We start from the raw sequence: 57,469 nt of genomic DNA on the forward strand, positions 1-57,469 counted from the left end.
ACTGCGGAAGAGGTTGCAGCAGCATACCGGAAGCGCTGGATTATTGAGCTATTCTTCAAGTGGTTAAAACAGCGGGCTGCGCTAGTAAAACTGTACAGTTACAAGCCCCAAGCGCTTTGGAATACCATGTATCTTTGCTTGCTAGCCTATAGTTTGATGATTTTGATCAAGCTGTTGGAGATCAGTGAACAGAAAGAAAGGGAAGTATGGCGCACGCTTCAGCACTTTGCATACAAATCATGGCAGGCTTTTCAGGCAGAGTTACATCGAAAACCAACGCGAACGTCACAAGGAAGAAAAGCCTCAAAAGAAGAACCAGAACCTGAGAGCTTCTATCCGACGATCGGTGTGTACAAGCCACATAATTACCATCAATAATTAAATAATCCAATAACTGGGATAACATGACTTACCTTGTTTGAGATTACTTTTTTGGCCGATTACACGCCAAAGTGACTGTAAAAATAAGTTATTAATGTTCTTTGTTTACTAATAAATGAAAACTTAACGTTCTATGTTACTGTTTTTGCAACGCTAGTGCTATTAGGACCTCTTATTTTTCACTTACTAGGTTGCCGCCTGGAGATAGAAGCGGTTTGCACCCCTTATTTCAGCGAACTTGTCGGGAAAACGGCTCTATCAGCGGAAATAAAGGATGCAAACCGCTCTTATTTTTATCACGGGCCTGAAAATTGAGCGGATAGGGGTACAAACCACCTTTATCTGGTTCCATGCGTCGGGTGGCCTGTCTGGCCTCCCGCGTCTGCCCCACACATCGGATCGCGCCTGACTGACCTCTCGCGTCTGTTCCCGCACATCAGGTCCCGCCCGACGTACCTCCCGCAGCTGTCCCCTCACATCGATTCCCGCCCGACGATCCTCCCGCAAATGAAGATTCGTACGCAAGCCGCTCCGCTCCCACAACAACGCCTTAATGCGAATCGCGCACCTTAACGCGATCCGCCGCCATGTCGAGCGCCGCGCGCCTTACCCGGCAGACGCCGCTTGCTCGTGCCACAGCTCCCGGTACATCCCCGGCTGCGACAGCAGATCGGCATGGCGGCCTATTTGCACGATCCGCCCATCGCACAGCACGATCACCTCGTCCGACCGCTGCGCGATATCGAGACGATGCGTAATGAAGATCAGGGTAGCCCCCTGCATCGTCCGGATCATCCGCTCCAGCAGCCGGCGTTCGGTGCCGGGATCGAGCGCGGAAGTCGCTTCATCGAGGATCAGGATCGCGGGCTTGCGAAGCAGCGCTCTCGCGATGCTGATCCGCTGCCGCTCTCCGCCGGACAGCTGCAACGCTTGCTCGCCAACCGGTGTCCGCAGCCCTTCGGGCAGGCGGGAGAGCCACTCCTCCAGCTCTGCGGTGCGGATAGCCTCCTGCAGAGCGGCTGCGCCGGTTTCTTCGCTGCCATAGACGATATTGTCCGCGATCGTCCCGCTTCGAAGCATTACATCCTGCGTGACACCCAAGATATGACGTCTCAGCCAATCCGAATCCAGTGAAGCGAGAGATAGGCCGTTCAGCCGGATCTCCCCCGATTCCGGCGTTTGCAGCCGAAGCAGCAGATCCGCAAGCGTCGATTTGCCGGACCCCCGAGGACCGACGATCGACACGATGGAACCGGGCGCAGCGCGAAAGCTTATATCTTCAAGCGTCGGCTTGCCGTCATAGCGAAACGCAAGCCGCTTTACCTCCAGCGCAACAGGCCCTTGCGGCACAAGGCCCGGCGGCGCCTCCTCCGCTGTAAAGGCAATCTCCTTGACCCGTCCCACGGAAGGCCATACTTTCACGACAGCCATCACCATCTCGATCATCGAGATGCCGAACGGCCGCAGCCAATTATAGACCGCGATAAAAGCGATCAGCGCTCCGACGGTGATCTGTCCGTGCAGCGCAAGCTGGCCGCCGGCTGCGTACATCAGAACGAGGATGCATGCGTTCAACGAGGCATGGAGAATACGGATGCGGTGGTCGGCGAGAACCGTTCGCCGGGTATGTTCCCATTCCCGATTCAGAGCCTTCCGCACGTCTGCCATCGCCCGCTGTTCCAGCCCGGAAGCTTTGAGGAACGCGGCTCCGGATACGATTTCCCGCAGCTTATCGGAGACGAGCGACTGGTGGCGTGCCGTTTCCGCCGCTTTTCGCTTCACCTGCCGGCTTAGCACGGTCACCAGAATGGCTAGTCCCGCCCATAGCGTCAGTACGAGGGCCGCAAGGCCGGGGGCGATCCCGAATAAAATCGCCGACCCGGAAACGATGGTTACGATATGAAACAGCATGAAGCCCAGGTGTCCGTCCACGATATCCCCGATCGAACGGGTATCGTCCAGCAGGCGGGTCAGCAAATCGCCGGTCTGGTATCCGCGTATTCGGTCCATCGGTTGGCGAATAATGCCGTGAAACAAGTCCGCACGTCCACGGGAGGCCAACCGGAGTATAAACCTTCCCCATACGACCTCCATAACGACCAGCAAACTTCCAACGATCGGTGCGGCTACCATCGCCGCAGTGACGATTAACAGCAGATTCCAATTGTGTTCAGGCAGCACACGCTCCAGCACGTATTTCGTTAGGAGCGGGGGGATCATGTACAGCAGGCCGCCGATTACATTTTTCATCACGATCAGCAGCAGATTCCGCCAATAGGGCAGCAGGTGCTTCCTGGCATATGCCGCAGTGCCGGACATGTTATCGGACGACGGGGGCAAGCCTATGCTCATGCCGGACACCTCCTTCAGCTTTGGCTTCGGCAGCGGGCTCTGTCTCCGCGCTCCCATCTTCGCCGTCGCTCTGCTCCAGCTCTTCCCGCCACAGCTTGGCATACAGTCCTTGAAGGCGGAGAAGCTGTTCATGCGAGCCTTGCTCCACCAATTGTCCCCGGTCCAGCACGAGTATCCGATCGGCAAGTGCCGCTCCCCGCAGACGGTGTGTGACGCTGACCCTCGTAATGCCGGCCGCATGAAGGTCGAGCGCCCGGTAGACGAGGGATTCGCTAATCGGGTCGAGCGAGGAGGTCGCTTCGTCCAGCAGCAGGATGTCGGGCTGCTTGATCATCGTGCGCACGAGACTCATCAGCTGCCGCTGACCGCCGGAGAGCCGTCCGCCGTTCTGGCCGATATCCGTATCGTAGCCGGCTTCAAGCCCTGCCACGATCGAGTCTGCGCCGAACGCCCGAATCCATCTGTCCAGCGTATCGTGATCCGTTTCGCCCAAGTAGGTTAAATTGTTGTACAAGCTATCCTTGAACCAGGTCCCTTCCTGCATGACGTAACCGATCCGGCTTCGCAGAAGGGATGCGTCCAGCTCGCAAATCGCGAAGCCGCCGATGCGGATATGACCCGCTGTGGGCTCCTGCAGCCGTAGCAGCAGTCTCAGCAGCGTGCTTTTCCCGGCGCCGGTCGGCCCGACGATTGCGATACGTTCGCCGGGGGCGACCGTGAAGCTTACATTGCGCAGCAAATCGCCGCGGTCTGCCGTAACGGATACGCCCGAGAACGAGACCGGCAGGTGCCGGCAGCCGGGAAGCCGCAGCAAGCCGTCCTGCAAGCCGGGTTCCACAGGCAAGCGCAAATAGTCCAATAATCCATGAATCCGCACCTTGATATCGGCAAAACTGACATATAATCCAAAAAATGAACGTACTGGAGCGTTAATCGCCGGAATATAGGCGATAATCGTGACGAGCTGGCCGACGGAAGCTTGTCCGTGGATCATCTGCCACCCGGCAAACAGGAAGATAAGAGCCGGCGCCAAGGAATCGGGAATACGCGGAAACATCCGGTACACGTTGTCGAGTATGCCTTCCTGGTATTTCAAATCCCCCCATCGCTCCTGTTCGGCCAAGACGGCTTCATGCTCCTTGCGCTCGGTTCCGTACAGCTTGATTTGCTTGATCGTCTCCAGTTTCTCCAGCAAGTTATGCCTGAGGCGGGCTTCGTGAATCACAAGTTGTTGTCTGGCGGCGCCTCGCTTCTTGCCATAGACGTGAACCGGGATGAATAAAAGGAAGTAGGCGGCTAGCAATACGACTGCGAGCGGCCAGTTCCAACTGGCGATAACCCCCACTGCCACACCGGCGAGTATGAGCTCCTGAACGAAGCCGGGCAAGGTGGACAGGCCGAATTGCTGAACGGCTTTCGTATCTTGGATGCAGCGCTGAAGCAGCTCGCCCCGCGGCGTACTTGTGAAAAAGCCGGACGATGCGCGCAGCACGGCAGCCAATGTTTCTCCGGTCAGCTGGTAGGACAGCCGAATCATCGTTTTCGATGAGACGTAAGCGCGCAGTGTCACGCTAAGCTCGGTCACCAGCAAGGTACCCAGCAGGAGGAGGGAGAGCACGGACGACCCTTCCCCGCTGTACAGGGTAACCCGGTCGATAATCCGTCCGATCAGCAGCGGAGCCGCCGCTCCGCATACGGCCGCTGTCACCGTCAACAGCGTTACGAGCAGAAGCGCTCCTTTGGAACGGCCAAACTGTTTGACGAAGAAGCGCAGCCAGTCCGGAATGTGAAACAAACGATCGATCACCTGCCCGAGAAGAAAGTGAACTAATCGTAGCACTGCAGATTTTGAAGGGTCAAACGGTAAAAACAAATGTTCGCGTTTTACGATTGTCCGTGGGGAATGGGGACGGCGGCATTTTCTGAAAACGGGCGCTCCCGGTTGCTCCGAATAGCTCGAGTTTACTCAAAAAACGAGGATATAGCCGATTGCCTGACGGGTTGCGGATTTTGCCCCAGAACCAATCTCGAAGATCATTTCCGCGTTCCGTCCGGCCGGAATGCATTCTTTATACAGGACTCATTGTAAAGTATCCTAAAATATCCTATTGTTAGGAGTGAACCATTTTTCTTGGGGGTGCCTGATTTGTTATCCCACATCCGGAATGAGTTTGAGGACGATTATACGAATAATCATCTGCATGACCTTCCTTTTTTCATTAAATATTGTTGGACGGATATCCATTTCCAGATGAATTTCCACTCCCATTACGGGTACGAATTGTTTTTCCTGCACGAAGGCTTGGGCAACTATGTGAATGACGGGTACATTTATCCGTTCCAGGGCAATGATCTGATCATCATCGAACCGCACCAGATCCATAAAGCTTCTCCGGATTTTGGAAAGCGCTTTACTCGCACGGTCGTCAACTTCCTGCCGGAGTTTCTGAGCCCCGATTCCAAGCAATTGGTGGCGGATTTATTCGGCAAGGAATGCAGGCCCGAGAACAGACAGATCAGCCTCTGCCAGGTAAAACATGCTCCTATCTACGCCCTGCTCGAGCAAATGCATACGGAGTACAAGTCCAGGCATACCCGATTTGATCAAATGTTAAACATTTTGTTAAGCCGGCTGTTGCAAGAAATTCACCGGTTGTTCTTTAGCGACGCTCCCCCTGGCGGGAGGCCGCCCGATCGAGCCGACTCGGTCGTCAATCAAGTGATTCACTACTTAACGCTCCATTATGCGGACGAGATTCCGCTGGAGGATTTAGCGAAAAAGTTTTATATTTCTCCCTACCATTTGTGCCGCATCTTCAAGAAAACGACAGGAGAGACGATCAGCCGCTTCATTTTGTACACCCGGATTCATCAGGCTAAACAAGAACTTATTTTTTCCGATAGCTCCATCTTGGAGATTGCGACTAGAGTAGGCTTTAACAGTTATTCTTATTTCGGTCTGGTGTTCAAGCAGAACGAAGGGATGACCCCGAAGGAATACAGAAAGAAATTTAAGCAATCGAGGTACCTCTGATGGAAGGCGATGCCTGAAAATAAAGGGCGGAACCCGTCCGAACGACGAATTCCGCTGAAGGGAAACTATGGAGTTACTGGGCTTTTTTCTGCTCGAGATCTTTGTTGATCGCTTCTTCCGCTTCTCTCAAAGCGGTGTTGATATCTTTGTTGTTCAGAACGACTTCTTTGAACTTGCTTCGCACAATGTTGAAAGCGGCCGGATCGTATTTCGTAATGGAAGGTCGCGCGACGGCGAACTTGTTTTTGATAATGGCGTCTTTGTTTTTGCCTTTCAACAAATCGTTCTCCAGACCGTATTCCTTCTTGACCCGGTCCGTGCTCAGCACGCTAGGTCTTCCCAGCCTGGCTTCCGCTACCTGTACTTCTTCGGATAAAATATGGGCGATTGCCATAAAAGCCTGATCCTTGTGCTTGCTCGTCTCTGAAATGCCGAGAAAGGGAGCAAACATCTGGATCGTCCTTCCCGGCGCTTCCTGGAAGGAGGGCAGGGTGGCGACATCCCAATTAAGTCCGTTTTTCATCGCATCGGGCAAAGCGCCAAACATAAGCGTAGAAGCAAACATGGCTAAATTTTTGTCTTTGAGAAACAGGGTGCTTGCCCGCCCACCGTAATCGGCCGGCTGCGGCGTCGCGCCGTCTATCGCATACACTTGCTTCAAGCCTTCGAACAACCTTTTCCACTTCTCCGTATTAACCGCGGCTTTCATCGTCGCAGCATCCACAACGGGCAGAGACAACTGGTTATTCGGAATGAGGATATGTTCCGAGAAATCGAGCCCGCGGTATTGAATACCGCCGTCCACCCTCGTTACTTTTCGGGACAGCTCGATCGCTTCCTCCCAGGTCATCCCGTCCTTCGGGTAAGGGACGCCAAATTTGTCGAAGATGTCCTTATTGTAGTACAGCACCGCTACATTGTGTCCGCGGGGAAGCGCCAATAACCTCGCATCTCCCGTGTACGCCCGCACCTCGTCCATCACCGCCGGGTCGATGCTGCTCAGATTGAAATCCAACTTTTTGACGAGCGGCGTCATATCATGGAGCACCTTCAGTTCGCTGTAGACGGGAATATCCCCGCTGCTGTCGCCCATAATAATGTCGGGAACGGTTCCGGCCGCGATCAGGTCTTCGATGTAGGAGCCTTTCTCCTTCTTGACCACCTTCATCGTAATAAAAGGATATTTGGTCTGGATCGGGTTGATAATCGCCGATTGCATCAGCTCATCACCCATGCTGCTGTTGAAAATAGTCAGGGTTACCGGTTCCGTACTTACGGCCGCTGCCGCCTCTTTCACCGGCTCTTCCTTGCCTCCGTCCGTATTCGGGCTTGTTCCGCCCGCACATCCCAGCACAGTCGCCAACGTCAGCATCACGACCGAGCTTTGTGCCACCCTTTTCGTTGCCTCTCTCACTTAAAACCCTCCTCTACGGTTTGTAGTCCGATTATACATAGGGAGAGTCCATTCATTCTCTTCCGGTATTGATCCAAACTCTAATAATATTGCTGCTTTCCAGCCGGAACGTTTTATTTTAAACGAAATTTCCTCTATGTCCTTCAAGATGAATGTGCTAAAGTAAAGGTCAAATTGATGTACGGAAAGGCGGGTGGAGGATATGCACGGCATGATCAAGTATATGGCGGAGGTCGTACGCACCATTAAATTTACACATGTGCTGAACGGGACGGGTCTGTCCTTTTTTGGATATACGGATCAGCACATCCTTCAGCCTGCAGGTCGAAGCCGTTAGGTCGAGATATCCCTGACGCTCTTCTCATCCGAAGCTATGGAGTGCTGCTCTATAGCTTTTTCATTTTTTTGGGAAAAGGATGAGAATGGTGAATCGGACAAAACTTGCGGCGAATCTACCGTTATTTTACGTGTACTCTTTCTTGAATTCATTTATATTGGACCGTGCGATCTGGATGCTCTTCCTCGTCTCCCAAGGCTTCTCGCTGACGGAAATTGCGCTGATCGAGTCGGCGTACCACTGCACGATTTTCCTGCTTGAGGTGCCTGCCGGTTATGTAGCGGATCGTTACGGCAAACGAGTCAGCTTGCTTATGGCCGAAGTGGCGGGGGTCATGTCGTCGGGCTTGCTGCTCGCGGGTGGGCACGCATCCATACTTGTGGCAGGGTTTATACTGGGCGGTCTGGTCGGCACGTTCCGGTCGGGAGCGACGAGCGCCTTGATCTACGAGACGTTGAAGCAGCTCGGCAAAGAAAAACAGTTCAAACGGTACAACTCCCAGCTGTCTGCCGTCATGCTGGTCACTTTGGGGATTAGCGGCGTGGCGGGCGGCGCCTTGTCGGATATCGGCTGGGCGTGGGTGTACGCCGGTAAAATCCTTTTAAGCGCGCTAACCTTCGCGGTCGTGTACGTCTTGACCGAACCCCTGGATTCCGCCGAGGGTGCGGGAGAGGGAAAAGAAGCCTATTCGTTTAGGAAGCAGCTTCGGCTGGCCTACGAGTTCGGGAGGACGAATTTGTCGTTCGCTTCCCTTTGCTTGTACGGGGCCGTCCTTTATTCCATGTCGTGGTCGGTCGCGTTCTACAGCCAGGTTGTCTTCCAGTCGGTCGCTCTGAGCAATCAGCGGATCGGGCTGGTCAACGGGCTGGAAACTTGGCTGTCTGCGGCGGTTGCGGCTGTAGCGTTTATAGGGGAACGCCGGCTTGGCCAAAAGGGGACGATTGTCGTTGCCGGTATCGGCTATATGATCTCGCTGTGCTTGTTCTCGATGTCCGGGGATGCGAAGTCGGCGGTCGCTTGCTTTTTCCTAATGGCAGTAGTGATCAGCTACCTGGAGCCTTTGATGGAGGCGTATCTGAATGAGCTGCTCCCTTCCCCGATCCGGGCGACGATGCTGTCGGTATTCAGCATGATGATCTCGGTCGGCATGATGATCACCTTTTCGGTTATCGGGTTTTTGGCGGATCGGACGAACGTGTCGACTGCGCTGCAAGAAGTATTGATCGTATGGGTACCGGTGTGCCTTGTTTGTATCGGTTGGGCGGTTAAACGGACGGAGAAGCGGAGCGGGAGTGAATGAGGGGCCCGGGTCCGGGACGGCGAGGCTGTTGTGATTGAAGGCGATCAAGTTACGTGGGAGAGCGCATAGTATGATTTTTACAATTACTCTTCGAAGATGAGGTGATCGTATCCGATGCTGTACCATTTTAGCGAAGACCCGGCGATCGAGCTGTTTATTCCGAGGGAGAAGCAGAACCGTCCCGGCTTTCCAGCCGTCGTCTGGGCGATTGACGAGGAGCACGAGTTCAGCTATTACTTTCCGAGAAATTGCCCGAGGATCGTATGCCGCAGGTCGCCCCAGACCAGTCCGGGCAATGTGGAGCGTTTTTTCGGGAGCTCCCCGGCGGAGATCATTGTAACGGTAGAGAGCGACTGGTATGCGAGAATCCGGGAGCAGACGATGTACCGGTATGCGTTTGAGGAGGAAGGATTCGAGCTGATGGACCGGACGGCCGGGTATTATATTAGCCCGCATACGGTGAAGCCGGTCGGCATGAAGCCGATGAATCATCTGATCGAAAGGCTGCTGGAGCGCGGGATCGAATTGAGATTTACGAGTAGCCTCGTTCCTTTGCGGGAAGCGATCCTGGCCTCGGATTTTGAAGGGTTCGGGATTCATCGGTTTCAGTATGCTAAGCAATAACGGATCTGGAGTCTTTGATTCAACCGCGCAGCGTTCTGGATGAGGAGACGGGAAGGCGCGGGCGTACGGTTTTGTTCGTCAGCCGGTATATCGCGAAGAAGTACACGGCGTCCAGCACGAAAATGAACACATACAAAACGCCGAGCAGTACCGATTGCGGATATAAGGAGAAAAACAGCAAAGAAGCCAGCGTCGTCCCCATCCATTTCAAGGCGGCGATTGGAACGGATTGCCCGCGTCTACCTTGATTGGCCAGCATCGCAAGAAAGAGGACGGACATCAGGAAATTAAGGCCGAATGCCGCATACTTTCCTTCCAAGTCGTCGAACTCCACCGTCACGGCCCAGACCAGAATGAAGGCTGCTCCTAACGACAGGCCGATTGCGGAGTAGCTTAGGGCGGGTTTCAAACGGCCGAATAGGTCGGACTGCGGACGGGCGTAGCGGATATACTGGAGCCAGATAATCAAGTCCAAAGACAGCCAGATCCAGTTGAAAATCAGCTGCACGGGCGGATGCGGATATACGAAAGAAAACAAAAACTCCCACCCGAGATTGCCGCACAAAGCGGCGAAAGGAACTCCGCACGTACGGTCCCGGTACCCCCGATAGATGATGAACAGATAGGCGGCCGTCCAGCAGACGCCGCTCCCTACAAGCAGCAGCAGTTCCACAATCGGCGGCAGCAGATGCGCTTGATCCACAGTTCCGCCTCCTTTCCCTGGCGTTTCGAGAAGTTCCCTCCATTGTATGGGGACAAGACCGCGGTTATTCCAGCCTCTTGTCCTCCGCTATTCCAGAACATACAATCTAACTAAGAGCAGCACTTATGGCTGTATTTTAACTTTGCATCGGATCACTCATCTTGTCTGAAAGGGAGGTCGCTGCCGGAGTGAACAGGCTGACAAAGCCCGTAATGCTGGTCCTTCTGACGTTATTGTTCAGCAATGTCTTGCTGTGGCTCCAGAAAGTCATGTCTTTGAATCCGAACCCGTATACGAACGGACATACTATCAGCTACACCACTTTAATTGTGGCGTATGGTTTTGCGATCGAATGGGTTGGGAATGAAAGAAAGTATATACGGGTCCGTAAAGTTTTACTGGGCTTATCTTTAGGGTTGCTGGTATTTAATTACGTTCCTCTTCTGACGCTCCACAGTACAATAGGGGTACCTGTGATCAGCATCTTTACGGAACCGATGACTTCCCCTGCCGGGAGAGTTATCGTAGGCATCGGAACTGGGATGGTGGCTGCCCGTTCCTTGTTAAGCAGCAGTCCTGGATCCGCTTGATCTTGGAACAGAACAGAACCGTCTATACCGGCTCTAACTGTCCATGTTTTTACTCCTTTTATGGTATAATGGGAGTAGTAAAAGTCGTTGACGCGGGAGTTGAGACGATGACCGACCTTTTGGAGCCAACCGTAGATTTTGTATTCAAACAAGTCTTTGGAAGTGAAGAAAATAAAGACGAGGTTTTGCTCAACTTCCTGAACGAAGTGCTGCGCGAAACCGAGCCCAAGCCGTTTGTCAGCCTGACGCTGCTAAATCCGCAAATGGACAAAGATGCGCTGACCGACAAGCAAGCGATACTGGATGTCCGTGCTCAAAATGAAGACGGCAAGCAAGTGAACCTGGAAATCCAAGTAACCAACAAATATGACATGCCGAAACGAAGTCTTTACTATTCGGCGAAAATGTATGAAGAGCAGCTTTCGGAAGGCCAATTGTACAAAGATTTGAAAAAGGTCATTTCGATTAATATTTTGACGTTTAATCAGGTGCCGAATGAACGTTTTCATAATACGTATCTTACGCGAAGATCATACCGGCGAGCTGCTGGTCGATGATATCGAGATTCATTTCATGGAGCTGCCGAAGCTGGGCCTGAGAATTAACAAGATGGATGACCGGCTGGTCAAGTGGCTGATGTTCATCAACGGTGCGCCGAAAGACAGATGGGAGGAACTGGCGATGGATACACCGGGCTTAAAGAAGGCGATGACCACGCTCGAATTTTTGAGCCAGAACAAGGAAGCGCGAATGCTTTACGAGATGCGTAAAAAAGCGCTTCTCGACGAACGGTCCGCGCTGGATTATGCGGAGACGCGAGGCCGGGAGGAAGGCAAACTGGAAGGCAAACTGGAGATTGCGGCAAGTATGCTGAAGAAAGGTTTGTCGGTGACGCTTATTGCGGAAGTGACAGGCTTGTCCGCAGCGGAGATCGAGACGTTGAACGAGCAGATTCATTAGAATATACTCTACTAATGAGCGGAAGAGAAGATCAGAGCGGGGGCTCTGGTCTTTTTTTAATAGGTTAAGTTCTTCACCGTACGAAAGCGGGTAAAGGGCGCCCTTGCTTGTCGAGTCATCTAGTCTCGCAAGGTGCTTATCGTTACTTATCGTGGACGTTCGGTTCTCTGTCCTGCTGCTAGCTGGGAGGAGGGAGAACCAAATAGGAGCGGTTTGCAGCTTTTATTTGGTCCGAAAACCGGCTTGGGCGCGGAATAAGAGCGGTTTGAAGCTGTTAATATCCGTGAAAAAGGCGCGGACCCCTTCTGGTGGCGGAAATAAGAGGTGCAAAACGCCTCTATTAGTCTCTTTCATCGCAAGACGCCGAAAATAGAATGTGCCAAAGACGCTTATAGGGTTAGGTAGCTCGTATGCCTGTCGTCTCAACGATCCCCAACGCGACCGGTTCGCAAAAAACGGGTTTATGGGCTTCATTCGGTGTCGGGTTGTTGCGAATCGAGATATTCTAAACCAAGGAAGCTGCCTCCTACGCAGGGACATGCATCGTGGAAAAGGCTTCGTTTAGTCGTTTAGAAGCTGATCTTACAAGCCGATCGTCCTCTTATGCCCCTTATACGAGCCTGCGCCGGGGAAGCCGGAACGGGCGAGCTCCATGAACGTTGGCGAAAATCCGTAAGAAGTCAGCTCGGATATCGGGACCATCCGCATATCGGTAATCGGAGTCGTCTCCAGCTCGTTAGTCGGCATCCGCAGATCCCCATCTGCCTTGCGCAGCAGAAACGTAGTGTGCACGATTGGCGGATCGGCTTCGGGCAAATCGCACAAATACAGCAGCTTGTCCACTTGAACCGACAGCCCCGTTTCTTCCGCCATTTCCCGGACGATGGCATGCTCCAGCGTTTCCCCGGCTTCGGCCTTTCCTCCCGGCAGCGACCAGTCGCGCGATCCGACCCGCTGCTTCACGAGCAGGATCCGTTCATCTTCTATCAGCACACCTGTAACGCGGACACGAAACTGGTAACAGTCCATGGGTTCTCCTCCTTACATTCAATTCCTGTTTGACACTACATCCTACCATAGGGGAGGACGGCGGGCAATGGGTCAGGAGGTTGATAAAGCCAAGTCGGAATGTAGAAAGTGGAAAAATAAGTATTGCTTTTAAGGGTAATTCATATTACTATTCAAAGTAACAGAAGTAACTTTTTGAAGTAACAAAAATTACTTCTTGAAGTAATAGGAGGAGAGCGACATGATGGATGATTTGCAGCTGAATGTGCCGCTGCTGCGCCGCAGAGTACCGAACTTAACCGCCGCAGCCAAAGCGGTCGGGCTTCGCCCTGCTACCGTATCCAACTTGTGCACGGGCAAAATTCCGGTCGGACGCGCTGAGGTGCGAACCTTGGCCGTTCTGGCGGCGCTGGCGGGTTGTACGCTGGATGAACTGATTATACGGGGCGCGGGTGCAGGCGTGCTGGAAACCGGGATCAAAGTGCTGGACTTGTTCGCTCCGCTTGTGCGGGGGGGAACGATAGGCATCGTGTCCCGGCCGGGTATGGGGCAATTGGTCATGCTGTCTGAGTTGCTCCGCCGGTTTGGCAAGCAGCGCGGATACGCCACCGTATTTTGGCGGCCGAGCGATGACAGCAAAGGAATAAGCGACGTTATCGAGGAAGCGGAGGTGACCGGCGCTACGGCGGATGAAGTGTACGAGGCCGTCTCCACATTTCGGGAAAGCCGCGACGTCATCCTGGGAGCGGACCGCTCCGTCGTATTGTCAGGCGAGCTGATGAAGCTGCGAGAACGGCTTCAAGAAGCGGGGGCAAGGCCGGTGACGATCATTTTGGTTGATGCCCGGGGGGATTCCGTGGATGAGGAGGCTCCTTACGGTCCGCTCGATACGCTGTGGAAATTCAATGCGGATATGGCGGCACGCCGGATGTTCCCGGCCGTCGACCCGATTTTCTCGACTTCGACCGTGATGGAGGGAGCGCAGCTTGAAGCTGTACATCTGACGATCCAGCAGCGGGCTCGGAAAATGCTTCGCCGTTACCGGGAGCTGCGCTCTTTGGTCGCGGCATGGGGGGCGGAGAAGCTGCCTGAGGTGGAGCTGGCGACTTACCGGCGCGGAGAGCGGCTGGAGACGTTTTTGTCGCAGCCGTTTTATGTGGCGGAGCCGGTCACGAACCGGAGCGGCGAGTGGACTTCGCTGCCGGATACGCTCGACAGTGTCCGTCGCATCCTGGATGGAGAGGCGGATGAGCTGGAGCTTCAGAGCCTCGCTTATATCGGTCGGCTGATGCCGGACCCCGGGGTGTCTTCCCGATAGGGTGAACAAACGGATGTTTGGTTTCGGTTAAGCGTTCCTGATAAGGCTGCCGGCAAGAAAGCCGGCAGCCAGAATACGTGCGGATGCGCTGAATAGTTGCCGGTGCCAGCCGGCAACCTGTACCCGTTCAACTCTGATATCCCCTTTCGTAAACGGCATTATAACGCCGTACTCCCCCACGGAGTGATCCGATAAACCCGCAACAGCTGCCTTTCAGTCCGAGCCGGCGTTCCCGGAGCTTTCAGGATAGCGCTTACTCGCCGCCGCAGCGGTGCGGTATTGCTGAGGGGTGAGCAGATAACGTTTTTTGAAGCACCGGCAAAAATAAGCCGGGTTCGGAAAGCCTGACTGTTTGCCCGCCTGATCAATCGAGATGGATGTATGGGCAAGCAGCAGGCAAGCCTCGTCCAATCTTCTGCGCGTTATATATTCGGTGATCGTTACGCCCGCGAAGCTTCGAAACAGATTGGACAAATAGCTGCCGGACAGATGAATGTCGGTAGATAATTTCTCCAGCGAGTAGTGTTCCTTGTAGTGCTGCTCGATCCATGCCTTAATTTTCTCCATATGGTGCGATTGACGATTCTGAGCCTTGCAGTCTTCCCCGGGAAGGCGGCGGATGTCAAACAGACGCGTCTTGAGATAAGACATAAACTGGGTTCCATAAATCAGAAACTGCTCCTTCCTCTCCAGGGCGGGGACGATGGACAACGTATGATCGATCGAGCCGAGCAGGGCGGTAAACTCCCCGTCTTGTTCCGGGCTTAGCTGGACGACCTGCTCCCCCGCCCGCGATTTCTCCAGGTAGGCGACGAAGCTCTCGATAGAAGGATACATCCGAATGTACGGATACAGCAGCGAAAGGTTAATTTTAAGGACGGAACGAAGCCGGGGACTTTCGAATCGGGTGAGGTGAACCTGATACGGCTGGATGTAGACAAGCGTGCGCGGCTTCAGCAGAAACAGCCGGTCGTTCAGTATGATTCTTCCTTCGCCTTCGTGAATGTACAGAAACTCCATGCCTTCATGCGCGTGGTAATATTCGTCCGGACAGCGCCGCATCCACGTTTTGTAGGAGAAGAAGTACAAATTATGATCGAATATCAGATGCGACTGTGTAAAATTGCGATTCATCTTATCATTTCGCCCCTTTGCACAAAGAATCATCTTCCTCTTCATTATAGATTAGGAATATTTTTACTGCAAACGTTTTCATAATCAGAACAATACAGTGCAACTATCCCGTAACCTCGGTCAACCGGCGGCGTGATATGATGATTCCGAATTGGTAGTTACCCAAAGGGGGAGAATCATGTGTCCAAAAAGCTGCTGTCCGTATTGCCGCTTGGCGCGATGCTGCTGGCGTCCGCTTGCGGAGCGAAAGACGGAAGTTTGCCGGCAAATAGCGATGTTCCCGCAGTGAGTCAAAAGGAACCTGTGACGCTTTCCGTCTTTTTCCCTTATCCGGCGGATTGGCCCGAAGAAGATTTTATGAGCACCTTCGGCCAGCCCATCATGAAGAAGTTCCCGCATGTCACGATCAAGTATATCGCCGGGGGCAAAATTCCGGAGCTGCTGGCTGCCGGGGAAACGATTGACATTATTTACGCCTCGATCGGCGCAACTCCGCCGTTCCTCCTCGAAAACAAACTGGAGTACGACATCAGTCCCCAGATCAAGAAGTACGGCTATAATCTGAATCATCTGGAACCGACGATGATCGATACGGCGAGGCAGCTGGCCGGAGGCGGCATCTACGGCTTGCCGGTGTACGTCCCTCCCTCGACGATTTACTACAATAAAGACCTCTTCGATAAATTCGGTGTAGCGTACCCGAAGAGCGGCATCACCTGGGACGAATTGTTCGAGCTTAGCAAAAGCTTGACCCGATCCGACGGAGGGGTCGATTATACCGGTTTTGCTTCCTCATACGGCCATCTGGCCATGATGAACCAGATGTCGATCCCGCTGGTCCGTACGGATACGAAAAAATCCGCCTTCGATACCGATGACAGATGGAAAACGTTCTCCGAGAACTTGATCCGTTTCTACAAAATTCCGGGATATGCCCACATCAAATCCAACCAGATTTCCGAACCGCACGAGCGCAACCGCTTTTTCAAAGACCGTACGGCAGCGATGTTCCTGTCGATGACCGCCTTGCACAGTCCGAAGGAGCTGGGAGATCTGAACTGGGACCTGGCCCCGTTCCCCGTATTCAAAGAAAAGCCTGATACAGGTCCGCAAGCGTACCCCACCTACTTCTATGTTACCTCGATGAGCAAGTCCAAAGACCAGGCGTTTGAAGTCATCGCATTTCTGACGACCGAGGAATACCAATCCCAGCAGCTGAAGGACGGCAAATTCTTAACAACTTTAAACAATAAGGCGCTGCGCCTGCAGTTCGGCCAGAACAATCCGATTTACGCCGGAAAAAACATAAAAGCATTCCAGCCGGACAAATATGCGCCCGCAGGCTCCGTGAACAAATACAACGGAACGTACCAAGGGGAATACAACAACGTCATCCGGGACGCCGTTCATAACGGCAAGGACATCAACACCGCGCTCCGGGAAGCGGCGGAAAGAATCAACAAAAAAATCGAAGAGACGGAGGCCGCTGCCGCAACTAAGTGACCGCCGTGGACCGGCATTCTACGCTAAAAAAGTTCTGACCTGTATAGATCCGGCCGCATGATACGTTCTATAGGAGGAAGAACAAAACCTATCACGTACAGGGAGGATGTCTGAAATGTCTAGCCCGTTCATAAACCGGATCGGCAGCATATTTGTCCCGGTCCAAGATATCGAGAAAGCGCGCGACTGGTATTGCCGTATACTGAACTTGCCGTTGGACGAGGCGCCGATCCACTTCGGTCACCTCTGTCCGCTTCCGATGGATGCTCCGGGACTTATTCTCGATACGATGCCGATGTGGGGCGGCAAGGAGCCCGGCGGCCCGCCGTCGTTTCAGACACCGGCCTTTATGCTGCTGACTGACGATATTGAGGCTGCCTACGGATATATGCACGACCAGGGCGCGGAACGGGTCACCGAGATCATGGACGGCAGCTGGTTCGCTTTCCGCGACCCGGACGGCAATCTGCTGATGGCCTGCAAACGATAAACCGATCAGCCATTCGGCCGTATGTATTGGAAAAGTCAGTAGAGGCCGGTGTCCCCAAAACGACTCGCATAATATGGAGCCTCCCGATCTCTAAACGAAAGGACCTCGCATTCCACTGTAACGTGGAGGCGGAGGTCCTTTTTCTCGAGGGAAATCTGTTCTAAACAGGGCTCGCAAAAACGCAAAATGACTTCGGAGACAGCCCCCTCAGTTTTTCGCTAGGAATCGCAGCCGTTACCGAATCGATATTCATATTTCATTTCATCGTTGCATAAATATACAATATAATGTATTATTATTTGTGAGGTGAACGGTTATGAAAATCGCTTTCGACAATACGCTTCCCGATCAGGGGAAAGTGGCTGCTCTTATACAAGCTTGCGGACTTGAACAAACATGGGATGCGGGACGGTTCTTCGATACGAACCCGGACCTGTGCCGCTTCGTGTCGGCCTACGACTCCGAAGAGCTCGTCGGCATCGGACGAATGGTGCATGACGCGGATGACGGCGGCAACAGCAGACTCGATATTGTCGTTCTGCCCGATTATCGCAGACGCGACATCGTCGATACGATTTTTAAGCTGCTGAAAACCCGCAGGTCTGCGATTGCCAGACAGGTATAGCCGCTTCGTTACAGGATAGATCCGCCTGCACGGGACCATACGGGCTCCCGTGTTTTTTGCTTTGCTTCGCAGGCGAATTGTTGTATAGTTGTTTTAACGCGAAAGCGGAAAGCCGTTTTCTGCGCAGCAGCAATACCGGCCAGATCAACAGGCAGCCGGATCTACCGCACATCCGCAAATGATGGGGACCCGCAAAAGTTCCGGACTCCGCTTAGGAGCACCTTTACTTTGCCGGGGGTTCGTAGCGGTCGCTCATCCTTGGAAGTACGTCGAAAGACGTTTTTCTTCATTTATAGGATGATTTGCCAATTCGTACAGGAGGTACACTCGGAGATGGATGAACTAAAGCTGAAAGTGCTTGAACTGCTGAAGGAGGACGCGCGTCGTACCCCGGACCTCGTAGCCACAATGCTCGGTGTCGATGTCGAAGAGGTTCAGCGAGCGATTAAGGAGATGGAAGCCGAGCATATTATCGTCAAATACGCTACCGTCGTGAATTGGAGCAAGGTCGACGACGAGAAAGTAACAGCGCTGATCGAGGTGCAAATTACCCCCGAGCGCGGCCGCGGATTTGACGCCATTGCCGAACGCATCTATCTCCACCCCGAAGTGAAATCCGTCTATCTGATGTCGGGCGCGTACGACCTGCTCGTTGAGGTTGAAGGGAAAAATTTGAAGGAAGTGGCGTCGTTCGTTTCCTCCAAATTGTCGCCGATCGAAAGCGTCCTTTCCACGAAAACTCATTTTATACTTAAAAAATATAAGCAGGACGGCATCATCTTCGAGGAGCATGTCGAAGATTACCGGCTGCACATTTCCCCATAAATTCCATAAAGGAAGAGTCCAATGATTAAACAAGAGCAATCCACCATAGAGAAGTACCGGGAATCCGGTTCGGTAAAACGGTTTTTGAATCCGCTGGTCGACGATATGCCGCCTTCGGGCATCCGGAAATATTTCGATTTGGCCAGCGGCAACAAAGAGATTATCTCGCTTGGCGTAGGCGAGCCCGACTTCGTAACGCCTTGGCATGTCAGGGAAGCGGCTGTCGCTTCGCTCGAGAGAGGACGCACGACGTATACCCCCAATGCCGGCCTGCTGGAGCTGAGAGAAGCGATCGCCGAATATTTGCATACCCAGTTTGCCGTCACTTACGAGCCCAGGAACGAAGTGATGGTGACGATCGGCGGCAGCGAAGCGATCGACCTGGCTCTTCGTTCGTTCATCTGTCCCGGCGACGAAGTGCTCGTGCCGGAGCCTTGCTACATTCCGTATGCGCCGATTACCGCGATATCGGGCGGAGTCCCGGTCGGAATCGAGACGTTCGCCAAAGACAACTTCAGGCTGACGCCGGAAGCGCTGAAGGCCAAAATTACGCCGCGTTCCAAAGTACTTATTTTATGTTACCCGAGTAATCCGACGGGCGGCATTATGACCTATGAGGATCTGCTGCCGATCGCCAAAATTGTCGAGGAGCACGATCTTCTCGTCATCTCCGACGAAATCTACGCCGAGCTGACTTACGGCTCCAAGCATGTGTCCATCGCCTCGCTGCCCGGGATGAAGGACCGCACCATTCTCGTGAGCGGCTTCTCCAAAGCGTTTGCGATGACCGGCTGGAGGATGGGATACGCTTGCGGACACCAGGATCTGATCTCCGCCATGCTGAAAATTCACCAGTACACCGTGATGTGCGCACCGGTCATGGGTCAGATCGCCGCCTATGAAGCGCTTACCCGCGGCATGGAGGAAAAGGACCGGATGATGGAGTCTTACAATCAACGGCGCCGCCTGGTCGTCAAAGGATTCCGCGACATCGGACTCGAATGCCATGAACCGCAAGGAGCGTTTTACGTATTTCCGTCGATTACTTCGACCGGACTCTCTTCGGACGAGTTCTGCGAGCGGCTGTTGCGGGAAGGCAAAGTGGCGACCGTAGCCGGGCATGTGTTCGGACTCGGCGGCGAAGGATTCATCCGTTGCTCGTATGCCACGTCCGTCTCTCAATTGCAGGAAGCGATCCATCGGATCGACGGTTTTCTTCGCAAATTAAACGGTTGACGCCGTAAGCGGCGTCGGCCAGGCTTGCGTCTCGGTGCGGCCCTCACGGGCACAAAACCGAAGTCCGGGGGTACTCTGGCTCCGGCGTCCTGCTTAGTGTTGTTCTATTGTTAATACATTACACTTTCCCTCTTCATTTGGTATAATGGAAATATCTCGCATTCAGCAGGTGACAGGGAGGGTTAGCTGTGATAGCTGCGGACATCGGAATAGACGGGGCGTCGCAGGACGCTCGCGTCACCATCGAGAAGCATCAATCGGCACGGCGGCCAATCCGAGAGAGACGCAAGTCCCGGTCACAGGCTGCGTCAGCCGCGATTGCGCTGGAAGCCGAAATAACGAGCTTGCGAAGAAGGATGGAGGATGCTTTCGTACGCTGCGAAAGTTTAACCTCCGACGATGTGATGACCGTAAGCCGGATTCTGGATGATAAAATCAACGACTATATGAGAATGATGCAGAAGAACTAGGGGAAACCTGGTTCTTTTTTTGTTGTATGAGAAACCAGGCATAGCTACTTCCTGCGGATAAGGGGGGCTCCCCCAATAGGAATGGGAATAAGAATAGGCTGCTAAGCTGAGCTTCCCTTTTTGGTGGAATACTCCGGCGCTTCTAGATGCGGTAAGACTTACGGAACTCAGACGGGCTAATGCCGTACGTCGCCGTAAAAACCCGGCTTAAGTAAAAGCCGTTCTGGTAGCCGCACTGGATCGCGATCTTCTCCAGCGTTTGCTCGGTTTCGATCAGCAGGCTGCGCGCCCGTTTCATCCGAAGTGCGGTCAGATACGCGATCGGCGACTGGCCGACGGCGGCCTGAAACCGGCGGGAGAATTGAGACTGGCTCAGGCACGCGTGGTCCGCAAGCTCCTTCAGCGAGATCGGCTCGTAGGCGTGGTTCTGGATGTACAGGGCGGCCGTCCGAATCGCCGGGTCTTTCGTGTAACGAAGGGACTGCTCATCCTGCCGCTCCGCTGCGTACAGAAACAACATGTCGGTGACCAGATGCTGCCTGTAGGCGAAATTGTCGCGCGTTTCTTTATTGGACATCTCCCGTACACAGTCGAAAGTAGAGGAATATCGGTTAATGCGGTGAAACGATATTTTGCCGTAAGGAAGCTGAGGTCCGGGCTCCATCGGTTGTCCGGCCGCATTTCTCCAGCTGAATTCGGCGAACAGAAACGACAGCGGTTTGTCCGACTTGCGGTGCAGCTTTACATTCGGAGGGCACAAGAGGATATCCCCGAACTTAGCCATCCCCGCCTCGTCCCCGATCCGGTAATGGAAGCTTCCTTCGTCCGCGGCCAAAATCACCCAGTGCTCGTACATATCCTCCGGCATCAAAAAGGGACGCTTGGTCAAGCTGTAGTACCAGCGGACCATCTCTACCTGAAACGACTGCTCCATCTCCGCTTGCCTCCCTTCCGCACAAAAAAGGATATGAAAGATAAGAAGTTGATGCATGTAAAACAGGAAACCTATCCTTTATTATGATATCAAGAAATGCGAAAATAAGATATGTAAAGGGAGTGCGGAAGATGAGAATGGAGAGCTTTCTTACGTATGAGCAGTTGAACGATTATCGCGAGAACGGGTATCTGGTGCTCCGGTCGGTTTTCTCCGAAAAGGAGACGGCGGTTTGGCGTCAGGAGTGCGAGCGGCTGATCAGTCTGGACGACTACATCCACCCGGACAACCTGCGGGTCGGTTACCGGAAAATGCCGGACGGCACGTCTGTTATCGAGAAATACGATCCGGTGCACGATCTGTCTCCCGTGTTTCGCGATCTGGCGCAGGACGAGAGAATTTTGTCGCCGCTGCGGGACCTGTATCTGGATGAGCCGCTGCTGTTTAAAGATAAGCTGATTTTCAAGCTGCCCGGCGTAGCGGGTTATACGATGCATCAGGATGCCGCGTGGTGGCAAGGCTTTCCGATGGAGGGGCTGATCTCCGTTATGGTGGCGATCGACGGAGCGACGGAAGAGAACGGCGGACTCGAGCTGTTTCCCGGCTATCATGACCGGCTCCGTTCGACTCCGGGCGTGCTGCGCAATATGAATCAGGAGGAAATCGCCGAGATCGACCTGTCCAAAGGCCAAATCGTCGAGACGCATCCGGGCGATCTGATCCTATTCCATTCGTTCACTCCGCACAGAAGCGGTCCGAATACGGCGAGTGTAAGCCGCCGCCAGCTGTATTTAACGTACTCGCCCTCGAAAAACGGGCAGCTGTACAAAGCGCACTACCAGCACTTTTACCGGTATGCGACGGTCGGCCGGGACGAGAAAAGCCTCAAAAACGTATATTTCAAATAAATGGATTTCGGTCCGCTCCAGTCTTCCGGTTCGCCGGAGGAAGGGAAAGCCTAACGAATCGTAGGGTGCTTATTGCTGAAAAACGACGTTATTCCAGACGTAACGAATCCGGGGATCGTTATTGAACCCTAAGTGGAGAAAAAACGATCCGATTTGCGGAAATAACGATACGAGAGTTCGTTACAAATTCAAACACTCGCATTCGGCTCTGATAACGGTTGCTGGGTTCGTTAGCGATACCACCGCAAAAAGACAACACGACCTGAGGGCGAGCGGCTGGAGCGAAGGAAGGGGGGGACCCATTCCCTTTCACGCGTTAGCGTATCGGTTTGCACGTCAAAGGACCGTCCGGACGCTTCCGGACGGTTTTCCTTATTCGCAGACGAAGCCTGCAGGAAGCGCTGGCGAGGCCGGACGGCGGCCGTCCTCCAACTTTCGTTTAGCGATTCCGCATGCTATCATAGAACAAGAAGTTTTTTTAGACGAGTGGAGGGGAAAGACCAGATGAAAGCGAAATTCCGGAGGGCGGGTCTGCTGGCTGCGGCTCTAATAATCGTGGCGGTGCTGATGACCGCATGCGGAGGGCAGAAGGCGGATATTTCCGTCTTTATGATGTTCCCGCAAAATTCGCCGTTTAACAAACAGGACGAGCTCAAAAATGCACTGCAGGCCAAGCTGGGGGAAACCCCAACCGTAACGTTCAGCGTCAGTCCGATCTTCGAGCCGCAGAAGATGATCGTCGAGCTCGCGGCGGGCGACCATGGCATTTTCGTTCTGCCCAAAGACCAATTCGACGCATTCAAACAGGAAGACGGGATGATCGATCTCGGCGATACGCTCAAGAAGGAAGATTTCCCTGAGGGCGTACACAACGGGACGCTGGTCGGCATTCCGCTGAAAGATACGAAACTGCTGAAGGATGCAGGTTACAAAGGCGAAGAAGTGGTCGCGTTCATCACCGTCCGCGTCAAGGACAAGGAAGCGAAAGCGAAGCAGGTTTTGAAAGCGATGGCGGAGAAATAGGCGGAACGCGTTGGATGAATCGAATAGGAGGGGCTGTCCCGACAGTGTTCGCTTGACATAGCAACATCCCCATTTCCGAACGCGAAAGGACCTCAATTTCCACACTAAAGTGGAAGTTGGGGTCTTTTTTCTCAAGGAAAATTGGTTCTAAGCGGGCTCAAGAAATCGCAAAATGACTTTTGGAACAGCCTCTTTTTGTGCGATTCAGACTTTTGACGACCCGCCCAGGGCGGATTTTGCAGGTAGAGATGCCCGAAATGGAAGCCACGCAACACCCAAAATCAACACAATCTGGTCATCGAGGGACAGGTGCAGGATTCGATGTCGGCTCAGGAGATCGCGAGCTTGTACACGCCGGAACAAATGAAGGCGGGCATCGTATTATTTGCGACGCTTCCGATTTTGATCGTGTACCCGCTGCTGCAGCGTCATTTTGTCAAAGGCGCGATGCTGGGCTCGTTGAAGGAGTAAGGGGCGGTTCCGGTGAAAGGTATGTAGGAGCGTCCAGTCGGCAGATCGGACTTGTTGCCGGTGCTTCGTAATCATCAAGTTGGCGAAGGAGTGGAGGAAGATGAAGTTTGCGGTAATGAAGCAAAGCATGACACCGCCGCAGCCTGTATTTATGGCCGGATTCGGGGCAAGAACCCGCAAAAGCGAAGGACTGCTCGACGAGCTGTACGTCAAAGCCGTATTGCTCTCGGAGGGCGGCAAGGATCTGCTGCTTGTCGTCTTCGACGCGCTCGGAGCGGACAGGGGATTCGTGCTCGGTGTCAAAAAGGCGCTCGGCGAGCGGTTCGGGCTGGAAGAAGCCGATATTTTGCTCCACTTCACGCACACGCACGCTTCGATTCACTTGACAGGCGAGCATCCGGAGCTGCGCCGGGGCAATTACAGCCTCGCCCAGGATCAGTGGCACGAAGACTCGGCCGCGATCGATTATACCGAAGATATCAAGTATTAATTCGTCGGGCGTGCCTGCCACAGGCTGGAGGACGAGCGTCCCGGAGAGATCGCGGTCTTCCTGCAAGGCGCCGCCGGCGATCTGAAGCCGCGTCATAGTGCAGAGGACGGCCGCTTCAAGGTGTGCTCGACCGCGGAGATGCAAGCCGCAGGCGACGAATTGGCGAGCGAGGTGGGCCGTGTCCTGACGGATGGGACGTATGCCGGGATCGAAGGTCCGTTCCGTTCGGAGCTGGCCAGCATCGACTTGTCCGCAGGGGCTCCCGACGAGCGGAAGATGGCCCAGTTGCTGAGCGGGGAGGCGGGCGAATTTTATCGCCGCGCGGCGGAGCGGACGATCAAGGCGGAGCAAAGGGGCGTCGTGAAGACGAAGCTTCCGCTCTATGTGCAAACCTGGAAGCTGTCGGATCGGGTTGTGCTCGCAGCGCTGGAAAGCGAAATCCCGACCGAATATTCGCTTATGCTGAAGCGCGGCTGCCCGGACCGGAAGCTGATCGTGCTTGGTTACTCCAACGGCGTTTATTCGTACATCCCGACCCGCCGCATTCTCAAGGAGGGCGGATACGAAGCGGATCACCCGTTCACGATCGGCTTCAAGAGCCGCTTTGTGCCCGAGATGGAGGAGCTGATTTTGCAGGAAGTGAGCCGGCAGATGAATGCAGGAATTACGGATCAGCGGCAGTGAGCGATAACAACTAGGCATGGATAGAGCCTAAGCGCTTGGGTAACCGGGCGCTTTTTGTCATTGCGCAGCTTGTCCTTGGGGCCCGGCTCTCGCGGCGAACCGGAATTCCGGAATCGACCTATGGAGAGCACATTTTAGAGGGAATCAGGAGGGGGACTCGGCGGGTTCGGTTTTCATAACGAGGACCCGCTTATTACGGTCGTATGGGGAGCGGGGAACGGCTGGCGGCACGCATGGCATTTGTACGAGATGTATTGTAAACCCGCCGGATATAGCCTATAATCGATCCGTAAGCAAGATGTCCGCAGACGGTTCGCCGCTGCGGAAGGAATCGCTGTCAACAGGTGCCCGGAAGTCAGCATGCGACCGGGTTAAAAGGGAAGTCGGTGCAAGTCCGACACGGTCCCGCCACTGTGATATAGGAGCTTCCTCCACTAGGCCACTGTCTGATGCAGACGGGAAGGCGGAAGAAGCAGCGCTTGATTATAGGGCGCATCCTATGAGTCAGGAGACCTGCCTGTTGCGTTTATGCACTGCTTCCTTCGAGGAAAAGGAGCCGGCAACATTCGGGAATTTCATGTATTCGTGCGGATGCGCGATTACCCGTGTTTGCTGCCCCCCTCCGGTCTAGGATGGGGGTTTTCTTTTGTGAGTCGGGTCGGAGGAATCGGGGGAACGTTCGTGCAAGGAGAGTAACTCTAAAGGAGAGGGAGCAACCATGAAGAAGCTGATCATGCTTCTGCTGTCCGTCACGCTTGCGTTCGCGCTCGCGGCATGCGGTCAAAAGCAAGAAGGGGGCGTCAAGGAGCCGGCGCCGGCAACCGGAGGTTCGGCTGCAACCGGCGGGGAAGCCGCAGGCAAAAAGACTTCCTACCCGCTTACGATCAAGGACGACTCCGGCAAGGAGTTTACGTTCGCGAAGGCGCCGGAACGCATCGTATCGCTGTCTCCGACAGAGACGGAGGTGCTGTTCGCGCTGGGGCTCGGCAGCAAGATTGCAGGCGTGTCGAATCTCGACGATTACCCGGAGGAAGCGAAAAGCAAGCCGAAAATGGGCGATCTGCAAGGAAATCCGGAAGCGATTATCGCAGCTAATCCGGATATCGTATTCGCAGGACTGTCGCTGAACAAAAATTCGGTGGCGAAGCTGAACGAGCTGAAGTTGAATTTGTTCCAGACGAACCCGAAAACGATTGACGCCGCGATCGAGCGCGTTCTTCTGTTCGGACAAATTACAGATACCCAGGCGCAGGCGGAGAAAGTCGCCGAACAGATGAAGAAGGAAAAGCAGCAGGTCACGGACGCTCTGAAAGGGCTGAAGGAAGACCAGAAGAAGAAAGTATATATCGAATTTTCCCCAGGCTGGACGGTCGGCAAAGGCGAATTCATGGACGACCTGATCACGCTGGCCGGCGGCGTCAACGTCGCATCCGACCTGCAGGGCTGGAAGCAGATCAGCGAAGAGAAGATCATCCAGTCCAATCCGGACGTCATCTTCTTCGCCAAAGGCGTTCCCGATCTGGAGAAAACGATCCGCAGCCGCGGTGGCTGGGACAAAATCAATGCGATTAAAAACAATAAAGTGATCGGGCTGGACGACAGTCTGCTGGCGCGCCCGGGACCTCGCATCACGAAGGCGCTTGCGGATGTCGCCAAAGCGATTTATCCCGATCTGGTGAAATAAATGAAGAAGAAGCTGCTGTTATGGGGAGGAGCCGGCATCGTGCTCCTTCTTCTTTCCGTCGTAGTCAGCTTGTCGCTTGGCTCTGCGCGGATTCCGATTCCCCATGTGTGGGGAATTTTGCTGAAGCAGGTACCGTGGCTCGGGGAATCGGTTCCGGTCATCTGGCCTGAATCGTCGGAGCAGATTATTATGAAGGTTCGTCTGCCGCGTATTGTGCTGGGCGTACTCATCGGAGGGGCGCTGTCGATCGCCGGCGCGGGGTTTCAGGGCGTATTGCGCAACCCGCTGGCCGATCCGTATACGCTCGGCGTCGCTTCGGGCTCGTCGGTCGGAGCAGCGTTTCTTATTTTATTCGGGCTTCATTATGCCTTATTCGGCATTTGGACGATTCCAATCGTCGCTTTTATTACCGGCAGCATTACATTAGGGATCGTGTTCCGGCTCGCCGGAATACAAGGGAAGTTCCGCACGGAGACGGTAATTTTGTCGGGTGTGGTCGTTTCGTCCTTTTTAAGCGCGCTCGTTTCCTTTATGGTGGCGATGTCTGCGAACAAGGTCGTCAATGAAATCCTGTTCTGGCTGATGGGAAGTCTCGCTTTGCGGGGCTGGCCGTATACGACGGTCGTTGCGCTGTACCTCGTGATCGGCGCCGTCTTCCTGATTCCTTACGGCCGTTCGCTGAATCTATTCGCACTTGGCGAGCGGCATGCCGCCCATCTGGGCGTCCAGGTGGACCGGACGAAGCGGAACGTCCTGATCGTCTCGACGATGCTGACGGCCGTAGCCGTATCGGTGTGCGGCGTCATCGGCTTCGTCGGTCTGATTACGCCTCATCTGGTCCGGCTGCTGGTCGGTCCCGATTATCGGCTGCTTATTCCGTTATCGCTCCTGTTCGGGGGGATCTACGTCTTGTGGGCCGATACGCTCGCCCGGATGGTGCTGAGTCCGACGGAGATTCCGCTCGGCGTCGTGACGGCGTTTCTCGGGGCCCCGTTCTTCGCCTACCTGCTCACGAGACAAAAGAAGACGATGAAAGGTTGATCGTATGATCGAGGTAAAAGGAATATCCAAGTCGTTCGACAACCGCACCGTCCTGGAGGAAGTGTCGTTTGCCGTGAAGGAAGGGGAGACGTTCGGTATCATCGGGCCGAACGGGAGCGGGAAATCGACGATGCTGAAGCTCATATCGGGGGTGGACCGGGCCGATTCGGGCGAGATCCGGCTGGACGGCAAGCCGCTTGGTTCGTTTGCCCGCAAGGAGCTTGCCCGGTGGCTGGCCGTATTGCAGCAGGATGCGCTGCCTCCGATCGGCTTTTCGGTGCGCGAAGTGCTTGAGATGGGGCGGTTTCCGTTTCAAAATTGGCTCGGGGACGAGCCGGACGATTTTTCCGGCCTGATCGACGCCATTTTGACGAAGCTGCAGCTGGAGCCTTTCGCCGACCGGTCGCTCGAATATTTGAGCGGCGGCGAACGGCAGCGCGTGGCGCTCGGTAAAGTGATGGCACAGCAGCCGCGGCTGCTGCTGCTCGACGAGCCGACCACCTTTCTCGATATCGGCTACCAGGTGCAGATGATGGACACGGTCCGCCGCTGGCAATCCGAGCAGCCGCTCACCGTCGTGGCCGTTCTGCACGATTTGAATCTGGCCGCTCAATATTGCGACAGACTGATGCTGATCCACCGCGGCGGCATCGTCAAAATCGGTACGCCCTGGGAAGTAATCGATCGGGAGCTGATCGCCATGGTATACGGCACCGAGCCGATCATCACGGCGCATCCGGTATCCGGAGCGCCTCAATTGCTGCTGCAGCCTGGCTTGCCGGAGGCGGACATGGGGCAGCGCAAGCACGTTTTGCCATTCCAATAACCGGGTACGGGAGGGGACGAACACATCATGGAATCGCAGCAATTATTGGAACAGATGGTTAGTCGTATAGGGGCGGCGGACGAGGCCGCGAAGCAAGCGGCCGCGCACAAGCTGGACCGGCTGACGAAGCCGCCCGGCAGCCTGGGCAAGCTCGAGGAGATCGCCAGGCAGATCGCAGGCATCACGGGAGAGCTGAACCCGGATTTGTCGAAGAAAGCGGTCGTTGTCATGGCCGGAGACCATGGGGTTTGCGCCGAAGGCGTCAGCGCCTTTCCGGCGGAGGTCACGCCTCAGATGGTGATGAACTTTCTGAACGGCGGAGCCGCCGTGAATGTGCTGGCCCGCCATACCGGAGCGGATGTCGTCTGTGTGGATATCGGCGTGAACGCCGAGCTGAGCCATCCGGGGCTGGTCAGCCGGAAGGTGAAGATGGGGACGGACAACATGGCGGTTGGGCCGGCCATGAGCCGGGAAGAAGCGGTCCGGGCGATAGCCGTCGGGATCGACATCGTGAACGGGCTCGCGGAACGAGGCTACCGGATGTTCGCGACAGGCGAGATGGGCATCGGCAACACGACGCCGAGCTCGGCGCTGCTGGTAGCGCTGACCGGCACCGACGTCGAAACCGCTGTAGGCCGCGGTACCGGCATCGGCGACGAAGGGATGCGGCGCAAGTGCGACGTGATCCGGCAGTCGCTGGAGGTGAACCGCCCGGATGCGGGCGATCCGCTTGATGTGCTGGCGAAGGTCGGCGGCTTGGAGATCGCCGGTCTGGTCGGCGTTATTCTCGGCGCGGCGGTGAACCGCTGTCCGGTCGTCGTAGACGGATTTATCTCGTCCGCCGCGGCTCTGGTCGCCTCGCGGCTGGCCCCGTTGGCGGCGCCGTACATGATCCCGTCCCACTTGTCCCAGGAGCAGGGACACCGGGTACTGATGGGGCATATCGGCCTGCGGCCGATACTGCAGATGGATATGAGACTGGGCGAGGGCACCGGCGCGGTGATGGCGTTTCCGGTCGTGGAAGCGGCGATGAAGCTGATGAACGAGATGGCGACGTTCGAAAGCGCCGGCGTATCGGAGAACTGAGCGGGCGGAGGCGAGGATTCGGCATGAAAGTATTGATTACGGGCGGGGCCCGGAGCGGAAAAAGCTCCTTCGCGGAACGATATGCCGCCCATCTCGGGAATAGCGGCATCTATATCGCGACGGCGCAGCCGTTCGACGAGGAGATGACGGAACGGCTGACGCTGCACCGGGAACGCCGGGACGAGTCGGGGTTTGCCTGGCAAACCGTCGAGGAGCCGCTGGAGGTGGCGGACTACTTGCACCGGCACGAGCCGCGAGTCGGGGAAGTCGTTCTGATCGACTGCCTGACGTTGTGGCTGTCGAACTGGCTGTTCCGCTACGAGCAGGAAGCCGACATGGAGCAACGCGTCGGCGAGCGGATCGACGAGCTGGCGGAAGCCGTGCGCCGCTGCGCGGGCACCGTGCTGCTCGTAACGAACGAGGTCGGCAGCGGTATCGTGCCGGAGTACAAGCTGGGCCGCGTCTACCGCGATCTCGCGGGACGGATGAACCAGCGGATCGCCGAGGTCAGCGGCGAAGTATTCCTCGTCACGAGCGGCATCCCGGTCGAACTGAAGCGGCTGGCCTTCCGGTTCGAGTAACACATTGGGTGCGGAGCGGTTTGCGCCGCGCGGCACGGGCGTGGAATAAGGGTCTCAAACCGCTCTTATTCAGCCGGCTAATCATCGAAATCAACAAATAAGGGTCTCAAACCGCTCTTATTCGCTCGACGAGTTGATTGAAACCAACAATTAGAGTCGCAAATCGCAAATCGCTCCCTCCTATTCGCTTGGTGATGAAAGCGAGGCATTAATGCTGCAACTACGGCCAATTAGTTGGAAAACTAAGGTGCGAACCGAGCAGAGTCTACAGCCGGGCGGACAGACGACAAACGGACACACCGATAGTAGTTAGACGGACTGATAGCCTGATAGGGACGGCAGATTGAAGGACGGATGACTTGGCAAGATAGACGTACTGGCGGATCGGACCGGCAGGCTGACTGAATGGTTGGATGGTTGTTTGTCAAGGGCGGACGTCGGAGCGATGCGCGGAACAGGGGGAATGAAGGTGCTGCTGTTTTCATGGCAAGAAACGGCTTGGATGGTGATCGCCGCTATCTTGGTGGATTGGATCGTCGGTGATCCGCGTTGGCCTACGCATCCGGTCATATGGATCGGCAGGTTGATTTCCCGGCTGGAGAAACGGCTGAGAAGCGGAGAAATTAAACAACAAGTATCCGCCCCACGGGAGTCTGCTGCATCGGAACAGCACGCCAATGCGACCGGGGAGTCCGCTGCGCCGGCACCTGCGGCCGCATCCCACCAAGCGCAGACCGCTCCTTCGGATCGGCGCCGGCTGCGTCTTCAAGGTGTCGCTTTGACTGTTTTGACGGTCGGGGCGGCTTTTTCCGTTATGTTCGTGATCGTGAAGCTGTGTTTGCTAATTCATCCCTGGCTCGGGTATGCGGTCAACGTCTGGTTCATCTCGACGACGATCGCCGTCAAAGGGCTGAAGGACGCCGCCATGCTGGTGTATCGTCCGCTCAGCGAAGGCAACATGGAGGATGCGCGCAAATATGTCGGCTACATCGTCGGGCGCGATACGACGCGGCTGGACGAACCGGAAATTGTCCGGGCGACGGTCGAGACCGTATCGGAGAATACGGTGGACGCCTTCGTCTCGCCGATCGTCTTCGCTCTGCTGGGCGGCGCACCGCTTGCGATGCTGTACCGGGCGGCGAACACGCTCGATTCGATGGTCGGCTACAAAAACGCGAAATATTTGCATTTCGGCTGGGCTTCGGCCCGGCTGGACGATGTGCTCAATTACATACCGGCGCGGCTGACCGGCCTGATGATCGTTTGCGTTTGCGCATTCGGCAAAGGATTGTCGGCGGCTCGAGCGGCCAAATCGGTCGTAACGTTCGCGTCGCGCCACCCGAGCCCGAACAGTGGCATCCCGGAATCGGCCGTAGCCGGAGCGATCGGAATCGAGCTCGGCGGGCTCAACCGCTACGGGGACGTCGTCAGCGACCGTGCCCGCATGGGCTGGCCGCTCCGTGAGCGAAGCCGGGGAGATATTGTGCTCACGATCCGAATATGTTATGGGGTAAGTTATCTGGTTGCAGGAGGGCTGTTATGCGCAGTGGTCGCAACAATGTATGGGTAACGGAGCTGGGAGCTTGCGCGTCGGCGTTTCAGTTTTTGACGCGGCTACCGGTGCGGATGAAGCTGGATTATACGGACGAGCTGTTTCGGCGGAGCACCGTGTATTACCCGGTAGTCGGTCTCGTGCTCGGCGCGATGCTGGCCGCTGCGGCGTGGCTGCTGGAACTGCTGCTCCCTTCGGCGCCAACTGCGGTTATCGTACTCGGATTGTGGGTGGCGGTAACCGGAGCGCTGCACCTGGACGGCTTGATGGATTCCGCCGACGGGTTGCTCAGTCACCGTTCGAGGGAGCGGATGCTGGAAATTATGAAGGACAGCCGGGTAGGCGCCATGGGCGTTGTGGCCGGCGTTCTGATGCTGCTTATGAAGTTTTCGCTGCTGGTCACGATGGCGGCGTACTCGGACAAGTGGCTGGCCTTCCTGATCGTTGCCCCGATGTGGGGGCGGTGGTTCATCGTTTGGGCAATTGCCGGCTGGCCTTACGCGAGGGAAGGACAAGGGCTCGGAAGTTTATTTACTTCCGTAACCCGTTCTCAAGCTCAGGTTGCCTCGCTTCCTGCGATCGCTGGGAGCTTGGTCGCGCTGCTCGCCTTCCGTTACCCCTGGTGGGAAGCGCTGGGGTATACAGCGGGACTCGTCGTAATCGCGGGAGCGCTTGGTTATGCGTTGGCTCGTTCGATGGCGCGCAAATTGGGCGGACTGACCGGGGATACCTATGGAGCATTAGTCGAGTTTCTGGAGTGCGCGGTGCTGCTGCTGGCTGTAATCGCGATGAATTGGTAGAGTAGGGGGAGAGAAAGTATGCTGGAACGATACGGACACGGGGGAGATTTAACGACGGCGGAATCGCTTTATGGACTGCCGGCGGACGGATTCCTCGACTTCAGCTCCAATATGAACCCGTTTGGCCCTCCGGGAGCAGTCGGGAAACTGCTGGCGGAACGCTGGCGGGAGCTGGCCCGTTATCCCGATCCGGCGGTGCGGGAATTGCGCCGTACGCTCGCGGAGAAGTACGGAATACCGGAAGCGAGCATTCTGGTCGGCAACGGGGCCGCCGAACTGATCGACCTGACCGTACGGGCGCTGAAGCCAGAGTCCGTCGGTCTTGCAAGGCCGTCCTTTTCGGAATACGAGGAAGCGGTGAGGAAAATCGGCGGCGGGATTGTCGACATCCCGCTATCCCCGGATAACGGATTCGCTTTAAGCGAGACGGCGCTCCGTCAGGCGGCAGCCTCCGCCGACCTGCTCCTGCTGGGCCATCCGAACAATCCTACCGGTAAAATGGCGGACCCGGCTATGCTTCACCGGCTCGTTCAGGACCGGATTCCGCTCGTGCTGGACGAAGCGTTCGTCGATTTCGCGCCGGACGAGCAAGCGGTCAGTCTGATCCGGCTGGCGTCGGCAACCAAAGGGCTCTATGTGCTCCGCTCGATGACGAAATTTTATGCGATACCGGGCATCCGGCTCGGATTTATGGTTGCACATCCGGAGGAGATCCGGGCGATGAAGGAGCTCCAGGTGCCATGGAGCGTCAATACGATGGCGCAGTGGATCGGTCAGGCCGTGCTTGCCGAGCGCGAGTATGCCGAGCGGACCCGGCGATGGCTGGAGGACGAGCGGCCGCGGCTGGTGCAGGGGCTGCAATCGCTCGGATTGCACGTATTTCCTAGCGACGTTAACTTTCTGCTCGTCTCCATTCCGGAAAGCTTGGGGATAGACGTCAAGACGCTCCAAAACCTCATGGGACAACTTGGGGTGCTGATCCGGGACGCCTCGTTGTTCCCCGGCTTAAACGACTCGTACTTTCGCGTGGCGGTCCGTCTCCGGGAGGACAACGAGACGTTAATCACGCGTCTTGCCCAAGCGCTGCGGATAAACGGAGAGCCTGCGGCCCATGAAGCTCCGCCAGCCGAAACGGAGCATTCAGGCATTCCTAAGTCCGGAGACTCGGCGCCGCTTGCGCCTACGATTATGTTCCAGGGCACTTCGTCCGATGCGGGCAAAAGCATCCTGACGACGGCGCTGTGCCGCATCCTGCTGCAGGACGGCAGGAAAGTGGCCCCGTTCAAGTCGCAGAACATGTCGCTGAACTCGTATGTGACCCCGGACGGCAAAGAGATCGGCCGCGCTCAAGGGATGCAGGCCGACGCCTGCCGCATCGCGGCGACGACCGACATGAACCCGATTCTGCTGAAGCCGAAAAAGGACATGGTATCCCAGGTTGTCGTGCACGGCAAGCCGCTGCGCGATTATGACGCTAGGACGTACCGGGAGAAATATTTGGGCGAAGCGCAGGAGATCGTCAAGGAAGCGCTGGGGCGGATGCGCCGCCGCTACGACGTTGTCGTCATCGAAGGGGCAGGGAGCCCGGCGGAAGTGAATTTGAAAGACCGCGATATCGTCAACATGAGACTGGCCGGCTGGGCGGATGCGCCTGTGCTGCTGATCGCCGACATCGACCGGGGCGGCGTTTTCGCGTCGCTCGTCGGTACGCTGGACATTTTGACGCCGGAGGAGCGGGATCGCGTCAAAGGATTCGTCATCAACAAATTCCGCGGCGACGTTACCTTGTTGAAGCCGGGACTCGATTGGCTGGAGCGGCGTACCGGTAAGCCGGTGCTGGGCGTAATCCCATACTTGCCGGATCTCGGCTTGGAGGATGAAGACTCGGCCTCGCTCGATGCGAAGCGGCCGTCCGGACCGAAGCGGGAAGGGCAGGTCGATGTGGCAGTGCTGCGTCTGCCGCGGTTGTCCAACTTCACCGACTTCGATCCGTTGTTCGAGGAGCCGGATGTTCACGTCCGGTACGTCTCCGGCGTATCCGATTGGGGAGAGCCGGACGCCGTGATCCTACCTGGCAGCAAAAACACGGTGGACGACTTGAAGTTTTTGCGGGAAAACGGCTTGGAGGCGTGCGTCCGCAGGCATGTGCAAGAGGGCGGCAGGCTGATCGGCATATGCGCCGGTTACCAGATGCTCGGCCGCCGTCTGCTCGACCCGGATCGGATCGAATCGGATACCGGAGAGCTCCCGGGCATCGGGCTGTTTCCGTCCGAGACGACGTTTACGCCGGATAAACGGACCGAGCGGGTCAGCGGGTCGGCGAATTGGCCGGGAGCCGGGAGGGGGGCTCTTCCCGTCGAAGGCTACGAGATTCATATGGGCCGGACGGTATTTGTGGAGGATGTCCGGCGTCCGTTCTCCATCCGGATTCACGATGCGCCCGAGCTTGCGGCATCGTACCATGAAGACGGCGCGATGTCGGAGGACGGGAAAGTGTGGGGCACGTACGTTCATGGCATTTTGCACAACGACGAGCTTCGGCGGGTCTGGATTAACGAGATCCGTACGGATAAAGGCTGGGCGCCTCTTGACGGGCAGCTCCAGTTCCACAGCAAACGCGAGGCCGCCTTTGACCGGTTGGCCGATCATGTCAGGAGCCATTTGGATATGGCCCGAATCTATGCGATGATAGAAGGAAGCGACGAAGGGAGCGGAAACGAATGAGAATTTATACAAGAACGGGCGACAAAGGGCAGACAGGCGTTATCGGAGGACGCGTCGATAAGGACGATGTCCGGGTGGAGGCGTACGGCACGACGGATGAGCTGAACTGCTTCGTCGGGCAGACGATCAGCGTGATGACCAGCGGCACGATGGACGACCTGAAAGCCGACCTCGAGCTGGTCCAGCAGGAGCTGTTCGACTGCGGGTCGGACCTCGCTCTGCTCAAGCCGGAGCTGCGTCCTTACAAAGTGAACGCGGAGATGGTCGACCGTCTGGAGACGTGGATCGACAAGTACGATGCGGAGACACCGGACATTACCCGGTTCATCCTGCCCGGAGGCTCGCAGGCTTCGGCGCTGCTTCACGTCTGCCGGACCGTATGCCGACGAGCGGAACGGAGAGTCGTCACCTTGTCCAAGCAGGCGGAGATTAATGAAGAGGTGCGCAGGTATTTGAACCGGCTGTCCGATTTCTTCTTCACGGTAGCCCGCACGGCCAATTTCCGAGAAGGCGTGCCGGATGTCGAATACGAACGAAGCCCCGAAGTATTCCGCCGCAAGTCCAGATGAGCTATTACGAGCCGCTTACTTACATCGTGCCGTCTGATGAGGACGGCATGATGCTGAAAAATATTCTCCGCGACCGGATGCAGCTGTCCCGCAAGCTCCTGTCCCGTCTGAAGCTGACTCCGGAGGGGATCACCGTCAACGGAGAGCGGAAGTATACGTCGGTGCGCGTCCAGGCCGGGGATGTGGTCGAGGTTCGCATGGAGGAAGAAGAATCCGAGGATATTTTGCCGCAGGATATCGAATTCGACGTGATCGACGAGGACGAGCATCTGCTGATCGTCAACAAGCCGGCCGGGATGATCGTCCACCCGACACACGGTCACTATATGAATACGCTGGCCAATGCGGTCGTGTATTACTGGCAGCAGCGGGGGGAGAAAGTCCGGTTCCGGCCGGTGCACCGGCTGGACCGCGAGACGTCTGGCGTACTCGCGATCGCCAAAAACCCGTACGCCCACCAGTTTATTTCCGAGCAGATGCAGAACGGCGCCGTTGATAAATGGTATATAGCCGTTGTGCGCGGCAATGTGCCGGAGGACAGGGGGACCATCGAAGGTCCGATCGACCGCGATCCCGAATCGCCGCATGTCCGGATCGTCACGCCGACCGGTTATCCGTCGGTCACGCATTATGAGGTGCTGGAACGGTACGGGGAAGCGGCAACTTTCGTCCGGCTGAAGCTGGAGACGGGGCGCACGCATCAGATCCGCGTCCATATGAATCATATCGGCCATCCGCTGCTAGGAGACGAGATGTACGGGACGGACGAAGAAGGGCGGCGGGTTGCGGCCTATTCCGCAGATTCTAATGAAACAGCCGAGGGAGAGACCCTCGGCCGTCATGCGCTCCATGCTTCCACGCTCGGCTTCGAGCATCCGTCCGGGCGCGGACCAGTCCGGTTCGAAGCTGCTCTGCCGCCGGACTTGACCGGGCTTCTCGCCCGGCTAAGGTCCGGTCATTTGGAATGAAGATCGCCTTTGTGCAATTTGCCTTTGCCGCCCTGGGTGTCGTCCCTCGAGCCGACATCCTGCTGGCGCAAGGCAGAGCCGCCGCATCCGGCTGTAATGGCGGTCAGGAGCAGCAAGGCGGCGGTAGCCGCGGCGATCGTTTTGAAGCCCATTTTCAAGTTCATGGCGTATCCTCCCCGATTGGATGTCTCTTCCTCCGCTTACGTTTCCAACATCTGTCGAAAATTATCCGCTGCTTGGCGGGTTTCTTTATGGTTTTTGTGTCAAGCGACTCTTTATTGTTTGTCCGATTCATGTATAATTAGAAAGGCTATTTGAGACTGGAAGGGGAAAGACTGATGAGTACACGGATAACCGCCTATTTGTACCCGAAATGCGGAACGTGCCGGGACGCTTTGAAATCGCTCCGGAACAAAGGCGTAGTGCCGGACGAAGTCGTCAATATTTTCGAGACGGCGCCTTCGGCGGAACGGCTGACCGAGATCATCGGCAAAAGCGGGCTTCCTTTAAAGAAGTTTTTTAATACGTCCGGAGAAGTGTACAAGGAAATGAACCTGAAGGACAAGCTGCCGGGAATGAACGAGGAAGAGATGATTGCGCTGCTCGCCTCGAACGGCCGGCTGATTAAACGTCCGATCATTTATGATGGGGAGCATGTAACGGTCGGTTATAAAGAAGACGAATACGAGCGTGTCTGGAACCGCGTATAAGAGAGAGAAAAGGGGGCGGCTCGTTGAAGCGACAGACGAAACAAAATTGGAGCGTACGCCGGGCGCCGGGCGCGGTCGGTACGTTTTTGCTCGCACGAATCAAAGCGCTGCTTCGGTTTTTGCAGCTGGGGAAGAAAAGCGGGGCTTTGCTCAGCATGGCCGTCGCTACGGCAATCTATACTTGGTTTTATCAATGGGAGTTTGCGCTTGGCGTGACGATTATGGTGCTCGTCCATGAGCTCGGTCATGTGGTGGCCGCCCGGCAGAAGGGGATTCCGGTGACCGCTCCTTTTTTTATCCCGTTTCTGGGCGCGCTGATCATGCTGAAGCGCAATCCCCGCGATGCGGAGACGGAAGCCTATGTAGCGATGGGAGGCCCGCTGCTCGGTACGATCGGAGCGTTTGTGTCGTTTCTGATCGGGCTGGTGTCGGGTCATGCGATGTTTTATGCGATTGCGTATATCGGGTTTACGCTGAACCTGATCAATCTGTTGCCGATCCATCCGTTGGACGGCGGACGCATCGCTTCCACGGTAACCAGGTGGCTTTGGGTAGCAGGGGCGGTCGGCGGCTTGTTCGTCGTTATTTATTTGCGGTCGTATCTGTTTTTTTTCCTGTGGCTGCTGTTCGTATGGGACTTGTTCTCGAAGTATGTGATGTACCGGGGCAGGACGGCGGACTATTCGGTCTGGGGAAAGATCGAAGTGCCGTACGAGGAAATCCCGGGCGAAGATTGGATGCTGAAGCCGTTCCGGGAAAACGTAGAGCTTCCTTACCGCGCCTACTCGGATATGGAGGGGAAGCTGTGGGTCGAGATCGAGTGGGAGGAAGCAGGCGCTGTGAAGCCTGTGAAGATGCTCGAACAGGGACTGATCCGGTCCGTTACCGGATTAAAGGTCGAGCGGCGCTGGCGGCAGTCTCCGAAAATGGTCGTCCTTCGCTACCAGATCGACTATGAGCCTCACGAAAATGAGAATTACTATAAAGTGCCGAATGCGGTACGCTGGAAATTCGGCCTCGGATACGGTGCTTTGGCGATTGCTTTGTTCTTTATGCTCGATCTGGTGCAAAATTTGATGGCTTCCGAAGGCGGCTTCCTCCAATCGTTAAGAAAGTAAACGGTAAACGTCATAAAGGATTCAGCCGAGCGTTTGGCCGATCTCTTTGGTCTATCTTATTAATCATTGTAGCGAAGTTTCGCCAAAGAGCGTTTCTTCGATTTGGGACGAGCTGCCCGATAGATCGGGGGCAGAATAACAGCAGGCCTGACTGCGGGATGTAGCAACAGCTGCTAAGTTTGGGGTTGGGAATATGAAACGAATCGGATCAAGCCGGCTGCAGTTACTCGGGTCGGCTATTTTTTCGGAAGTAGCGGAATGGAAGAGGGAAGCGGCTGACAAAGGACTTGATATCATCGATCTCGGCATCGGCAGCCCGGACCGGCCTCCCTCCGCGCGAGTGATGGAAGCGTTGGCGAAGGCGGCCTCGAATCCCGGCAACTACGGTTATCCGACCTCGGAAGGGTCGCTGGCGTTCCGGAGCGCCGTCTCCCGATGGTACGACTACCGGTTCGGGGTCCGGCTCGATCCCGAGTCGGAAGTAACGACGCTGATGGGGTCTCAGGACGGTTTGGCTCACTTGGCGATGGCTGTCGCCGATCCGGGCGATGTGGCAATTGTGCCTGATCCGGGCTATCCGATCTATTCGGCGAGTCTTGTTTTGGCCGGTGTGACGCCTTACTTGCTGCCGCTTCGTGCGGACAACGGTTTCCTCCCGCGTCTGAACGAGATTCCGGAGGAGACGGCGGCGCGCGCCAAATTCATCCTGCTTAACTACCCCGGCAATCCGTTGGCGGCGGTGGCGGAGATCGGGTTTTTCGAGGAGCTTGTCGAGTATGCGCGGCAGCGCGACCTGCTGATCGTACACGATGCGGCGTATTCCGAGATGGCGTTCGACGGGTTTCGGCCGCGAAGCGTGTTGGAAGTTCCCGGCGCCAAAGATATCGCCGTCGAATTTCACTCGATGTCGAAAAGCTTCAACATGGCCGGCTGCCGGCTCGCTTTTCTTGTCGGCAACAAGGAGGCGGTGCAGGCGCTGCGCACGCTCAAGTCGAATATCGATTACGGCGTATTCGCAGCTGTGCAAGAAGCCGGCATAGCGGCGCTGGACGATCACGCCTCGGGTTCCGGCTGGGAGGTCGCTTCCGTTTACGAGCGACGACGGGATATTATGGTGGAGGGTCTTCGCTCTGTAGGCTGGGATGTGCCGAAGCCAAAAGCGACAATGTTCATCTGGGTGCCGATTCCGGCAGGCTGGACATCTCGACAAATTTCCCGGGAAATGCTGCTTTCCGCAGGCGTTGTCGTTATTCCGGGAGACGCGTTCGGCGAGCAGGGACAAGGCTTTGTCCGGATTGCGCTCGTGCAGGAAGAGGATCGGCTCGCGGAGGCGGTACGCCGAATCGGTCGTTTTTTGCACGAACGGGGAGGCCGTTCATAATGTGCTAGCGTGAAAAGATGGAGCGAATCGGAACGTGTCGAACGTGAAAGGTAGGCATCGCCAGTGCGGATCATCCAAGGATGGCTGCGGGCGGATGAACGGGCGCCGCGTGCGGTGCGGGACAAGCCTTGTTCCAGGTGATGCTGGGGCAAGGCTTTGTTGGTGTTGTGCGCAGCAGACGGCAGGCATATTCCGGGAATTTCGCCGGTCGGCGGCAGTCAGGATGTATTCCATCGTGCGAACCAGGAGCCGAAGTTGAAAGCCAAGAGCCAAGAGCCAAGAGCCAAGAGCCAAGAGCCAAGAGCCAAGAGCCAAGAGCCAAGAGCCAAGAGCCAAGAGCCAAGAGCCAAGAGCCAAGAGCCAAGAGCCAAGAGCCCAACCCCAACCCCAACCCCAACCCCAACCCCAACCCCAACCCCAACCCCAACCCCAACCCCAACCCCAACCCCAACCCCAACCCCAACCCCAACCCCAACCTCCAAAAAACCAAAGCCAAAAGCACAGTACCTAGCAGAACGAGCGCGGAACAAGCGTAAATTTGAATCTCACCAGGTGCAGGTTGCTTGAGTAGTGACTCAATTAGTCATTTAGCAGCTTCTAGTGGACGGACTATATGATTCTCAGCTCCTTCTTAGAATTATCACGCCCAAGTAAAATGAGGCCCGAACGACAGACTACAGACTACAGACTACAGACTACAGACTACAGACTACAGACTACAGACTACCAGACTACCAGATCACCAGATCACCGGACTACCAGATCACCATATTCGCTGCGTGCCGATGCCGGCAACCCGCTTTTTTTAGTCACCCAGCCGCTTTGACCCGCTGCGCTGTCCGCCTCCATCCATCTCCCCTTAGCCCTCAGCTACTGATCAGATGCCTTCCACGAGGACGCGCTCCCTTCATTCCGACACAACAGACTGTTGTCTGCAGCCGGGCATGGTTAGAAATTTGGGATTGATAAACAAATCAAAAAAAGCTAATATAGATTGTGAAGAACGTTGTTCTGCATATGAGAACTCAATCGCCGGATAATGGAGTAACTGTATAGTTTAATCCAGAAGATGAACAGCGAATGGGGACATAGGCTTGGTGACAGGCCCGAATGCAGTCAGGACGGACAGAAGCACCTCTTCGTCGGCAACATTTACGAATTTACGTGAACATTGTTCTTTATACAAGAACATACTAACCCCCGAAGCTGGTGCGATATGCCTCGTATTCAGGACGGGCTGCGGCCTATTGCCGGATGCGGGCGTTCCAAGCTTAACGATATCCAATAAAACGTAGCGGAGATGACGAGATTGAAAGAGATCGCAAACGGAGTATGGCCTACGATGATCACCCCTTTCACGGAAGACAAGCAAGTCGATTACAACGGATTGGAGCAGCTGATCGAATGGTATATCAGCCAAGGCGTAGACGGGCTTTTTGCGGTATGCCAATCGAGCGAGATGTTTTTCCTCAGCTTGGAGGAGCGCGTGAAAATGGCCCGGTTCGTCAAGGAGAAAGCGGGTAATCGGGTTCCGGTAATCGCCTCGGGGCACGTCTCGGACGACCTGGAAGGGCAGATCGAGGAAATCAGGCAAATCGCCGCAACCGGCATCGATGCGTTCGTGATCGTCACGAACCGGTTTGCCAAGGAAGAGGAGTCCGACGAGATGTGGATCAGCCGCGCCCAGACGATTCTCGAGAACGTTCCGGGTGTCAGCTTTGGCCTTTACGAGTGCCCGTATCCGTACAAACGGCTTCTGAGCCCTCAGGTGCTGAGCTGGTGCGCCTCGACCGGCCGGTTTTTGTTCCTGAAAGATACGTCGTGCAGCGAAACGGAGATCGAAGCCAAGCTGGAAGCCGTCAAAGGCAGCAGCCTGAAACTGTTCAACGCCAATACGGCGACGCTGCTCGCCTCGCTTAGACTGGGAGCGGCCGGATTCAGCGGCGTGATGGCGAATATGCATCCGGACCTGTACGTATGGCTGACACGCAATTGGAGCGCCGAACCGCAAAAAGCCGAAACACTTCAAGCTTTTCTAAGCACCGCTTCGTTAATCGAGCTGCAGATCTATCCGGTGAACGCGAAATATTACCAGCAGCAGCTCGGCCTGCCAATCGCTTTGACCTGCCGGAGCAAAGACGCGTCAACCTTTACGGCAACACGCAAGCTTGAGGTGAACCAGCTCGCGGTCACGGAGCAGGCGATTCGGGAACATATCTCGCTGCCGCGTCCGGTTTACGCCAAAGCGTAAGACGCACTTATAGTGCGAGTTCAAAAAGTCCGGTTTTCAGCACCGAGAAGATGGGATGAAGCTAGGAAATGAGGAGCGGAGCGTAGTGGCAGCTTTTGTGAGCACCGGAAGTTCCGGCTGAATTCCATATTCGATGAGTAGGCTTCGTGATCAAAAGTGGACTTTTTGAACAACCTCTTATACTCATTCATCATTCATTAACGGTATGAAGGAAGGGGCAGGCACATGAATTTTCGCAGCAACGATAAGATCGTCTTTATAGGAGACAGCATTACCGATAAAGGAAGAAAAACCGATCCGCTGAAGCTGGGCGGGGGATACGTTCGGCTGCTCCACGATTACTTCGCAACGAACAACCCGGAGCTGAACTTGACGGTGATCAACGAGGGGACGAGCGGCAACCGGGTAACCGATCTGCAGAAACGGTGGACGATGGACGTGCTCGATCATCAACCCGACTGGCTGTCGGTGTCGATCGGCATTAACGACGTGTGGCGGCAGCTCGATTCCCCGGATGCGGAGCAAGTACTGCCAGACCGATTCGAAGCGGTGTACCGTGAGCTGCTTCGGCAAGTCAGGGAGAATTGCGATAGCCGGCTTATCCTGATGCAGCCTACGATCATCAAGGAGATTCCCGACTCGACAGGCAACCGGATGCTGCAGCCGTACGTAGCTATTGTGGACCGGTTGGCCGCCGAGTTCGGCGCCGTATTGGTGCCGACTCATGAAGCGTTTATCGGCTTCCTCCGGCGGGGAACGGGCAAGGCGCTCACGACGGACGGCGTGCATATGACGACGCTGGGTGATATGCTGATGGCGACGACGTGGCTGAACACGATGCAGGAAGCGGGAGCCCAGGTGGCGGCACTTGTTTCACGAGGTTAACAAGCGGCAATTCCGATCGTAAAGTGTCTTATCATCAGAAACAAACCTCCAACTCAATCCCGCTGCAAAGTCCGGGTAAGGTGCGCCTTGGAAGATGCGGGCGCATGCCCAGCCTTCACTTGCGTCCGACTTTGCAGATACGGAGAAGTTGGAGGTTTTGTCATTTAAAGCTTCGTCCCTTTCACAAGCTTCGCAAAATAGTCCACGCAAGCGCGGATCGTACGTTCCCGCCCCAGCGGCCCCCAAGCGTCCCATTCGACGCTGTCCGAAATATTGACCTGCCGCTCCTTCACCGCGAAAGTTCCTGCCATAGCGGATCATCATTCAGCTTCTCCACCGCCTCCGGATCGCTCCATACGACGAGAAGACGCTCCGGGTCTTCGACCTTCATCGGGGAGGACAGCAGAAAGCAGCCGCCGGGCTTGATCTCGTACTCGGCATCCTCAACGAGCATCGTACCGGAGCCTTGCAAAATGTAACAAATAGAAGGGCGGGAGACGACAAAGGGCCGCAGGCCGCCGCGGGTGATCGGATAGTCGTATCGTTTGACGGAAGTCATCATGCAGGAGACGGTATGCGAGACGTTTATAGCGGGCTCCTTCGCGGACGACTTTGCGAATCAACCGGGAGTTTGTAAGAAGATAAGCTCCATCCCTTGGAGGAACGTACACAACCGAGCGCTTTAACCTGGTCACGCGTGAATCAGGGGTGGAGGATGGATTACAGAACCGTAAAGACACAAAAAAATCGGCTCGCAAGACCCGAGCCGAAAGGGATTCCCCTAGCAGAATGCAGCATCATTCTCCAACACGTCGATAATCTGGTGCTGCCCGTTCGGCGACCAGCTCATACGCACCCAGTTCGGGATGAAATGGACATGGCTATGTTCAACCTCCACGGCGTTATGCCAGGTTGCTTCCTTAAGCAGTTCGCTGTCCGCCGCCGAATCCTGGTAGACCAGCAAGTGGTCCGTTTCAAACGGCGTCAAGCTGTCCGGCGTTACGTCCTTGATCCTCTGGTTCCGCGGCACGCAGTTGCCCGGCTGCAATCCCAGATTGGCGTACAGCAGCTCGCTCAAGGGATGGTCCACGCTCCCTTGAATCCGAATGATCCCGTGCTGCAGCCGGATAAAGGAAATTGTTTGATTGCCGACGGAGTGAGCGAGCCGTTCCCTCGCCGTCTTTATCCGGTCGGCAAGCTGACGGCAGATCTGTCTCGCTTCCGTCTCCCTGCCTACCAGTTCGGCTAACCGCATATAGACCTTTTGCCAGTCCATACTGGGATGAAGGACGACTGTAGGCGCGATCTGCTTCAACCGTTCATAGAGAGGCAGGTGCCTGGCATCGGCCAGGATGACATCCGGGTGAAATTCCCGCATTTGCTCCAGTTGAACTTCCACCGGCAGCTCGCCTTCAGCTTTTCGCATGCACAGATACCCGTCTAGCTCAAAGGCGTCCTCGATGCCCAAAGAGTGCAAGCAATCCTTGTACAGAAAACAGGAAGCGGATGCAACCTTCAACTGTCTTCTTTTCATATACAGCGTCGGCGATAAGCCCACCGTTTTTTTGAACATCCGGCTGAAATAAAACTCGCTGCCTATGCCGACAGCGCTGGCGGCCGTTTTGACCGAGTAGCCATTCTGCTCCAGCAGCTGCTTGGCCGAATCGATACGGATCTGGTTCAAATATTCAAAGGGGGACATGTTTCTCGCTTTCTTAAAGCTCCTCGAATACGAGGTAGGCGTAAGGCCTGCGAGGTTCGACAGCGTCTCCAGCTTGATCTTCTCCCCGTAATGCTTATGCATATAGCTTAGCGTCCGGTCAATGGGAACCGCCGCTTTCCCGCTTGCCTCCTGCTTACCAAGCTGCTCATTCCATTCGTACAGCAATCGCTGGAAGTTCAGCTGCAGTTCGGCGTCGGCTCCCCCGCACCGTTTGCTCTCCTCGTACAGGCGCTCCATGTCATCCGGCACCGGCCTCAGCATGACGGAAAACAGCCTGCCCGAAGGTTGTACCGTCGTCCGGGGCGTACAGCTCCATCCCCCTTTGCGCCGGATAAAGGCCATCTCACGGACGGCGAGCAGATACACTTCCAGAACGTCCGATTCTTGCAGCACCTCGAACGTCAGACCGGGTGTCAGCCGGATGCATTGTCCCGGTTTAAGTGAAACGGTTTGAAGCTCGGTATAGAGGTGGCCCTCGCCCTCCATCACCACGACCAGCAGCTCGCCCGGACTTGTCCTGGTCAGCAGCGTGTTCCGTTTGTGATACCGGCGTTTGCGGATCGAAGACAGATAGACGGAAGCGAATGTGGAGCCCGAAGCCGGAAGCATGGACAAATCCCCCTTTGCAACTCGGAAAAGTGATAATGAGAATCGTTATCACAAATTATAAAGGCTCATTCTCGACTTGAAAAGGGGTTAGGCAATTATTTATCGATAATCGTCAGCAGGTTTTCCGCAGGCGTCCGCTTCTGTACGGCAGGGATGACTGCCGGATATCCGATATGCAGAATCCCGACGATCTTCTCCTCCGGCAAAATGCCGATCGCTTCCCGGAAATTCGTTTCGTAGTTATAGCGATTCGTTTTCCATACGACGCCGACCCCTTGTTCCCATGCGGCGAGCTGAAAGTTTTGGATAAGCGCGCAGGCGGCCGCGTAGTCTTCATCCCACTGCTTTTGACGCGTATCCTCCTTCAGCACCACGACGAGATGAGCAGGCACCTCCAGAAAATAATCCCGCTTGCGCTTCCCGTATCGTTCCCGGTCTTCGCCCGAGTAGGTTTGCAGCATCGCATCCGCCAAAGCCGCCCGCCCTTCCCCTTTGTACAAGAGAAACCGCCAGGGCTGTCTGTTCTCATGATTCGGCGCCCAAACCGCTACATTCAACAGCTCCAGCAGTAATTCGTCCGGAACCGGGTCGTCCTTGAACAGTCGGATCGTTCTTCTTTCTTTAATGATCTTGGCGATCGGACCGGCTTGAGTCCAGTTAGATTCGGATAAGCTCATCTGCAATCTCCCCTCTCGTTTCGCGTTGCGCCTTCTGTGCTTCGTTCGCCTTGAAGGCGTCGGTATGCCGCCCCTTTCCTCTCGGTATGCACAGCGGTGTGCCGTAGAACGGATCGTGCAGCACTTCGCATTCCATGCCGAACACATGCCGGACCAGCTCGGGATGGATCACGTCCTCCGGTTTGCCTTGCGCATAGACGGTCTTATCCTTGACCGCCACCAGATGATGCGCGTAGCGGCAAGCGAGGTTCAAGTCATGCAGCACCATGACGATCGTACGCTGCTCTCTTTCATTCAGCTCAAACAACAGATCCAGAATATCCACTTGATGCGCCATATCCAAATACGTGGTCGGTTCATCCAGCAAAATCGTCTCCGTGCCCTGAGCGAGCGTCATTGCAATCCAGGCCCGCTGCCGCTGGCCGCCCGACAAGGAGTCCACCGCGCTGCCCGCCAGCTCCGCCATTTTGGTTACGCGCATGGCCTCCCGTACATGGCGCTCGTCGTCCTCCGACCACGTCTTCAGCCAGTTCTGGTACGGATACCGCCCTTGTTTTACAAGCTGAAACACCGTCAGTCCCTCCGGCGCAATCGGCCCCTGCGGCAGAATCGACAAGCTTTTGGCAATCTCCTTGGTCGGGATGCGGGAGATCAGCTTGCCGTCCAGAATAATGTCTCCTTTGGCCGGTTTTAACAGGCGGGCCATCGAGCGGAGCAGCGTCGACTTGCCGCAGCCGTTCGCGCCGATGAACACGGTAATTTTGCCTTTTGGAATCGACAGGCTCAGCCCTTCAATAATGCTCTTGTCCCCGTAAGTCAAAAGCAGCTCCTTGGTCTCCAGAATATTCACAGCCACCGCTCCCATCATGAATTCCGTTTCGTGTACAGCAAATAAATGAAGAATGGCGCTCCGACGGCAGAGGTGAATACCCCGACCGGAATATCAAGCGGCAGGAACAACGTGCGCCCGACAAGATCCGCCAGCACGACCACCGTACCGCCGAGCAAGGCCGAGACGGGCAGCACGTTTTCAAAGCTGAAGCCGACCAGCTTCCGGGCCATGTGCGGCGCGATCAGACCGACGAAGCCGATGCCGCCCGCGACGGAAACGGCCGAACCGGCCAGCGCGACGCTGATCAGCAGCAGAAGCAGGCGATTACGTTCCACCGCGCTGCCGGCGTTGGCCGCGAGATCGTCCCCGAGCTGTCCAATGTTGACATGCCGGGCCATCAGGAATACGAGCGGGAGCAGCACCGCCGTCCAGGGCAGCACGGTGAGCACATTTTCCCAGTTCGAGGCATACACCGAGCCCGTCAGCCACAGGTACACCTGCGCCGGATCATTCGTCGGACTGAACACGATCATCATGGTGGTCGCGGCCGACATCAAGGCGGCCATCCCGACGCCGACCAGTACGAGCCGAACCGGCGTAACCCCTTTTTTCCAGGCGAGAACGTAGAGGATGACGGACACGACAGCCGCCCCCAGCATCGCCGCAACCGGCAGCCAGCGGATACTGAAGGTGCCAAGGAAATACGTCAGGAACGTCACTGCTCCGACGGAAGCCCCGCCTGTGACGCCGATAATATCCGGCGAAGCCAGCGGATTGCGAATAATGCCTTGCAGAATCGCGCCTGCCGCCGCCAGGGAAGCGCCGACCAGCATCGCTACAATAATGCGGGGAAGACGGATTTTCTGAATCACCATCGTATGGTCTTCCGCCCCCATGCCGAAGAGGCTGCGAAAAACATTCAGGGGAGAAATCACCATTTCCCCGAGCCCGGTGCTGATAATCGCTGCGGCGATACAAGCAAGGAGCAGCAGGAGCGTGATACGAAGAGATTTCCGGTGCACCAGAAAAGAGACGACGCCTCCCTTGAACCGGACGGTGTTATATGGCTTCATGATTGGGCCAACCCCCTCCGCGCGATGTAGACGAAGAACGGAACGCCGATGATCGCGGTCATCACCCCGACCGGCATCTCCTCCGGAATCGCAATAAACCGTGCGCCGATGTCAGCCAGCATCAGCAGAATCGCGCCGAGCACCCCGCAATACGGAATGACCCACCGGTGATCCAGGCCGCCGAAAAACCGCGAAATATGCGGGATGACAATACCGATAAAACCGATCGGACCCGCAACCGATACCGAGCAGCCCGCCAGTACGACAATGAAGAGGCCTGCCAGGGATTTGACGAGCACGGTCTTTTGCCCCAGGCCTTTGGCGGTTTCTTCCCCCATCTGCAGCACATTCATATCTTTGGAAATCAGCCAGGCGGCTACCCAGGCGACGGCCATATACGGCAGCACCGTGATGAGGAAATCGGGGGAGCGCCCGGCGATCGTCCCCGTCAGCCAGAAGAGTACGGTACCGATCCCCTGCTGATTCAAGACGAGAACGGCTTGGGTGAAGGAGGAGAACAGCGCCGTCATCGCAGCGCCGGCCAGCACGATCTTAAGCGGCGTCAGACCGTCCCTCCCGATCGAACCCAGCATATAAACCGTGACAGCGCCCAGCGCCGCCCCGATAAAAGCGGTCCACATCAGCACCTGCAGCGACGAAACGGAGAAAGTAACCGCCGCCAGCACAACCAGGAAGGAGGCGCCCGCATTCACCCCCAGCACGCTTGGCGAAGCCAGCGGATTACGGGTGAGCGTCTGCATCAGCGCCCCGGCAATCGCCAGACTGGCTCCGACGGCAGACGCCATGCAAGCCCTCGGCAGTCTGGTCGTGCGGAGTATAATTTGATCATTCACATGCTCATCATAGTGAACAATCGACGCCCATGCGGCCGACCATTCGTATCTCGTGGAGCCGAAAAGAATGCTCGCGACGAAGCAGCCGAGCAAAATAAGGACGAAAACCGACAGCCAGCCGGCTCTCCATAAGTTGGTTTGATTAAGGTTCATCTTGAGAGTCTCCCTACGCTCATAAAGGAATGAACGATCCTGCCGCTCATTCCTCTACGTATTTCCTTATTTAATGTCGAAATATTTATAAAGGTCGGCCAGCATCGATTGTGCGGCCATCGAGCCTCCCGCCAGGTTCCACGTAATCGTATCGACCTTGAAGTACTTGCCGTTTTTGACGCCCTTCAGATTTTTCCAGAGCGGGTGCGAGGTCCAGTCGTTTTGCGATTTCTCGACCGCCGGCTCTTCCGAGTTGAGCCTTGTAATATCGAAAATGTAGTCCCCGTCCAGCTGCGACATCTGCTCCTTGGTCGTCAAATTCAGAACCGCCTTGCCGGGCTCGAGAATTTGCGCTTTCGGACGCCCTATGCCCAATTCTTTGAAGATAGTGCCGGCAAATCCGGTTGCGTAGAAGCGGGCGCTGCCGTCTCTCTCAAAGCGGACGATGGACACTTCCGTCTTCGCCAGCTTGTCGCCTGCTTTCTGCTTGAATTCAGCAACCTTCTTATCCCAATCCGCGAGAATTTTGTCGCCTTCTTCCTTTATGTACAGCGCGTCGGCGGCGTATTTCACATTCGCCTTCCAGTCGAAAATCTCTTCCGTCATAATCGTCGGCGCGATGCTGCTCAGCTGCGGGTAAATTTTCTCATGACGGGTTTTCGTCCCGATAATCAGATCCGGCTTCAGCCCGATGATCGCTTCGATATTCGGCTGCGTTTCTTCCCCCAGATCTTTCACCCCTTCCATTTTGGCGCGGAGATAGTTGTACCAGGGTTTTTCTTCCCAGGACTGCACCGATCCCACCGGTTTTACGCCCAGATGAGCGGTAATATCCGTCATGCCGTTGAAAAGAACGACAACCCGCTCGGGCTTTTTCTTGAGCGTTGTGGTCCCCATCGCATGCTTAATCGTTTTTTCTCCCTCGTCCGTTTGAGGCGCGGCAGCTGCCGGCTGAGCGGAAGGGCCGCTTGCGCTTCCGTTCGTTGTCGTTGGCGATGTGCCGCAGGCCGCCAGTGCCAGCGTCATCACCAAAGCGAGCATCAGATGAAAAGCTTTCATTCTCTTTCTTCCTCCTTGTTCAAGCAAGGCAACCACAGCTGATGATCGAATCATCTCTATAGGAATGCGAATGCCAAGCAATATGTAATTGATAATAATAATCAATATCATTATAAACGGCGAAATTTAAATTTGTACATGTCCGCTTTTATCCGTTTCGTTGACTTATTTTATCCGTAAGCGATCGGTAAACGAGGGATTTCCCGCCGCCGGGCTGCGGCTGGATGGGAATGGAATGTATCGCACGGAAGCGGCTTGTGTGCGGACCGCTTGGCCGTGATCGACCGGCACAACGGTCTGCCCCGGGGCGCTCCCTCAGGCTTGGTTCCGGCTTTGCACCAAGGGCGCACGGGCAATAGCGTCCATGTAAAACGGGCAATCGCGTATATGGCAATGCTGACGGCGCTCCTTTATAATGTTAATGAGATTGATAATCTTTATCACAAATTACTTAATTAAGCTTTTCCGGAGACGGAGAGGCGGAATACCGAAGTGGCGGTTGGAGGGGTTCATCTAGCGTGGCAAGCCTAATCACAAGCCGCAAAGCCAAACTGCTCGTGCTGCTCCCTCTCCTGACGCTTATGCTTGCCGGCATGCTGGCGAGTATGACGCTGGGCATTCAGCGGTTCAGCTTATCTGTATGGTGGGAGGCTTTATTTCATTTTAATGGGACTAACGATCACCTGATGATCCGGACTGTCAAGCTGCCGTCCGCGTTGATCGGCGCGGCAGTCGGAGCCAGTCTCGCCGTGGCGGGAGCGCTTATGCAGGTGCTGACCAAAAACCCGCTCGCTTCGCCGTCCGTGCTTGGCGTTAATGCCGGCGCGGTCCTGTTTATCGTTATGGCGATTACGGTCTTGGGCAGCGGTATGGCTCTCGGCACGCTCATCTGGATCGCTTCCTGCCCCAGGCGGTCCGCATCTACCAGAAAGATACGTTCGCAAGCGTCATCTTGAAAGATATCGGCTTGGCCCGTCCGGCGGCGCAGGACAAGGAGCAGTTCATGGAAGTGATCACGAAGGAACGGATCGCGGATATGGACGGGGACATTATGTACTATTTTAATGCGGACTACACGGATGAGAAGGGCGACACGAAAAATCAGGAAGAGTGGATGAAGGACCCGCTGTACAAAAACCTGAACGTCGCCAAAACCAACATGGCGTTTAAGGTGGAAGAGGTCATATGGAACTTGTCCGGCGGCATCCGCTCGGCGAATTTGCTGATTGACGATCTGACGAAATATGCGGATAAGCTGTAAGGCAGACAAGGGATGAGAGAAACGGACCGTAGCGGGTCCGTTTTTTGGTGTATGGAGATTTAGGATTGGAGTCGCCGGTGGATAAGGGGTGCATATAGTTTGGGACCGCGGAATCACCGGTTCATCCATCGTAAAGTGGAAGCGTGACTTCCGTTATTTCCGGAACGCATACAACTTTCACACTATAGCGGAAGTTTAGTTTCCGTTAACTCGGATATTTAGGGGGATAGAGGCGGCTATATGGCAAATAACGGAACAAAAAGTTCCGCTATGCGTCGATTTTCTGCTGCCAACAGCAAATAACGGAAACAAAACTTCCGGAAGCGGTTTGTTTCACCATACGCTCAGCCCAAGCAGTTGGTCCTTAACCGATCCATGCGTCAAACCTCCCGCTGGGTGACTGGGTGATGCCCCTACTAATTCGCGTGGTTAAGCAGCCGTTTGCAGGGGGGGAGTATGTGACTCTTACCGAAAGGCGGCTGCTGCCGCTATGACCCGGAAGCGGCAACCGAAACCGTAGGCGGGCGACCGAAGCGAAGATACCTATTCCCGCTTCCCCCATGCACTAACGTGAGATTTGCCCGCTTCAATTTCCCGTAGGAATTGCTGTTCTTTTTTTCTCTCTTTTCTGAAAATATTCTCCGTTCTCTGCTATAATATAGGGGGTTAATAGACAGATGTACAGGTTCAAACATGTTCAAGCAAGCTACACGCTGGCTCCGAACCTGCCTATCAATTTGCGAAAGGTTGAACGAACTTATGAAAGTGGTAGAGCACAAGGACGTGGCATACGGCCCGTATGAGAGAAACGTGCTGGATGCGTATCTGGTATTGCGCGAAGACGGCAAGCCGACTCCGGTATTGATTTTCTTCCATGGCGGCGGATACGTGCACGGAGACAAGTCGGTTTTTCTATCGACGGCTCTTATGAAGGAATGTCTGGAGGCCGGAATCTCCGTTGTCACGTGCAATTATCGGTTCATTACGACTGATCCGTTCCCGGCTCCGATGGAGGACGGTACGCGGGCGATCCAGTTCGTCCGGAATCAAGCTGCCGAGTGGAAGATCGACCCGGATAAGATTGCTTCGTCCGGTTCGTCGGCCGGGGGGCACATCGCCTTGTGGAATGCGCTGAAAGGGAATCTCGCGAAGCCGGACAGCGAAGATCCGGTGGAGCGGACGTCCTCGGCCGTGTGCGCCTTCATCGGATACGGCACGCAAGTGTCCAAGGACCAGCGGTTTTATGAGGGGATATACGAAGGTCCGCATATTCAGCCGAATATCGCGATGTTTTACGGCATTCCTTCGGTCGACGAGCTGTATCGTCCGGACGTACTGAAGCTGGCGGAGGAAGCGTCGGCGATTAATTTCATGTCGGAGGCGGCGCCCCCGATCGTTATGATTTACGATTTCGTGTTCGATTTGCCGCGCATTCCGGCGGAAGCGCCTGTCGGCGAAGTGATTCACCATCCGATGCACGGTTACGTGCTGAAGCAGCGGTATGACGAGTATGGCATTCCGTTCGTATTTCGCCATACGTCCGATCCGGTGCGCCCCGGCGAACTGGTCGACTTTCTGCTGGAGCATTTCGGGTAACTTTAGGAAGGATCGGGGCCGCGCTTGCGGCTTAGACAGATTCGTTGGAGCATGAAACCCGGAGCGGAGCGGCAGGTCCGCTCCGACTATGCTCCGGCTGCTGCCGTTCCTGTTCTGGTTCTTATTTTGATTCCTGTTCTGATACCTGTCTAGTTCGTGCTCTTGCTCCTGTTACCGAAAATGGTATCGGTACTGGCTCCGGTTCGTCAGCGCTCTGGCGAAACTTTGCCGGCCGTTCCCGGATTTTCGTATCCGCCGGCTGTATACCTCGCCATCCGATCACCGTATCGTGCCGATCTTGTCAGGACCCCGCAACCTCCGCCGGATTTCCGGACGATTCCGCTCCTCTTGTTGTCCGAGGCGACTTGCCTCAATCTCCTCCCTCACGTACCAATCCTCGCCCCCTGCTGCCTGAATTCGCTTGGCGTTAGACCGGTCTCCCGTTTAAAGTGACTGCTCAAATAGTGGACGCTCGTATAACCGAGCCGATCGGCGAGCGCTTCCAGCTTCTCGCCTCTTAGAAGCGCCTGCTTGGTTTGCCTGAGCCGCTCCTTGATCAGGTACGACTTCGGATTGGTCCCGATTTCCGAGCTGAACAGCTTGGCAAAATGGCTCGGGTGGTAACCGCACAGGCCGGCCAGCTCAGCAACCGACCAGTTTTTGCCGGGCTGGTCTCTCATCGCCCCAAGTGCGGCTTCGATCTTGCCGCTCCGCCTCGGAGTATGGCTGCGGTCGGCAAAATGCCGGATTGCAAAGGCGAGCAGCTCCATCAGCAGCGCCCGGAGCATGTACGGATAGCCCGGCTGCTCCTGCGTATATTCGTTGACGATCCGCTGCAGCAGAGGCTGCATGCCGGGAACGGTGAACCGGTGAGGCACGTTCACATGGCCGAAGCCTTCCGCATACACGCCGTACTCCTGCGCCTTGCCCGACATATCGAGCGCTGCATCGTGCCTCAGACCGCCCGCCGGGTGTACGGGAGCGGGGGAGTCGGCATGCCAGGCGAAGTGCAGGCTGTAATAGTCGGTTCCCGGGTCGGCCCGCAATATATGCGGACTGTCCGTGCCGTAGAACACGCAGTCCCCCGGATGCACCTCATACGGATCAGGTCCCAACTGCAGATCCGCTCGGCCCGACACGACATAATAAAACTGGCAGTCCGGGATCAGGCGCGGTCCCCATTGTTGGGCCGAGTCGGTAACCGATCTGGAGGCGAAATTGACGCTTGGGGTCGTGCCCCACAGATTCCCGATATTCATGCGGTTTCCTCCCCACTAGCGGCTATATGGAATAATTGCAAATAATCGGTGGGACAGTTGCAAATACACCGGAGCTGTTCTGCTATAAGCTTAGCGTGTACGGATATTCGATGTAAAGCGGGGGGAAGCGATGTTAACGGAAGCGCAGCTGGCGGAATTTGAAACGAACGGTTATTTGAAAGGAGCCGTCATTCTAAGCGACGACGAGGTGGAGCGGCTTCGAGAGGAATTGGACCTGGTCATCGAGGGGAAAACGGTCAGGCGCCCTGTCCTGAACCACAACATGCTCGGGAAGACGTCCCTGTACGACAACATGAAGATGAGCGTCAATGAAAAGGTTGTCCAGATCGTCAACATCTGGATGGCGAGCGATTTGTTTTTCCGGCATGCCTGTCATCCGGTGCTTACGGAGGAAATCGCCCAGCTGTGCAAAACCGGTACGGTCCGCATCTGGCACGATCAGGTCCAGTATAAGCCGCCGGTATCCGGAGGCCCGACGGGCTGGCATCAGGATCATCCGCTGTGGCCGATCATCCAGCCTGCGGATCTTGTCAGCGCCTGGGTTGCGCTTGACGATGCCGTTATCGAGAACGGCTGCATGTGGATGGTGCCGGGCAGTCACAAGTGGGGCAATCATATGAAGCATCTGGCCAGCACGAAGGAGTTCAAGCCGTACCATAAGCAGCCGGAGCTGCTGCCCCCGGACGCCGTTATCCAAGCCGTTCCGTTCGAGATCAAGAAGGGGCAGGTCGGCTACCACCACTGCCTGACCTGGCACGGCAGTCCGCATAACCGCTCGCAGATGAAGCGAAGAGCGATCGCGGTGCACTATATGCCCGGCCATACCCGGTATGAGCCCGCTTCGGGTCATGTCATGCACGAGTACGTCGAGGTGAAGCCGGGAGAGATATTGGCCGGCGAGCATTTTCCGGTCGTTTATAGCAAATAAATAGATAGCCGAATATCCCTGAGATCGGGTACATGTCGAACAGCGACTTCGTACCCGGTCTTTTTGGGCGTTCTGCAGCCTGAAAGGAGGTGATAACGACAAAATATTGACAATATTATTATTAAAATGACAGTAAAATACCAAAAATTAACTTTAAAAATGGAAGATTAAGGAGTATAATGAAAGCGAATTCACATGACGATAAATTCATATAATGGGAAATGATTCCGATAGGGGCAGTCCATATGGAAGTTATGCGGTTTCTACTTTTTTCATCACTGGAATGGCTTGCTCTGTTTATACTGACATTTGCGATGTTTAAGTTTCCGTACCGCGGGTTTTGGGGTCAAATTATTTTATGTTCGGTTCTGCTATCTTTCCTCTCTTACGTTCTTTTTGACGTGTTGGACTTACGTCCGCTGGCGCCTGTTATTCAACTTCCTCTGGTAATCATCTGTACATGGCAAGTATTTCGTGTCCATCTTTTCTATGCGGCACTAATGACTACTTATGGTTACAATGGGTATGCTTTTATTCAAATTTTGTTCATCGTTGTTATGAAAGGTGCGGGTCTTACCTTTCAAGAGTTAATATCCACACCGTATTTTTCGATTCTCCAAAATGCAACAATAGTTGTGACTTTACTTATAGGCTGGTTTGTTCACAAACGTAGGCTCGGATTTTCGTTTATCCCGGATTTTGAGTTAGTACGTGTCAAGTTTCGTGGCATTAATCTCTGGTTACTGGTATTGATAATTTTAGGTAATATTCAATTCGCAACTTATAGTTTTCTCGCAACAAAAAGTACAGAAGCATTTCTAGTTTCAACAATAGTTCTTATGCTGTTGCTCTATTTCGCTCGTAAGAAGGAGTTTTCTTATGATTGAAGCTTTAGCTGGGAAGATTGCAAACAAGATCAAAAGGGCCGATGAACAAAACACAGCACATGTCGAAGTTTTGAAGTACGGGCTAATCATAGTTATTAATTATGCACTCCCAGTTGTGGCTTCTCTTACAATAGGATGGATTACAAATCAATTTTCCGGAACTTTGTTTTCTGTATTGGCATTTACATTACTTCGATTGGCGTCAGGAGGATTTCATTTTAAGTCAGCCAATGTTTGTACAGTAGTTTCAATCCTTATCATTTCGATTCCGCCACATGTCTCTCTGTCAGATCACTGGATAACGATATGCACAGCAGTTAGCCTTCTGCTTATCTTCATACTTGCACCTGCTAATATACGAGGATATGCACGAATGCCAGAGAAGTATTTCCCAATTATGAAAATTGTTTCAGTTCTTATTGTTGGATCAAATCTTTTATGGCATTCATCAATTCTGGCTATCGTGTTTATAGTGCAAGGGGTCTTGTTGCTGCCGCTAAGAAGGGAGGTGAAGTCATGAGGTCCATTATTGCAAGAGGAGTATCGTTTGTTCTTGAAAGAATTTCGGTTTATTTTGTACAGACAGCCTCTCCTGCTGTAACTCACCGTCCTGAAGTACCAGAGCAACTGAAATAGTAGTCTTCATCGGCTGCCCAACTCCATGTCGGGCAGCCAATTCTCTTAACGGAGCGAATCTATGATCTATCCTGTAACGAAAGATCCCGCGAATGCCGGTGAAATCATATATCTGGATATAAAGGACGTTGTCTTTGTCGAGAGCGACAATCGTAGCGTTATTTTTCATACGATCGACGGGACATTCTATCCGTTAATTCCGAAAATCATTACGCTGGAATCGCATCTGGTTCCAATCGGATTTCGCAAGCTGGACCGGACGAATCTGGTGAATATCCACAAAATACGAGGGTTCGATGAGCATCGGGCGGTCGTTTTTTTTGAGCCTGAATTTACAAATAACAGTAAATTTGCAACAATCTCGAATTTCGAGAAAAATCAAGTCCGCAAACAGCTTCGGGAGTGGATCGAGACGAACAACAAGGAAGCTTCGGACCCTTCCTCGTAAGCTGTGCCTTCTCTAAACCAGAACCATCCCCTTTGTTCCAATTCGTTCAAATGTAATAGGAGAGAATGATTTACCATAAAATGTAATATTGTCATGTGACAAAATCGTGACATCTGTCACTATCTATTCGCAAAATACTGCTTTACTATGTGTAATAGGTATCAATTCCATCGTTGAATAACTACCTGAGCCAAACGAACCAAGGAGAGAGGACCGCCTCCAACCGGTCGGATTTGAGGAATCTTTCCGAACCGCTCCACGCGAGCTCCTTCCAGTGGGACGTTTGGCCGGTAATTGCTGCTTGTGAGACCAACTCATCGGGTAGAGCGAACCGCTCATGCTCCGATGAGTTTTGTTGGGTTCACATTTTTTTTCGTTTCAGAGCTGGGCTGTTCTGTTATCCTCTTTTGCACGGATCAACGGGATTCTTTTGCTCTATTCAGAACTTGGGGGAATGGTATGC

55 protein-coding genes, 3 pseudogenes and 1 riboswitch (2 of these 59 only partly in view) are annotated in these 57,469 nt (G+C 55.1%); of the genes and pseudogenes, 41 read left to right on the forward strand and 17 right to left on the reverse strand.

Annotation, left to right across the window (positions count from 1 at the left end; all coding sequences use genetic code 11):
* Positions 1-378: the 3' portion of an IS4 family transposase gene (locus tag PV433_RS05815; RefSeq protein WP_332071240.1), read on the forward strand. It extends 831 nt beyond the left edge of the window; 378 of the gene's 1,209 nt are visible here — the last part of the coding sequence; its start codon lies beyond the left edge, outside the window; its stop codon occupies positions 376-378.
* Positions 379-987: 609 nt separating this feature from the next.
* On the opposite strand, the gene PV433_RS05820 is transcribed toward PV433_RS05815, so the two are convergent.
* Complete coding sequence (locus PV433_RS05820) at positions 988-2,733, reverse strand: ABC transporter ATP-binding protein (protein WP_332071241.1); 1,746 nt, start codon at positions 2,731-2,733, stop codon at positions 988-990.
* Complete coding sequence (locus PV433_RS05825; RefSeq protein WP_332071242.1) at positions 2,702-4,528, reverse strand: ABC transporter ATP-binding protein; 1,827 nt, start codon at positions 4,526-4,528, stop codon at positions 2,702-2,704. Before PV433_RS05825 ends, PV433_RS05820 begins: the two co-directional genes overlap by 32 nt.
* Positions 4,529-4,879: 351 nt before the next feature.
* On the opposite strand from PV433_RS05825, the gene PV433_RS05830 reads away from it, so the two are divergent.
* On the forward strand, positions 4,880-5,767 hold the full coding sequence (locus PV433_RS05830) for an AraC family transcriptional regulator (protein ID WP_332071243.1): 888 nt from the start codon (positions 4,880-4,882) through the stop codon (positions 5,765-5,767).
* A gap of 73 nt (positions 5,768-5,840) precedes the next feature.
* Here the strand turns inward: PV433_RS05830 and PV433_RS05835 are convergent, their stop codons facing one another.
* The gene (locus tag PV433_RS05835) at positions 5,841-7,181 is read right to left on the reverse strand and encodes an ABC transporter substrate-binding protein (RefSeq protein WP_332071244.1); all 1,341 of its coding nucleotides are present in this window, start codon (positions 7,179-7,181) and stop codon (positions 5,841-5,843) included.
* Positions 7,182-7,606: 425 nt separating this feature from the next.
* Between PV433_RS05835 and PV433_RS05840 the strand changes: the two genes are divergently transcribed.
* Positions 7,607-8,818: an MFS transporter gene (locus PV433_RS05840; RefSeq protein ID WP_332071245.1), complete on the forward strand. Its 1,212-nt coding sequence runs from the start codon at positions 7,607-7,609 to the stop codon at positions 8,816-8,818.
* 114 nt (positions 8,819-8,932) lie between these two features.
* Positions 8,933-9,442, forward strand: coding sequence for a DUF6886 family protein (locus PV433_RS05845; RefSeq protein ID WP_332071246.1), 510 nt, complete (start codon positions 8,933-8,935; stop codon positions 9,440-9,442).
* A 19-nt stretch (positions 9,443-9,461) separates the two neighbouring features.
* On the opposite strand, the gene PV433_RS05850 is transcribed toward PV433_RS05845, so the two are convergent.
* Positions 9,462-10,145: a transmembrane-type terpene cyclase gene (locus tag PV433_RS05850; protein ID WP_332071247.1), complete on the reverse strand. Its 684-nt coding sequence runs from the start codon at positions 10,143-10,145 to the stop codon at positions 9,462-9,464.
* A gap of 697 nt (positions 10,146-10,842) precedes the next feature.
* On the opposite strand from PV433_RS05850, the pseudogene PV433_RS05855 reads away from it, so the two are divergent.
* Positions 10,843-11,695 (forward strand): annotated as a pseudogene (locus PV433_RS05855) (Rpn family recombination-promoting nuclease/putative transposase).
* A 582-nt stretch (positions 11,696-12,277) separates the two neighbouring features.
* On the opposite strand, the gene PV433_RS05860 reads toward PV433_RS05855, so the two are convergent.
* Entirely contained in the window at positions 12,278-12,724 is a 447-nt protein-coding gene (locus tag PV433_RS05860; RefSeq protein ID WP_332071248.1) for an NUDIX hydrolase, read from the reverse strand.
* 223 nt (positions 12,725-12,947) lie between these two features.
* Here PV433_RS05860 and PV433_RS05865 point away from each other — a divergent pair, with 223 nt between their 5' ends.
* Positions 12,948-14,021 carry an ATP synthase beta subunit C-terminal domain-containing protein gene (locus PV433_RS05865; protein WP_332071292.1) on the forward strand — a complete coding sequence of 358 codons (1,074 nt, stop codon included), beginning with the start codon at positions 12,948-12,950 and terminating at the stop codon, positions 14,019-14,021.
* Positions 14,022-14,234: 213 nt separating this feature from the next.
* Here PV433_RS05865 and PV433_RS05870 read toward each other — a convergent pair whose 3' ends face one another.
* Positions 14,235-15,155, reverse strand: a complete 921-nt coding sequence (locus tag PV433_RS05870) for an AraC family transcriptional regulator (RefSeq protein ID WP_332071249.1) — start codon at positions 15,153-15,155, stop codon at positions 14,235-14,237.
* 180 nt (positions 15,156-15,335) lie between these two features.
* Here PV433_RS05870 and PV433_RS05875 point away from each other — a divergent pair, with 180 nt between their 5' ends.
* The 6 genes from PV433_RS05875 to PV433_RS05900 all read left to right on the forward strand — a co-directional run bounded on the left by PV433_RS05875 (position 15,336) and on the right by PV433_RS05900 (position 20,304).
* Positions 15,336-16,658, forward strand: a complete 1,323-nt coding sequence (locus tag PV433_RS05875) for an ABC transporter substrate-binding protein (RefSeq protein ID WP_332071250.1) — start codon at positions 15,336-15,338, stop codon at positions 16,656-16,658.
* A 115-nt stretch (positions 16,659-16,773) separates the two neighbouring features.
* Entirely contained in the window at positions 16,774-17,148 is a 375-nt protein-coding gene (locus PV433_RS05880; protein WP_332071251.1) for a VOC family protein, read from the forward strand.
* A 316-nt stretch (positions 17,149-17,464) separates the two neighbouring features.
* Positions 17,465-17,773 (forward strand): GNAT family N-acetyltransferase, encoded by a 309-nt coding sequence (locus PV433_RS05885; protein WP_332071252.1) that lies wholly within the window; start codon positions 17,465-17,467, stop codon positions 17,771-17,773.
* Positions 17,774-18,106: 333 nt separating this feature from the next.
* Positions 18,107-18,598, forward strand: coding sequence for an Lrp/AsnC family transcriptional regulator (locus PV433_RS05890; RefSeq protein WP_190929179.1), 492 nt, complete (start codon positions 18,107-18,109; stop codon positions 18,596-18,598).
* A gap of 21 nt (positions 18,599-18,619) precedes the next feature.
* Positions 18,620-19,834: an aminotransferase class I/II-fold pyridoxal phosphate-dependent enzyme gene (locus PV433_RS05895; protein ID WP_332071253.1), complete on the forward strand. Its 1,215-nt coding sequence runs from the start codon at positions 18,620-18,622 to the stop codon at positions 19,832-19,834.
* Between the two features lie 188 nt (positions 19,835-20,022).
* Entirely contained in the window at positions 20,023-20,304 is a 282-nt protein-coding gene (locus PV433_RS05900) for a Spo0E family sporulation regulatory protein-aspartic acid phosphatase (protein WP_332071254.1), read from the forward strand.
* Between the two features lie 142 nt (positions 20,305-20,446).
* Here the strand turns inward: PV433_RS05900 and PV433_RS05905 are convergent, their stop codons facing one another.
* Positions 20,447-21,238, reverse strand: coding sequence for an AraC family transcriptional regulator (locus PV433_RS05905; protein WP_332071255.1), 792 nt, complete (start codon positions 21,236-21,238; stop codon positions 20,447-20,449).
* A 131-nt stretch (positions 21,239-21,369) separates the two neighbouring features.
* Here PV433_RS05905 and PV433_RS05910 point away from each other — a divergent pair, with 131 nt between their 5' ends.
* The 15 genes from PV433_RS05910 (at position 21,370) to PV433_RS05980 (ending at position 36,645) form a co-directional block, all read left to right on the forward strand.
* Entirely contained in the window at positions 21,370-22,146 is a 777-nt protein-coding gene (locus PV433_RS05910) for a phytanoyl-CoA dioxygenase family protein (protein WP_332071256.1), read from the forward strand.
* Positions 22,147-22,650: 504 nt separating this feature from the next.
* The gene (locus tag PV433_RS05915) at positions 22,651-23,169 is read left to right on the forward strand and encodes a hypothetical protein (protein WP_332071257.1); all 519 of its coding nucleotides are present in this window, start codon (positions 22,651-22,653) and stop codon (positions 23,167-23,169) included.
* A 321-nt stretch (positions 23,170-23,490) separates the two neighbouring features.
* Complete coding sequence (locus tag PV433_RS05920; protein WP_332071258.1) at positions 23,491-23,640, forward strand: hypothetical protein; 150 nt, start codon at positions 23,491-23,493, stop codon at positions 23,638-23,640.
* A gap of 100 nt (positions 23,641-23,740) precedes the next feature.
* On the forward strand, positions 23,741-24,130 hold the full coding sequence (locus tag PV433_RS05925; RefSeq protein ID WP_332071259.1) for a hypothetical protein: 390 nt from the start codon (positions 23,741-23,743) through the stop codon (positions 24,128-24,130).
* Positions 24,131-24,250: 120 nt separating this feature from the next.
* Positions 24,251-24,814: a hypothetical protein gene (locus tag PV433_RS05930; RefSeq protein WP_332071260.1), complete on the forward strand. Its 564-nt coding sequence runs from the start codon at positions 24,251-24,253 to the stop codon at positions 24,812-24,814.
* A gap of 325 nt (positions 24,815-25,139) precedes the next feature.
* Positions 25,140-25,349, forward strand: a riboswitch (cobalamin riboswitch).
* A gap of 183 nt (positions 25,350-25,532) precedes the next feature.
* Positions 25,533-26,498 carry an ABC transporter substrate-binding protein gene (locus PV433_RS05935; RefSeq protein WP_332071261.1) on the forward strand — a complete coding sequence of 322 codons (966 nt, stop codon included), beginning with the start codon at positions 25,533-25,535 and terminating at the stop codon, positions 26,496-26,498.
* Positions 26,499-27,539 (forward strand): FecCD family ABC transporter permease, encoded by a 1,041-nt coding sequence (locus PV433_RS05940; RefSeq protein ID WP_332071262.1) that lies wholly within the window; start codon positions 26,499-26,501, stop codon positions 27,537-27,539.
* A gap of 4 nt (positions 27,540-27,543) precedes the next feature.
* Entirely contained in the window at positions 27,544-28,365 is an 822-nt protein-coding gene (locus tag PV433_RS05945) for an ABC transporter ATP-binding protein (RefSeq protein WP_332071263.1), read from the forward strand.
* Between the two features lie 27 nt (positions 28,366-28,392).
* Positions 28,393-29,451, forward strand: coding sequence for a nicotinate-nucleotide--dimethylbenzimidazole phosphoribosyltransferase (gene cobT / locus PV433_RS05950; RefSeq protein ID WP_332071264.1), 1,059 nt, complete (start codon positions 28,393-28,395; stop codon positions 29,449-29,451).
* A gap of 23 nt (positions 29,452-29,474) precedes the next feature.
* Positions 29,475-30,032 (forward strand): bifunctional adenosylcobinamide kinase/adenosylcobinamide-phosphate guanylyltransferase, encoded by a 558-nt coding sequence (cobU, locus tag PV433_RS05955; protein WP_332071265.1) that lies wholly within the window; start codon positions 29,475-29,477, stop codon positions 30,030-30,032.
* Between the two features lie 445 nt (positions 30,033-30,477).
* A complete protein-coding gene (gene cbiB / locus PV433_RS05960; RefSeq protein WP_332071266.1) occupies positions 30,478-31,602 on the forward strand; it encodes an adenosylcobinamide-phosphate synthase CbiB in 1,125 nt (374 codons plus the stop codon).
* Positions 31,572-32,384: an adenosylcobinamide-GDP ribazoletransferase gene (gene cobS, locus PV433_RS05965; RefSeq protein WP_332071267.1), complete on the forward strand. Its 813-nt coding sequence runs from the start codon at positions 31,572-31,574 to the stop codon at positions 32,382-32,384. The genes cbiB and cobS overlap by 31 nt, the downstream gene beginning before the upstream one ends.
* An 18-nt stretch (positions 32,385-32,402) precedes the next feature.
* Complete coding sequence (locus PV433_RS05970) at positions 32,403-35,108, forward strand: cobyric acid synthase (protein ID WP_332071268.1); 2,706 nt, start codon at positions 32,403-32,405, stop codon at positions 35,106-35,108.
* Positions 35,105-35,677, forward strand: a complete 573-nt coding sequence (locus tag PV433_RS05975; RefSeq protein WP_332071269.1) for a cob(I)yrinic acid a,c-diamide adenosyltransferase — start codon at positions 35,105-35,107, stop codon at positions 35,675-35,677. The genes PV433_RS05970 and PV433_RS05975 overlap by 4 nt, the downstream gene beginning before the upstream one ends.
* Positions 35,674-36,645 (forward strand): RluA family pseudouridine synthase, encoded by a 972-nt coding sequence (locus tag PV433_RS05980; protein ID WP_332071270.1) that lies wholly within the window; start codon positions 35,674-35,676, stop codon positions 36,643-36,645. The genes PV433_RS05975 and PV433_RS05980 overlap by 4 nt, the downstream gene beginning before the upstream one ends.
* Here PV433_RS05980 and PV433_RS05985 read toward each other — a convergent pair.
* Positions 36,633-36,809: a hypothetical protein gene (locus tag PV433_RS05985; protein ID WP_332071271.1), complete on the reverse strand. Its 177-nt coding sequence runs from the start codon at positions 36,807-36,809 to the stop codon at positions 36,633-36,635. The two genes, PV433_RS05980 and PV433_RS05985, sit on opposite strands and share 13 nt — an antisense overlap.
* A gap of 174 nt (positions 36,810-36,983) precedes the next feature.
* Here PV433_RS05985 and PV433_RS05990 point away from each other — a divergent pair, with 174 nt between their 5' ends.
* The 5 genes from PV433_RS05990 to PV433_RS06010 all read left to right on the forward strand — a co-directional run bounded on the left by PV433_RS05990 (position 36,984) and on the right by PV433_RS06010 (position 42,990).
* Positions 36,984-37,355, forward strand: coding sequence for an arsenate reductase family protein (locus PV433_RS05990; protein ID WP_332071272.1), 372 nt, complete (start codon positions 36,984-36,986; stop codon positions 37,353-37,355).
* A 23-nt stretch (positions 37,356-37,378) separates the two neighbouring features.
* A complete protein-coding gene (locus PV433_RS05995) occupies positions 37,379-38,473 on the forward strand; it encodes a site-2 protease family protein (RefSeq protein ID WP_332071273.1) in 1,095 nt (364 codons plus the stop codon).
* Between the two features lie 193 nt (positions 38,474-38,666).
* A complete protein-coding gene (locus tag PV433_RS06000; RefSeq protein WP_332071274.1) occupies positions 38,667-39,854 on the forward strand; it encodes an aminotransferase class I/II-fold pyridoxal phosphate-dependent enzyme in 1,188 nt (395 codons plus the stop codon).
* A 1,309-nt stretch (positions 39,855-41,163) separates the two neighbouring features.
* Positions 41,164-42,105 (forward strand): dihydrodipicolinate synthase family protein, encoded by a 942-nt coding sequence (locus PV433_RS06005; RefSeq protein WP_332071275.1) that lies wholly within the window; start codon positions 41,164-41,166, stop codon positions 42,103-42,105.
* A 225-nt stretch (positions 42,106-42,330) separates the two neighbouring features.
* Positions 42,331-42,990: an SGNH/GDSL hydrolase family protein gene (locus PV433_RS06010; protein WP_332071276.1), complete on the forward strand. Its 660-nt coding sequence runs from the start codon at positions 42,331-42,333 to the stop codon at positions 42,988-42,990.
* Between the two features lie 164 nt (positions 42,991-43,154).
* On the opposite strand, the gene PV433_RS06015 is transcribed toward PV433_RS06010, so the two are convergent.
* The 8 genes from PV433_RS06015 to PV433_RS06050 form a co-directional block, all read right to left on the reverse strand.
* The gene (locus PV433_RS06015; protein WP_332071277.1) at positions 43,155-43,283 is read right to left on the reverse strand and encodes a hypothetical protein; all 129 of its coding nucleotides are present in this window, start codon (positions 43,281-43,283) and stop codon (positions 43,155-43,157) included.
* On the reverse strand, positions 43,280-43,552 hold the full coding sequence (locus tag PV433_RS06020) for an AraC family transcriptional regulator N-terminal domain-containing protein (protein ID WP_332071279.1): 273 nt from the start codon (positions 43,550-43,552) through the stop codon (positions 43,280-43,282). Before PV433_RS06020 ends, PV433_RS06015 begins: the two co-directional genes overlap by 4 nt.
* A 219-nt stretch (positions 43,553-43,771) precedes the next feature.
* Complete coding sequence (locus PV433_RS06025; RefSeq protein ID WP_332071280.1) at positions 43,772-45,322, reverse strand: AraC family transcriptional regulator; 1,551 nt, start codon at positions 45,320-45,322, stop codon at positions 43,772-43,774.
* A gap of 95 nt (positions 45,323-45,417) precedes the next feature.
* Entirely contained in the window at positions 45,418-45,999 is a 582-nt protein-coding gene (locus PV433_RS06030) for a nitroreductase family protein (protein WP_332071281.1), read from the reverse strand.
* Positions 45,980-46,864: an ABC transporter ATP-binding protein gene (locus PV433_RS06035; RefSeq protein ID WP_442951483.1), complete on the reverse strand. Its 885-nt coding sequence runs from the start codon at positions 46,862-46,864 to the stop codon at positions 45,980-45,982. The genes PV433_RS06030 and PV433_RS06035 overlap by 20 nt, the downstream gene beginning before the upstream one ends.
* A complete protein-coding gene (locus PV433_RS06040; RefSeq protein ID WP_332071284.1) occupies positions 46,864-47,904 on the reverse strand; it encodes a FecCD family ABC transporter permease in 1,041 nt (346 codons plus the stop codon). Before PV433_RS06040 ends, PV433_RS06035 begins: the two co-directional genes overlap by 1 nt.
* A complete protein-coding gene (locus tag PV433_RS06045) occupies positions 47,901-48,911 on the reverse strand; it encodes a FecCD family ABC transporter permease (protein WP_332071285.1) in 1,011 nt (336 codons plus the stop codon). The genes PV433_RS06040 and PV433_RS06045 overlap by 4 nt, the downstream gene beginning before the upstream one ends.
* 66 nt (positions 48,912-48,977) lie before the next feature.
* Positions 48,978-49,970, reverse strand: coding sequence for an ABC transporter substrate-binding protein (locus PV433_RS06050; protein WP_332071287.1), 993 nt, complete (start codon positions 49,968-49,970; stop codon positions 48,978-48,980).
* 605 nt (positions 49,971-50,575) lie between these two features.
* Between PV433_RS06050 and PV433_RS06055 the strand changes: the two genes are divergently transcribed.
* The 3 genes and pseudogenes from PV433_RS06055 to PV433_RS06065 all read left to right on the forward strand — a co-directional run bounded on the left by PV433_RS06055 (position 50,576) and on the right by PV433_RS06065 (position 52,827).
* On the forward strand, positions 50,576-50,926 hold the full coding sequence (locus PV433_RS06055) for an iron chelate uptake ABC transporter family permease subunit (RefSeq protein WP_332071293.1): 351 nt from the start codon (positions 50,576-50,578) through the stop codon (positions 50,924-50,926).
* Positions 50,866-51,231, forward strand: a pseudogene (locus PV433_RS06060) (ABC transporter substrate-binding protein); the annotation flags it as partial. The gene PV433_RS06055 and the pseudogene PV433_RS06060, both read left to right, overlap by 61 nt.
* Positions 51,232-51,990: 759 nt before the next feature.
* Positions 51,991-52,827, forward strand: coding sequence for an alpha/beta hydrolase (locus PV433_RS06065; RefSeq protein ID WP_332071288.1), 837 nt, complete (start codon positions 51,991-51,993; stop codon positions 52,825-52,827).
* A 383-nt stretch (positions 52,828-53,210) separates the two neighbouring features.
* On the opposite strand, the gene PV433_RS06070 is transcribed toward PV433_RS06065, so the two are convergent.
* The gene (locus tag PV433_RS06070) at positions 53,211-54,086 is read right to left on the reverse strand and encodes a helix-turn-helix transcriptional regulator (protein ID WP_332071289.1); all 876 of its coding nucleotides are present in this window, start codon (positions 54,084-54,086) and stop codon (positions 53,211-53,213) included.
* A 130-nt stretch (positions 54,087-54,216) separates the two neighbouring features.
* Between PV433_RS06070 and PV433_RS06075 the strand changes: the two genes are divergently transcribed.
* From PV433_RS06075 to PV433_RS06100, 6 genes and pseudogenes are all read left to right on the forward strand, one after another.
* On the forward strand, positions 54,217-55,035 hold the full coding sequence (locus PV433_RS06075; protein ID WP_332071290.1) for a phytanoyl-CoA dioxygenase family protein: 819 nt from the start codon (positions 54,217-54,219) through the stop codon (positions 55,033-55,035).
* A 245-nt stretch (positions 55,036-55,280) separates the two neighbouring features.
* Complete coding sequence (locus PV433_RS06080) at positions 55,281-55,922, forward strand: hypothetical protein (RefSeq protein ID WP_332071291.1); 642 nt, start codon at positions 55,281-55,283, stop codon at positions 55,920-55,922.
* Positions 55,915-56,442 carry an accessory gene regulator ArgB-like protein gene (locus PV433_RS06085; protein ID WP_190931420.1) on the forward strand — a complete coding sequence of 176 codons (528 nt, stop codon included), beginning with the start codon at positions 55,915-55,917 and terminating at the stop codon, positions 56,440-56,442. Before PV433_RS06080 ends, PV433_RS06085 begins: the two co-directional genes overlap by 8 nt.
* Entirely contained in the window at positions 56,439-56,558 is a 120-nt protein-coding gene (locus PV433_RS06090) for a cyclic lactone autoinducer peptide (protein ID WP_190931419.1), read from the forward strand. Before PV433_RS06085 ends, PV433_RS06090 begins: the two co-directional genes overlap by 4 nt.
* Positions 56,559-56,619: 61 nt before the next feature.
* Positions 56,620-57,006, forward strand: a complete 387-nt coding sequence (locus PV433_RS06095; RefSeq protein ID WP_190931418.1) for a LytTR family transcriptional regulator DNA-binding domain-containing protein — start codon at positions 56,620-56,622, stop codon at positions 57,004-57,006.
* Positions 57,007-57,465: 459 nt separating this feature from the next.
* A pseudogene (locus PV433_RS06100) lies at positions 57,466-57,469 on the forward strand (hypothetical protein) (its annotated part continues 579 nt past the right edge of the window); the annotation flags it as partial.

This window comes from Paenibacillus sp. GYB004 (genome assembly GCF_036577605.1).
GTDB classification, from domain to species: domain Bacteria; phylum Bacillota; class Bacilli; order Paenibacillales; family NBRC-103111; genus Paenibacillus_AB; species Paenibacillus_AB oceani.

Bases quoted from the DNA above. Each gene is read 5' to 3' on its own strand.
- PV433_RS05820 (WP_332071241.1), bottom strand. From the start codon at position 2,733: ATGAGCATAGGCTTGCCCCCGTCGTCCGATAACATGTCCGGCACTGCG.
- PV433_RS05845 (WP_332071246.1), top strand. From the start codon at position 8,933: ATGCTGTACCATTTTAGCGAAGACCCGGCGATCGAGCTGTTTATTCCG.
- PV433_RS05860 (WP_332071248.1), bottom strand. From the start codon at position 12,724: ATGGACTGTTACCAGTTTCGTGTCCGCGTTACAGGTGTGCTGATAGAA.
- PV433_RS05865 (WP_332071292.1), top strand. From the start codon at position 12,948: ATGGATGATTTGCAGCTGAATGTGCCGCTGCTGCGCCGCAGAGTACCG.
- PV433_RS05870 (WP_332071249.1), bottom strand. From the start codon at position 15,155: ATGAATCGCAATTTTACACAGTCGCATCTGATATTCGATCATAATTTG.
- PV433_RS05880 (WP_332071251.1), top strand. From the start codon at position 16,774: ATGTCTAGCCCGTTCATAAACCGGATCGGCAGCATATTTGTCCCGGTC.
- PV433_RS05885 (WP_332071252.1), top strand. From the start codon at position 17,465: ATGAAAATCGCTTTCGACAATACGCTTCCCGATCAGGGGAAAGTGGCT.
- PV433_RS05890 (WP_190929179.1), top strand. From the start codon at position 18,107: ATGGATGAACTAAAGCTGAAAGTGCTTGAACTGCTGAAGGAGGACGCG.
- PV433_RS05895 (WP_332071253.1), top strand. From the start codon at position 18,620: ATGATTAAACAAGAGCAATCCACCATAGAGAAGTACCGGGAATCCGGT.
- PV433_RS05905 (WP_332071255.1), bottom strand. From the start codon at position 21,238: ATGGAGCAGTCGTTTCAGGTAGAGATGGTCCGCTGGTACTACAGCTTG.
- PV433_RS05910 (WP_332071256.1), top strand. From the start codon at position 21,370: ATGAGAATGGAGAGCTTTCTTACGTATGAGCAGTTGAACGATTATCGC.
- PV433_RS05915 (WP_332071257.1), top strand. From the start codon at position 22,651: ATGAAAGCGAAATTCCGGAGGGCGGGTCTGCTGGCTGCGGCTCTAATA.
- PV433_RS05920 (WP_332071258.1), top strand. From the start codon at position 23,491: ATGTCGGCTCAGGAGATCGCGAGCTTGTACACGCCGGAACAAATGAAG.
- PV433_RS05925 (WP_332071259.1), top strand. From the start codon at position 23,741: ATGAAGTTTGCGGTAATGAAGCAAAGCATGACACCGCCGCAGCCTGTA.
- PV433_RS05935 (WP_332071261.1), top strand. From the start codon at position 25,533: ATGAAGAAGCTGATCATGCTTCTGCTGTCCGTCACGCTTGCGTTCGCG.
- PV433_RS05940 (WP_332071262.1), top strand. From the start codon at position 26,499: ATGAAGAAGAAGCTGCTGTTATGGGGAGGAGCCGGCATCGTGCTCCTT.
- PV433_RS05945 (WP_332071263.1), top strand. From the start codon at position 27,544: ATGATCGAGGTAAAAGGAATATCCAAGTCGTTCGACAACCGCACCGTC.
- cobT (WP_332071264.1), top strand. From the start codon at position 28,393: ATGGAATCGCAGCAATTATTGGAACAGATGGTTAGTCGTATAGGGGCG.
- cobU (WP_332071265.1), top strand. From the start codon at position 29,475: ATGAAAGTATTGATTACGGGCGGGGCCCGGAGCGGAAAAAGCTCCTTC.
- cbiB (WP_332071266.1), top strand. From the start codon at position 30,478: ATGCGCGGAACAGGGGGAATGAAGGTGCTGCTGTTTTCATGGCAAGAA.
- cobS (WP_332071267.1), top strand. From the start codon at position 31,572: ATGCGCAGTGGTCGCAACAATGTATGGGTAACGGAGCTGGGAGCTTGC.
- PV433_RS05970 (WP_332071268.1), top strand. From the start codon at position 32,403: ATGCTGGAACGATACGGACACGGGGGAGATTTAACGACGGCGGAATCG.
- PV433_RS05975 (WP_332071269.1), top strand. From the start codon at position 35,105: ATGAGAATTTATACAAGAACGGGCGACAAAGGGCAGACAGGCGTTATC.
- PV433_RS05980 (WP_332071270.1), top strand. From the start codon at position 35,674: ATGAGCTATTACGAGCCGCTTACTTACATCGTGCCGTCTGATGAGGAC.
- PV433_RS05985 (WP_332071271.1), bottom strand. From the start codon at position 36,809: ATGAACTTGAAAATGGGCTTCAAAACGATCGCCGCGGCTACCGCCGCC.
- PV433_RS05990 (WP_332071272.1), top strand. From the start codon at position 36,984: ATGAGTACACGGATAACCGCCTATTTGTACCCGAAATGCGGAACGTGC.
- PV433_RS06000 (WP_332071274.1), top strand. From the start codon at position 38,667: ATGAAACGAATCGGATCAAGCCGGCTGCAGTTACTCGGGTCGGCTATT.
- PV433_RS06010 (WP_332071276.1), top strand. From the start codon at position 42,331: ATGAATTTTCGCAGCAACGATAAGATCGTCTTTATAGGAGACAGCATT.
- PV433_RS06020 (WP_332071279.1), bottom strand. From the start codon at position 43,552: ATGATGACTTCCGTCAAACGATACGACTATCCGATCACCCGCGGCGGC.
- PV433_RS06025 (WP_332071280.1), bottom strand. From the start codon at position 45,322: ATGCTTCCGGCTTCGGGCTCCACATTCGCTTCCGTCTATCTGTCTTCG.
- PV433_RS06030 (WP_332071281.1), bottom strand. From the start codon at position 45,999: ATGAGCTTATCCGAATCTAACTGGACTCAAGCCGGTCCGATCGCCAAG.
- PV433_RS06035 (WP_442951483.1), bottom strand. From the start codon at position 46,864: ATGGGAGCGGTGGCTGTGAATATTCTGGAGACCAAGGAGCTGCTTTTG.
- PV433_RS06040 (WP_332071284.1), bottom strand. From the start codon at position 47,904: ATGAAGCCATATAACACCGTCCGGTTCAAGGGAGGCGTCGTCTCTTTT.
- PV433_RS06045 (WP_332071285.1), bottom strand. From the start codon at position 48,911: ATGAACCTTAATCAAACCAACTTATGGAGAGCCGGCTGGCTGTCGGTT.
- PV433_RS06050 (WP_332071287.1), bottom strand. From the start codon at position 49,970: ATGAAAGCTTTTCATCTGATGCTCGCTTTGGTGATGACGCTGGCACTG.
- PV433_RS06055 (WP_332071293.1), top strand. From the start codon at position 50,576: ATGACGCTGGGCATTCAGCGGTTCAGCTTATCTGTATGGTGGGAGGCT.
- PV433_RS06065 (WP_332071288.1), top strand. From the start codon at position 51,991: ATGAAAGTGGTAGAGCACAAGGACGTGGCATACGGCCCGTATGAGAGA.
- PV433_RS06070 (WP_332071289.1), bottom strand. From the start codon at position 54,086: ATGAATATCGGGAATCTGTGGGGCACGACCCCAAGCGTCAATTTCGCC.
- PV433_RS06075 (WP_332071290.1), top strand. From the start codon at position 54,217: ATGTTAACGGAAGCGCAGCTGGCGGAATTTGAAACGAACGGTTATTTG.
- PV433_RS06080 (WP_332071291.1), top strand. From the start codon at position 55,281: ATGGAAGTTATGCGGTTTCTACTTTTTTCATCACTGGAATGGCTTGCT.
- PV433_RS06085 (WP_190931420.1), top strand. From the start codon at position 55,915: ATGATTGAAGCTTTAGCTGGGAAGATTGCAAACAAGATCAAAAGGGCC.
- PV433_RS06090 (WP_190931419.1), top strand. From the start codon at position 56,439: ATGAGGTCCATTATTGCAAGAGGAGTATCGTTTGTTCTTGAAAGAATT.
- PV433_RS06095 (WP_190931418.1), top strand. From the start codon at position 56,620: ATGATCTATCCTGTAACGAAAGATCCCGCGAATGCCGGTGAAATCATA.